This window comes from Clostridium sp. AM25-23AC, assembly GCF_003435125.1.
GTDB lineage: Bacteria > Bacillota > Clostridia > Lachnospirales > Lachnospiraceae > Pilosibacter > Pilosibacter fragilis.
Genome location: NZ_QWGI01000006.1, coordinates 1 through 57,671, shown reverse-complemented (window position 1 = coordinate 57,671; position 57,671 = coordinate 1). Strand labels below are relative to the sequence as shown.

General features: G+C 50.1%; 47 protein-coding genes and 1 riboswitch (1 of these 48 running past the window's edge). Of the genes, 13 read left to right on the top strand and 34 right to left on the bottom strand.

The window, feature by feature from the left end; translation table 11 throughout:
* Together DW677_RS05365 and DW677_RS05360 are read left to right on the top strand one after the other, a co-directional pair.
* Positions 1-563, top strand: partial view of an ABC transporter permease gene (locus DW677_RS05365; RefSeq protein ID WP_015553324.1) — the 3' portion only. It extends 328 nt beyond the left edge of the window; 563 of the gene's 891 nt are visible here — the last part of the coding sequence; the start codon falls outside the window, past its left edge; its stop codon occupies positions 561-563.
* On the top strand, positions 556-1,329 hold the full coding sequence (locus DW677_RS05360; RefSeq protein WP_015553323.1) for an ATP-binding cassette domain-containing protein: 774 nt from the start codon (positions 556-558) through the stop codon (positions 1,327-1,329). Before DW677_RS05365 ends, DW677_RS05360 begins: the two co-directional genes overlap by 8 nt.
* A gap of 282 nt (positions 1,330-1,611) precedes the next feature.
* Here DW677_RS05360 and DW677_RS05355 read toward each other — a convergent pair whose 3' ends face one another.
* The 5 genes from DW677_RS05355 to DW677_RS05335 form a co-directional block, all read right to left on the bottom strand.
* A complete protein-coding gene (locus DW677_RS05355; protein WP_117566627.1) occupies positions 1,612-2,991 on the bottom strand; it encodes an MATE family efflux transporter in 1,380 nt (459 codons plus the stop codon).
* A 1,519-nt stretch (positions 2,992-4,510) separates the two neighbouring features.
* Entirely contained in the window at positions 4,511-5,287 is a 777-nt protein-coding gene (locus DW677_RS05350; protein WP_117469192.1) for an IclR family transcriptional regulator, read from the bottom strand.
* A 141-nt stretch (positions 5,288-5,428) separates the two neighbouring features.
* A complete protein-coding gene (gene rho / locus DW677_RS05345) occupies positions 5,429-7,252 on the bottom strand; it encodes a transcription termination factor Rho (protein ID WP_015553319.1) in 1,824 nt (607 codons plus the stop codon).
* Positions 7,253-7,586: 334 nt separating this feature from the next.
* Complete coding sequence (locus DW677_RS05340; protein WP_117566650.1) at positions 7,587-8,921, bottom strand: replication-associated recombination protein A; 1,335 nt, start codon at positions 8,919-8,921, stop codon at positions 7,587-7,589.
* Positions 8,922-9,013: 92 nt separating this feature from the next.
* Entirely contained in the window at positions 9,014-9,823 is an 810-nt protein-coding gene (locus tag DW677_RS05335; protein ID WP_117471640.1) for a polysaccharide deacetylase family protein, read from the bottom strand.
* Between the two features lie 871 nt (positions 9,824-10,694).
* On the opposite strand from DW677_RS05335, the gene DW677_RS05330 reads away from it, so the two are divergent.
* Positions 10,695-11,378 (top strand): helix-turn-helix transcriptional regulator, encoded by a 684-nt coding sequence (locus tag DW677_RS05330; protein WP_117566626.1) that lies wholly within the window; start codon positions 10,695-10,697, stop codon positions 11,376-11,378.
* Positions 11,379-11,490: 112 nt separating this feature from the next.
* Here DW677_RS05330 and DW677_RS05325 read toward each other — a convergent pair whose 3' ends face one another.
* The 7 genes from DW677_RS05325 to DW677_RS05295 all read right to left on the bottom strand — a co-directional run bounded on the left by DW677_RS05325 (position 11,491) and on the right by DW677_RS05295 (position 17,980).
* Positions 11,491-13,089: an AAA family ATPase gene (locus tag DW677_RS05325; RefSeq protein ID WP_117566625.1), complete on the bottom strand. Its 1,599-nt coding sequence runs from the start codon at positions 13,087-13,089 to the stop codon at positions 11,491-11,493.
* A gap of 178 nt (positions 13,090-13,267) precedes the next feature.
* The gene (locus tag DW677_RS05320) at positions 13,268-14,227 is read right to left on the bottom strand and encodes a threonine/serine dehydratase (RefSeq protein WP_117566624.1); all 960 of its coding nucleotides are present in this window, start codon (positions 14,225-14,227) and stop codon (positions 13,268-13,270) included.
* A 121-nt stretch (positions 14,228-14,348) separates the two neighbouring features.
* A complete protein-coding gene (locus DW677_RS05315) occupies positions 14,349-15,158 on the bottom strand; it encodes a carbon-nitrogen hydrolase family protein (protein ID WP_117469189.1) in 810 nt (269 codons plus the stop codon).
* 229 nt (positions 15,159-15,387) lie between these two features.
* Positions 15,388-15,756: a hypothetical protein gene (locus tag DW677_RS05310; protein WP_147324932.1), complete on the bottom strand. Its 369-nt coding sequence runs from the start codon at positions 15,754-15,756 to the stop codon at positions 15,388-15,390.
* Positions 15,757-15,948: 192 nt separating this feature from the next.
* Positions 15,949-16,365: a PaaI family thioesterase gene (locus DW677_RS05305; RefSeq protein ID WP_015553277.1), complete on the bottom strand. Its 417-nt coding sequence runs from the start codon at positions 16,363-16,365 to the stop codon at positions 15,949-15,951.
* 68 nt (positions 16,366-16,433) lie between these two features.
* Positions 16,434-16,904 (bottom strand): LURP-one-related family protein, encoded by a 471-nt coding sequence (locus tag DW677_RS05300; protein ID WP_021904473.1) that lies wholly within the window; start codon positions 16,902-16,904, stop codon positions 16,434-16,436.
* Positions 16,905-16,918: 14 nt separating this feature from the next.
* The gene (locus DW677_RS05295) at positions 16,919-17,980 is read right to left on the bottom strand and encodes a tRNA-dihydrouridine synthase family protein (protein ID WP_242990494.1); all 1,062 of its coding nucleotides are present in this window, start codon (positions 17,978-17,980) and stop codon (positions 16,919-16,921) included.
* A 307-nt stretch (positions 17,981-18,287) separates the two neighbouring features.
* Between DW677_RS05295 and citC the strand changes: the two genes are divergently transcribed.
* Positions 18,288-19,304 carry a [citrate (pro-3S)-lyase] ligase gene (gene citC, locus DW677_RS05290; RefSeq protein ID WP_117483755.1) on the top strand — a complete coding sequence of 339 codons (1,017 nt, stop codon included), beginning with the start codon at positions 18,288-18,290 and terminating at the stop codon, positions 19,302-19,304.
* A gap of 300 nt (positions 19,305-19,604) precedes the next feature.
* Positions 19,605-21,110, top strand: coding sequence for a citrate lyase holo-[acyl-carrier protein] synthase (gene citX / locus DW677_RS05285; RefSeq protein WP_117566622.1), 1,506 nt, complete (start codon positions 19,605-19,607; stop codon positions 21,108-21,110).
* 172 nt (positions 21,111-21,282) lie between these two features.
* Here citX and DW677_RS05280 read toward each other — a convergent pair whose 3' ends face one another.
* The 4 genes from DW677_RS05280 to DW677_RS05265 all read right to left on the bottom strand — a co-directional run bounded on the left by DW677_RS05280 (position 21,283) and on the right by DW677_RS05265 (position 25,549).
* Positions 21,283-21,738: a prepilin-type N-terminal cleavage/methylation domain-containing protein gene (locus DW677_RS05280; protein ID WP_199537909.1), complete on the bottom strand. Its 456-nt coding sequence runs from the start codon at positions 21,736-21,738 to the stop codon at positions 21,283-21,285.
* Between the two features lie 181 nt (positions 21,739-21,919).
* Positions 21,920-24,220, bottom strand: a complete 2,301-nt coding sequence (locus DW677_RS05275; RefSeq protein ID WP_117566621.1) for a molybdopterin cofactor-binding domain-containing protein — start codon at positions 24,218-24,220, stop codon at positions 21,920-21,922.
* Entirely contained in the window at positions 24,217-24,699 is a 483-nt protein-coding gene (locus DW677_RS05270) for a (2Fe-2S)-binding protein (protein WP_117471634.1), read from the bottom strand. The genes DW677_RS05275 and DW677_RS05270 overlap by 4 nt, the downstream gene beginning before the upstream one ends.
* Before the next feature lie 61 nt (positions 24,700-24,760).
* The gene (locus DW677_RS05265; RefSeq protein ID WP_117483752.1) at positions 24,761-25,549 is read right to left on the bottom strand and encodes an FAD binding domain-containing protein; all 789 of its coding nucleotides are present in this window, start codon (positions 25,547-25,549) and stop codon (positions 24,761-24,763) included.
* Between the two features lie 194 nt (positions 25,550-25,743).
* Between DW677_RS05265 and DW677_RS05260 the strand changes: the two genes are divergently transcribed.
* From DW677_RS05260 to DW677_RS05240, 5 genes are all read left to right on the top strand, one after another.
* Positions 25,744-26,850: an ABC transporter substrate-binding protein gene (locus DW677_RS05260; protein WP_117566620.1), complete on the top strand. Its 1,107-nt coding sequence runs from the start codon at positions 25,744-25,746 to the stop codon at positions 26,848-26,850.
* The gene (locus DW677_RS05255; protein ID WP_117566619.1) at positions 26,810-27,820 is read left to right on the top strand and encodes an iron ABC transporter permease; all 1,011 of its coding nucleotides are present in this window, start codon (positions 26,810-26,812) and stop codon (positions 27,818-27,820) included. The genes DW677_RS05260 and DW677_RS05255 overlap by 41 nt, the downstream gene beginning before the upstream one ends.
* A gap of 6 nt (positions 27,821-27,826) precedes the next feature.
* Entirely contained in the window at positions 27,827-28,630 is an 804-nt protein-coding gene (locus DW677_RS05250; RefSeq protein WP_117566618.1) for an ABC transporter ATP-binding protein, read from the top strand.
* Between the two features lie 142 nt (positions 28,631-28,772).
* Positions 28,773-29,135 (top strand): LysR family transcriptional regulator, encoded by a 363-nt coding sequence (locus DW677_RS05245; protein WP_117566617.1) that lies wholly within the window; start codon positions 28,773-28,775, stop codon positions 29,133-29,135.
* A 334-nt stretch (positions 29,136-29,469) separates the two neighbouring features.
* The gene (locus DW677_RS05240; protein ID WP_181968303.1) at positions 29,470-30,342 is read left to right on the top strand and encodes an NTP transferase domain-containing protein; all 873 of its coding nucleotides are present in this window, start codon (positions 29,470-29,472) and stop codon (positions 30,340-30,342) included.
* Positions 30,343-30,483: 141 nt separating this feature from the next.
* On the opposite strand, the gene DW677_RS05235 is transcribed toward DW677_RS05240, so the two are convergent.
* From DW677_RS05235 to DW677_RS05205, 7 genes are all read right to left on the bottom strand, one after another.
* Positions 30,484-31,881 (bottom strand): nucleobase:cation symporter-2 family protein, encoded by a 1,398-nt coding sequence (locus tag DW677_RS05235; protein WP_015553257.1) that lies wholly within the window; start codon positions 31,879-31,881, stop codon positions 30,484-30,486.
* 283 nt (positions 31,882-32,164) lie between these two features.
* Positions 32,165-33,193, bottom strand: a complete 1,029-nt coding sequence (locus tag DW677_RS05230) for a transglutaminase domain-containing protein (RefSeq protein ID WP_117483748.1) — start codon at positions 33,191-33,193, stop codon at positions 32,165-32,167.
* A 231-nt stretch (positions 33,194-33,424) separates the two neighbouring features.
* A complete protein-coding gene (udk, locus tag DW677_RS05225; RefSeq protein WP_117503626.1) occupies positions 33,425-34,051 on the bottom strand; it encodes a uridine kinase in 627 nt (208 codons plus the stop codon).
* A 5-nt stretch (positions 34,052-34,056) separates the two neighbouring features.
* Complete coding sequence (locus DW677_RS05220; RefSeq protein ID WP_117469175.1) at positions 34,057-34,977, bottom strand: PfkB family carbohydrate kinase; 921 nt, start codon at positions 34,975-34,977, stop codon at positions 34,057-34,059.
* A 255-nt stretch (positions 34,978-35,232) separates the two neighbouring features.
* The gene (gene rpiB, locus DW677_RS05215) at positions 35,233-35,673 is read right to left on the bottom strand and encodes a ribose 5-phosphate isomerase B (RefSeq protein ID WP_015553253.1); all 441 of its coding nucleotides are present in this window, start codon (positions 35,671-35,673) and stop codon (positions 35,233-35,235) included.
* 314 nt (positions 35,674-35,987) lie between these two features.
* Entirely contained in the window at positions 35,988-37,115 is a 1,128-nt protein-coding gene (gene aroC / locus DW677_RS05210) for a chorismate synthase (RefSeq protein ID WP_117566615.1), read from the bottom strand.
* A 6-nt stretch (positions 37,116-37,121) separates the two neighbouring features.
* A complete protein-coding gene (locus DW677_RS05205; RefSeq protein WP_117469173.1) occupies positions 37,122-38,174 on the bottom strand; it encodes a beta-propeller fold lactonase family protein in 1,053 nt (350 codons plus the stop codon).
* 315 nt (positions 38,175-38,489) lie between these two features.
* Between DW677_RS05205 and DW677_RS05200 the strand changes: the two genes are divergently transcribed.
* Genes DW677_RS05200 through DW677_RS05190 form a run of 3 tightly spaced genes read left to right on the top strand, consistent with a single transcriptional unit; the run spans position 38,490 to position 42,320 of the window.
* Positions 38,490-39,566, top strand: coding sequence for an ABC transporter ATP-binding protein (locus tag DW677_RS05200; RefSeq protein ID WP_117469143.1), 1,077 nt, complete (start codon positions 38,490-38,492; stop codon positions 39,564-39,566).
* Positions 39,559-40,380: an ABC transporter permease gene (locus DW677_RS05195; protein ID WP_117513705.1), complete on the top strand. Its 822-nt coding sequence runs from the start codon at positions 39,559-39,561 to the stop codon at positions 40,378-40,380. The genes DW677_RS05200 and DW677_RS05195 overlap by 8 nt, the downstream gene beginning before the upstream one ends.
* Positions 40,380-42,320 carry an extracellular solute-binding protein gene (locus DW677_RS05190; RefSeq protein ID WP_117566614.1) on the top strand — a complete coding sequence of 647 codons (1,941 nt, stop codon included), beginning with the start codon at positions 40,380-40,382 and terminating at the stop codon, positions 42,318-42,320. The genes DW677_RS05195 and DW677_RS05190 overlap by 1 nt, the downstream gene beginning before the upstream one ends.
* Before the next feature lie 304 nt (positions 42,321-42,624).
* Here DW677_RS05190 and DW677_RS05185 read toward each other — a convergent pair whose 3' ends face one another.
* From DW677_RS05185 to DW677_RS05135, 11 genes are all read right to left on the bottom strand, one after another.
* Complete coding sequence (locus DW677_RS05185) at positions 42,625-44,307, bottom strand: DEAD/DEAH box helicase (RefSeq protein WP_117566613.1); 1,683 nt, start codon at positions 44,305-44,307, stop codon at positions 42,625-42,627.
* Between the two features lie 273 nt (positions 44,308-44,580).
* The gene (locus DW677_RS05180) at positions 44,581-45,774 is read right to left on the bottom strand and encodes an MFS transporter (protein WP_015553245.1); all 1,194 of its coding nucleotides are present in this window, start codon (positions 45,772-45,774) and stop codon (positions 44,581-44,583) included.
* A 258-nt stretch (positions 45,775-46,032) separates the two neighbouring features.
* A complete protein-coding gene (locus DW677_RS05175) occupies positions 46,033-46,839 on the bottom strand; it encodes an HAD-IIA family hydrolase (RefSeq protein ID WP_117566612.1) in 807 nt (268 codons plus the stop codon).
* Between the two features lie 18 nt (positions 46,840-46,857).
* A complete protein-coding gene (locus DW677_RS05170) occupies positions 46,858-47,547 on the bottom strand; it encodes a response regulator transcription factor (protein ID WP_015553243.1) in 690 nt (229 codons plus the stop codon).
* Between the two features lie 30 nt (positions 47,548-47,577).
* Complete coding sequence (locus tag DW677_RS05165; protein WP_117566611.1) at positions 47,578-49,065, bottom strand: HAMP domain-containing sensor histidine kinase; 1,488 nt, start codon at positions 49,063-49,065, stop codon at positions 47,578-47,580.
* Between the two features lie 450 nt (positions 49,066-49,515).
* On the bottom strand, positions 49,516-50,703 hold the full coding sequence (gene metK, locus DW677_RS05160; protein ID WP_015553232.1) for a methionine adenosyltransferase: 1,188 nt from the start codon (positions 50,701-50,703) through the stop codon (positions 49,516-49,518).
* Between the two features lie 107 nt (positions 50,704-50,810).
* Positions 50,811-50,928, bottom strand: a riboswitch (SAM riboswitch).
* 318 nt (positions 50,929-51,246) lie between these two features.
* Positions 51,247-52,539, bottom strand: coding sequence for a UDP-N-acetylglucosamine 1-carboxyvinyltransferase (locus DW677_RS05155; RefSeq protein ID WP_015553231.1), 1,293 nt, complete (start codon positions 52,537-52,539; stop codon positions 51,247-51,249).
* A gap of 121 nt (positions 52,540-52,660) precedes the next feature.
* Entirely contained in the window at positions 52,661-55,138 is a 2,478-nt protein-coding gene (locus DW677_RS05150; protein WP_117566610.1) for a cadherin-like beta sandwich domain-containing protein, read from the bottom strand.
* A 20-nt stretch (positions 55,139-55,158) separates the two neighbouring features.
* On the bottom strand, positions 55,159-55,503 hold the full coding sequence (locus DW677_RS05145; protein ID WP_133304035.1) for a hypothetical protein: 345 nt from the start codon (positions 55,501-55,503) through the stop codon (positions 55,159-55,161).
* Positions 55,504-55,777: 274 nt separating this feature from the next.
* Positions 55,778-56,698, bottom strand: coding sequence for a sugar phosphate nucleotidyltransferase (locus DW677_RS05140; RefSeq protein ID WP_117566609.1), 921 nt, complete (start codon positions 56,696-56,698; stop codon positions 55,778-55,780).
* A 236-nt stretch (positions 56,699-56,934) separates the two neighbouring features.
* Positions 56,935-57,579: a chloramphenicol acetyltransferase gene (locus DW677_RS05135; protein ID WP_015553227.1), complete on the bottom strand. Its 645-nt coding sequence runs from the start codon at positions 57,577-57,579 to the stop codon at positions 56,935-56,937.
* Positions 57,580-57,671: the final 92 nt, after the last annotated feature.

Below are 57,671 nucleotides of genomic sequence, written 5' to 3'. Positions count from 1 at the left end.
TTCCGTTCCTGTCCCAGGATACGATCTTTGACAACGAGTGGACCAGAAACAGTCTTCCGGCATCCGTAAGACCGTACATCGTTGTGATCATTCTGGCTGTGATCGCCCTGATCTGCAAGTTCGTTCTCGACTGGTACTTAAATACGAGATCCGGCTATCTTCTCCGGGCAGCCGGTGACAATGATGCTCTCGTTACATCTCTGGCAGAAGACAAAGGCCGGGTGAAGATCATCGGCCTTGCGATCGCCAACGGATTCGCAGCCCTCGCAGGCGGAGTGCTCGCCCAGAAGCAGGCGTTCTTCGACATCTCCATCGGAACCGGAACCATGGTCTTCGGTCTCGCGAGCGTGATTCTCGGAACACAGCTGTTCCACCGCTTCGGAAAGCTGAAGGCAACCACCGCTGTTATCGCAGGCGCAATTCTCTATAAAGCGTGTGTCGCTTTCGTTATTTCCATGCGGATCGTAAAGGCGACCGACCTTAAACTTATCACTGCGGCAATTCTTCTTCTGATCCTGATCGTCAGTGATTCCATGAAGAGAAAGGGGGCACACCATGCTTGAGTTAAAAAACATCAGTAAATATTACAACGCAGGCACTGTAAATGAAATGTGCCTCTTTAACGATTTCAACCTCAGCATCGATGACGGCGAGTTTGTTTCCGTTGTCGGCAGCAACGGATCCGGCAAAACTTCCATGTTAAACCTGATCTGCGGCAGCATTCCGGTGGATTCCGGCACCATCGTCATGGGCGGAACCGATATCACAAAAATGCCGGAGTACAAGCGCCAGCGCCGCATCGGCCGCGTCTACCAGCACCCGGCGATGGGAACCTGCCCGAATATGACGATCCTCGAGAATATGGCTCTCGCGGACAATAAGGGAAAGCCGTTCAATCTTCTTCCCGGAACAAATAAGGCCCGCATTGACTTCTACCGCGACCAGTTAAAAATTCTCGGTCTCGGTCTTGAAGATAAGATGGGGGTAAAAGTCGGCGTCCTCTCCGGTGGACAGCGTCAGGCAATGGCTCTTTTAATGTCAACCATGACTCCCATCGAATTTCTGATCCTTGATGAGCACACGGCCGCCCTTGACCCGAAGACGGCAGATATTATTATGGAACTGACCGGAAAGATCGTTGCGGAAAAGCACCTGACGACCATTATGGTCACACATAATCTCCGGTTCGCTGTAGAGTACGGAAACCGTCTTCTGATGATGCATCAGGGGCATGCGGTCATGGATAAGAAAGGCGAGGAAAAGGCGAACACGAAGGTGGATGATATCCTTGACATGTTTAACGCGATCAGTATTGAGTGCGGCAACTAGTCCGCGTATTGTCTGAATTGATCTTGCAAATTTATGTAACAGGGAATTTCTCGGAATTTCCTGTTACATAAAAAAGAGCTGTATGCGGCCGGAACTGGAATGACCAGTTTTCGGGGCATATGGCTCTTTTCGTTTTTGGGGGTATTGACTCATTGAGTCGAATCGCTCACTCGCAAACACGCGCTTCGCGCTCTATTGTCTGCTTCGCAGACAGTTTGCTCGTTAGCGGCGCAGGAAAAACAAATGTCGCCGGAGGCGCCGCTTGTTTTTCCTCTGCGCTCGCTATATCTTTATTTTCGTCCACTTTCCACTCTTAAATCTCCAGTTCGTCAGGCACACTCTCACGATCTGGTCGCACACGATTCCGAGCCAGATACCGACAACTCCAATCTCCAGTACATAGCAGAACAGGTACGCACAGGACGGGCGGACGATGGTGATGCTGAGGGTCGAAGCACAGGTGGTGAACACCACATCTCCCGCACCCCTGAGGCAACCCATGTAAATGACCTGGGAGATCTGCAGGAGTACGATCACAGTCATGACCTGCATGATCCGGGCACCCATGGCGATAATATCTTCCTCAACAAAGTACAGGTGAAAATACCAGTTTCCTAACGTCAGGTACAGGATCGACAATACGATGGAGATCATGTTTCCGATCCTCTGGCAGATTGTTCCGTACATGACCGCCAGATCCGGGCGCTTCTCCCCGAGACTCCGCCCGCAGAGCGCAACGGCAGCCACCTGCATGCCGTCGCCGAAGGAGAATGACAGGTTCATGACATTCATGGCCACCTGGTGCGCCGCGTAGGCCGAGGTTCCTAGTCTCGCCGCCATGATCGATACAAGAAGGAAACCGGTCCGCATGAACACCTGCTCGATGAAAACGCTGGAGGCGATCTTTGCCATATTCTTTGCCGGTTCCAGGGTGATGCGGACGCGCTCTTTTATAATGTAGGGAATGCTGACAAAATTGTCTTTCGGGATCAGGGAGCAGATGCTCATAATGCAGGCAACCACGGTTCCAAATACAGTCGCCAGAGCCGCGCCCGCGATTCCCATCGCCGGAAAGCCAAGATGACCCTGAATCAGGAGATAATTTCCGATCATATTGACCACGTTAGAAGTCACGTTGGTTCGCATGGCGATCTTCGTGTTTCCGGCACCGCGCTGGGAGGCGTTGATGGCCATGGAGATGATATTGAAGATCATGCCGCCCATGATGATCCGGAAATACAGGACCGCGCTCTCCTGAGTGTCCTCGTTGGCACCGCAGAAGCGGATGATCGGTTCCGCAAAAACCACCGCCGCTATGCTGATCAAAATTCCGACAACGACTGTGAAGATCAGCGCCATCAGGAGAACCTGGTTCGCGCCGATCCGGTCTTTCTCACCGCGACGTCTCGCCACCAGGGCAGATACGGATACATTCATGGCGATAAAGATACACAAGCCGATGAATTTCGGCTGCGTTGTCAGACCTACTGCCGCCACCGCGTATGCGCCGATGGAGCTCACCATCAGCGAGTCCACCATGCCCGCCAGGGCAATAAAAAAGGACTCCATCACCGCAGGCCAAGCCATCTGGAATGCGATCTGGTATCCTTGTTTTCCTCCACCCATAAATTTCTGAAGTCTCGTCTTTTCGTTTTCCGGCATTCTCATCACTCCTGTATGTCTGCTTTTGGCATCTTTAAAATATTTTTCGGTGTGTTGCTCTGATTCTTATTAGATTTATTATACAATACGGTGAATGTAAAATCAAAGTAAAAATTAGTAACTGTGAAGGTACCGAATTTCTAACATTGAGGGCGTAAACAGTAACGGTACCGAACAGTTACAATAAATATAGTTTTATGGTAACTATTCAGTACCTTCATAGTTACGTGCAAAAATCCATTCCAGATCAGCTTCGCTGATGGGATTTTTGCCTTCCAGCCTATGTTTTCTTACGGTCAGCGCAGCAAGTGCGCAGACCTACTGAACAGTTACGTTTTATGTAATCTTGCTTCATCAGCACTTTTATCGTACAATTATTATGTTGTCCAACCGATACCCGGCAACGGGAGGAGGTGGGTCTTTTGAATTTGATACTTTCGTTTCTTGTCTCCTGTGCGGCTGGTGTAGCCTGCCACTACATCATCAAATGGTTAGATGGAGACAAGTAGGGCAACACTAGCCTGGTGGTTTATTATCCACCATAAAAAATAAGAAGAACCCCTCAGTATTCGCGGTACTGAGGGGTTCATTCTTTTTTGTCCTTTGAATCTGATACTTTCTTTGCCTAACGGCATTATATCATATGTGTTTTTTATTTGCAATATTCCAACACACGTTTAAAGCTGTATTTTTATATGCAGTGTTACTGTACACGCATGCGTGTACAGTAACGTGATTTTGCCGATGCTTCGCATTCCAAATCGGCAAAATCTGCTACCAGAAGTGTATCGTGCGGAATTTTCAGTTCAGAAAATTCCTACCCGTGTTCAGTAACTATGCAGTTACTGTTCCTCCTTGCGCAAACAGTAACTGATTTTGCCGATGCTTTCCAGATTGGCATAATCCACTGCCACCGCTGTATTGTATGGAATTTTCAGTTCAGAAAATTCCTGCCCGTGCACATTGACCGGTACCGAACAGTTACAATAAATATAGTTTTATGTAATATTGTTTCATTTGTGGTTCTACCGTATAATATTTATGTTGTCCAACCGATACCCGGCAGCGGGAGGAGGTGAGCTTTATGCAGTTTTTATTTTCATTTCTTGTCTCCTGTGCGGCTGGTGTAACCTGCCATTACATCATCAAATGGTTAGATGGAGACAAGTAGGGCAACACTAGCCTGGTGGTTTCTTGTCCACCATAAAAAAATAAGAAGAACCCCTCAGTATTCGCAGTACTGAGGGGTTCTTTCTTTTTTGCTATATGCAGTTTTTATTTTCTTTGCCTAACGGCATTATATCATATGTATTTTTTATTTGCAATATCCCAACACACGTTTAAAGCTGTATTTTTATATGCAGTTACTGTTCCTCCTTGCGCAAACAGTAACTGATTTTGCCGATGCTTCGCATTCCAGATCGGCAAAATCCACTGCCACCATTGTATTGTACGGAATTTTCAGTTCAGAAAATTCCTGCCTGTGTCCAGTAACTATCTGCTGCCTGCACCATTATTCTCAACTTCTGGAAAATCCCAGTGTCTTCTCCAGATCCTTCTTAAACGTCAGCACATCTGTGGAAAGCTCCGCGATCCGGGCATCGGTCATGCGGCTTACAGGGGCGGAGATGCTGAGGGCATAGACCGGCTCCTTGTGGTAGTCCGGGATGCTGACCGCAATACAGCGTACACCTTCCTCGTTCTCCTCATCATCCATCGCATATCCGGCTTCCCGCACCCCGCGGATCCGATCCATGAGATCTGACAGACTCGTCACTGTATACGGTGTCAGGGAGGTGATCTCAGAACTGTTCCAGATATCTTCGATCTCAGGATCCGGCAATTCCGCAAGCAGCGCTTTGCCGACACCGGAGCAGTATAACGGGATCCGGCTCCCAACTCTCGACACCATGCGGATCGAGCTGACTGTGGACTCCACTTTATCGATATACACGGCCTCCGTTCCCTCTCTGCGGACCAGATGCACCGTCTCTCCCGTCTGCTCCGAGAGCTTCTTCAGAGACGGATGGATCAGGGACGCCATATTCGTCTGTTCCAGGATCTTACTTCCGATCTCCAGAAATTTTAAGGACAGCGCATATTTTAAGGATTCCTCGTCCTGACGGATATAGCCCATGTACTGGAGTGATGTCACGAGGCGGTGCGTCGTGCTCTTATGAAATCCAAGCTCAGCGCTCAGATCCATGATCCCCATAGGGCCATTTTCCGCCAGACGCTCGATCACCTGGAACAGGCGCTCTGCGACCTGGATCGGATTTTTTCCTGTTTCTTCCATTCTGCTTGTTCTCCTATCTAACCCGGCAGATCATTCCTGCCAGCCGGGTATTCGCGCAGATATAACTGCAGCTTCCTGCACAATTTCTTAATTTGTGCCTGTTTGGCAAATCTGCAGGATTGCCGCGCAGTCCACTGCCGATCATATAAACCGTGTCTTCTTCGTCATTTCCACGAACTCTCTGTTCGTCCTTGTGCGGGCAAACATATCCAGGATCTTCTCCACAGATTCTTCTGCCTTCATGGAGTTTGTCGCCTTGCGGACGATATCCACAGCTTCCGCTTCCTCGCTCGTAAGCAGGAGGTCGTCGCGTCTTGTGCCGGACTTTAAGATATCGATGGCCGGGAAGATCCTCTTCTCGGAAAGTTTTCTGTCGAGTACAAGTTCCATGTTGCCGGTACCCTTAAATTCCTCGTAGATCACGTCATCCATACGGCTTCCGGTATCGACGAGGGCTGTTGCGAGGATCGTTAAGCTTCCGCCCTCTCTCATGTTTCTCGCTGCACCGAAGAATCGCTTCGGCATGTGGAGAGCCGCCGGATCAAGACCGCCGGAAAGTGTGCGTCCGCTAGGCGGAACAACGAGGTTGTAGGCTCTCGCCAGTCTCGTAATACTATCCAGAAGGATCATCACGTCGCGTCCATGCTCTACAAGACGTCGCGCGCGCTCGATCACCATCTCAGAAACGCGTTTGTGGCGCTCCGGGAGCTCGTCGAAGGTGGAATAGATGACTTCCACGTTCGGTCCCACAACGGATTCCTTGATATCTGTGACTTCCTCCGGACGCTCGTCAATCAGGAGGATGATCATATGCATGTCCGGATAGTTTGTCGTCACGGCTTTTGCCACCTGTTTTAACAGGGTCGTCTTACCTGCCTTCGGCGGGGACACGATAAGACCACGCTGTCCTTTACCGATGGGGGCGAGAAGATCCATGACTCTCATGGCCGTCGTATTTTTTCCGCCTCTGACTTCCAGATTCAATCTCTGGTTCGGGAAGATCGGGGTCAGGTCCTCAAAGTTCGGGCGGCGTTCCACGACACTTGTCGGGTAGCCGTTGATCGTCTTCACATAGAGGAGTGCCGCAAATTTCTCTGTTGCGGATTTCACTCTGCGGCTTCCGCGGATGATATCACCGGTCTTCATATTGAAGCGGCGGATCTGGGACGGAGCTACATAGACGTCGTTGTCGCCCGGGAGGAAGTTCTCGCAGCGGATAAATCCGAAGCCATCCGGCATAACTTCCAGGATTCCGTTTGCCTCGATGCCGCTGTCAAGGTCCTGGAGGTCGTTCTTCGGGTCCGCAGTGTAGCTCTGGGTTCCCTGGTTTCTTGTCTGGTAACCTGCCTGGTAGGTTCTTGTGCTCTCCTGGATGCCCTGGGCGTCCTGGACACTGTTCTGGCTCTGGCGGTCCTGATAGGAAGTGCCCTGTGTCTGTGCATCCTGACCTGCGGACTGGCTGTTCTGTCTGTCCTGATAACTGCCGCTCTGACGGTCCTGATAGCTGCCCTGACGGTCCTGGTAATTATTCTGGCGTTCTCTGTAGTTATTCTGGCGGCTCTGGTATCCGCCCTGGCGGTCATTTCTCATCTGGCGCTCGCCGCGGTCCTGACGATCAGATCTCTCATAGCGTTCGGTTCTCTCCTGACGTCCTGTATGTTCCTGACGGTCTGCACGCTCCGATGCCGCAGACGCCCTCTCCGGTGCCGCGCTTTCCGTTCTCGCGCTTCCAAAACCGTTTCCAGAAGCTGCTGCCTCTACAGCTGTCCCCTGTGCCGGCACTGCTGTACTTTCTCTATTTTCACTGTTTCCCGCCGCTGCCTTTTGGCTGTCGGCGCTCTCCGCTGTCTCGCAGAGACGGTCAATTAATTCTGCTTTTCGTAAGCCGCTGATATTCTTGATTCCCTGGCTCTTTGCCAGCTCTTTTAACTGAGTCAGCGGTAATGTCGCTAATTTTTCACGCATAATGGATACTCCTTCATTCTTATTCCGGTTTTATCGTCTCGTTGGGAATCATAAAAGATTGTAACAGCCTCTCCGTCCCCGGACCGGCTGCCTTTGAACCATTAGATTTGAAACTCTTCTCCGATGGGATCACCGCAATTACGCAGTATCGGAGGATCAGTATATCTCATTATAACGCACACATTATAAAAAAGAAAGAGGGAATTTTACAGATTTGGAATACGAAGCATCTGCACAGTTCCCTCTTTCTTTATTGTCTGCAGCATCTACAGCTTAATTGTCTTACCGCGTATACAGCGCTCAGGCAGCTCAGCGAATTATTTCACAAAATTCCTTATTCTGTCTCCCCAGCTTCTCTCTTGATAAACTCCATATGCTCCCGGATCTTCTTCTCATACCCGTTCTCCGACGGCTCATAAAACCGCATTCCCTCCACTCCGTCCGGCAGGTACTGCTGGGTGACATAGTGGTTCGGGTAGTCGTGGGCATACTTGTAGCCGAGACCATGTCCAAGCTTTTCAGCGCCCTTGTAGTGCCTGTCCTGAAGATGGGCAGGTACCGGCATGGTCCGCGTATCCGCCACGGTCTTCATCGCTTTTGCGATCCCCATGTATGCCGCGTTGCTCTTCGGCGCGGTGGCGACATAAGCTGCCGCCTGGGAGAGGATGATCTGGCTCTCCGGCATGCCGATCCGCTCAACGGCCTGGGCCGCGCTCACCGCCACCACCAGGGCATTCGGGTCCGCGTTTCCCACGTCCTCCGACGCACAGATCATGATCCGTCGGGCAATAAATTTCACGTCCTCGCCGGCATACAGCATCCGCGCCAGGTAGTAGACCGCAGCGTCCGGGTCAGAACCACGCATGCTCTTAATGAACGCGGAGATCGTATCGTAGTGGTTGTCCCCGTCATGGTCATAGCGCACCACCCGTTTCTGGATACATTCCGCCGCCACATCGATCGTGATATGGATCTTTCCGTCATCGGATTTATCTGTCGTCAGGATTCCCAGCTCCACTGCGTTCAACGCCGCTCTCGCGTCGCCGTTCGCCACATCCGCCAGGAAATCCGCCGCCTCGTCGGTAATATCGGCGCCGTAGGTTCCCATTCCTTTTTTCGTATCATAAACCGCCCGCATCACAAGTTCCCGGATATCCTGCTTTTCCAGCGGTTTTAACTCAAAGATCCTGGATCTTGACAGCAGGGCGTTGTTCACCTCAAAGTACGGATTCTCCGTTGTCGCGCCGATCAGGGTGATCGTTCCATCCTCAACAAACGGAAGCAGATAGTCCTGCTGGGACTTATTAAAGCGATGGATCTCGTCCACGAAGAGGATCGTCTTCTGCCCGTACATACCGATGGAATCCTTGGCGTTCTTTACGATCTCTTCCATATCTTTTTTCCCGGCTACAGTCGCATTGATCTGCTCGAACCGGGCACTTGTCGTATTTGCGATCACTTTCGCCAGAGTCGTCTTTCCCGTTCCCGGCGGGCCGTAAAAGATCACGGATCCAAGCTTATCCGCCTTGATCGCACGGTAGAGGAGCTTGTCCTTCCCGATAATATGTTTCTGCCCGACCACCTCGTCCAGAGTCGTCGGACGCATCCTGGATGCTAACGGCGACTCCTTTTCCATCGTGTTCGCTCTCATATAGTCAAATAAATCCATGGCAGCTGCCTTTCTGCGTTTTGCAGCGCTCCGTTTCCGCATGAAATATCACCATCTGCGCGCTGCATCCATTACCGCTCTTTTTGCAGGTCTTAATCGACCATCAGTTCGTCTACTGTAACAAAAGTATACCCTTTCGCTGTCAGGTTGTCAATGATCCGAAACGCCGCTTCCACAGAGGTTTTGAACTCGTCATGCATCAGGATAATGTCCCCGTCCTCCGTATCTTTCACCACTTTTGCGGTGACTTTCTCCGTATTTTTCAACCGCCAGTCGATGGAGTCCACATCCCAGAATACGGGGATCATGTCCACAGCCTCCTCCAGCTTCGCATTCCAGCTCCCATATGGCGGACGGACATACTCCGGCCAGTCCCCGGTTACTGCCCGGATCTTCTCCCGTGTGTCACAGAGTTCTTTCGCTGCGTCGGAAAGCTTCTCTTTTGTGAGGTCTTTGTGGGTCAGGCAGTGAACACCGATGAGATGTCCGTCCTTTGCCATCTGCTTTACGAGATCTTCATTTCCGTCGATGCATTCGCCCACGAGGAAAAAGGTCACGCGGATTCCGCGTTCCCTGAGGCCGTCTAAGAGCGGCTTTGTGTATTTGGGATTCGGGCCGTCATCAAAGGTGAGTGCCGTATACTTTTTTGCGATGTCTTCCTGCTGACCGTACAGATCTGATACAGCCTTTTCCGATCGTCCGGCTCCGCTGTGATCATGTCCCGAAACCTCAGTGGTCATCCCTTCGCCCGGCACAGGGATTCTTCCCGTATCGACTGGTTTTCCCTCGTGCGTATCAAATATTTCCCCTCTTCCCTTCCACATCCGCACTGCCCCCCAAGCCAGGATCATATCCACGATCAGGATCACAATAAAAATAAAAACTTTCTGTTTGAATTTCATACGCTCCTCCAGCTGCATGTATTACCGATACGTAACTGTTCGGTACTCACAGTTACGCGCAAAAATCCATTCCAAATCGGCTGTGCCGATAGGATTTTTGCCTTCTATTCTAAGTTTTCTTACGGTCAGCGCAGTAAATGCGCAGACCTACTGAACAGTTACATCGATACAATATATGCGGCCGCCCCACACTTTACCGCTCTGTTTTCTCCCTCAAAAAAGACAAAGCCCCTGAAACAGCTGTATTGGGGATAAGCTGCTTCAGGGGCTCTGCCTGCTCAATATGTACCATAATATTTCCCTTTTCAGGGAAATCCACACCGGGAACATGGATTTTTTCGCCGTGGCGAGACAGCGGGCCTCCCGGCCTTCCATTTTCCTGGCAGGCATCCAATCTGCCAGAAAACCGGTCTCTATCACATCCACCACGATGTGATTCTGCAACGATCCGGCGTCTTCATAGCTGCATGATCTCGTAACTGTTCAGTACCGCTATCATTGCATGTTTTCTATAACAAGGAGTGAAATACATCTGTCTCAAGTGGGTGGACTCGGGATCCCTGTGAGTGGATCCCTGGTCCGGAAAAGGATGGGTATTTATAACTGAAAGTTTGTTTTCCTTCCTTTTTGTTTGGTGTCTTCATTATATGCCATACTATATGGAATGTCAATAGTTATTTCAAACTTTTTGTTTGCATTAATGTTATTTTGTTGACAAACAGTTTGTCATATGCTATTCTGGACTTACATCGAAGCCTGCAGAGGCATTTCTTTATACCTCTGTTTTGTTATTTTTTTCACATAGCGTATATACGGCGAACACCCCGGGGGAGATGTCCGTTTTTGACGCTTATCTTATGGGGGTACATTTATGGAAATTTCCCAGTATCTTGACTTTGACTTTCTGATCCGTTTTCTCGAGGGACTCCAGAAATTTTTAGGCGAAAACAGTGAGATCCTGATCCACGATTATCGGAAAGGATACGATCACACCATCGTTTACGCCTTAAACCCGGTGGTCAGTGGCCGTGCGGTTGGCGGTTCACCGAAGGGCGGAATGATCACGCAGCTCGGAAAAGATATCGAGCCGATGAAAGACAGCATCCAGACCTTCTCCAATGGACCGAAAGACCGTTTCTATAAATCTTTCACCACACTGATCCCGGACGAAAACGGAAAGATCGTTGGCTCTGTCTGTGTGAATCTGGACGTCTCGGATCTCCTGAATGCGCAGCGTGCGCTGGGTGCTTTTGTTCAGTACCCGATGACCCATCACGCGCCGACAAATGATATCGATGCCCTGGCCACAAAAAATGTGGATGACATTCTTAAGTACTACATGAAACAGGCGGAGCTTCTGGTCGGAAAACCGATGGGACTGATGAACAAGGAGGAAAAGATCCGCGCATTGGACTACCTCGACCAGAAGGGTGTCTTCAAAATTTCCAAGACCAGCGTTCTTCTCTGCGAGACGCTTCAGGTATCAAAATATACGCTCTACAACTACCTTGAGGAAGCACGGAGCGGACGCGGGGATAACAGCAGCGAAGAATAGCTCGCTTCTCATAAAAAACCGGAGTACAGGCATCTTGATATACTTGTACTCCGGTTTACATTTCTCGCAACTGTTCAGTACCTGCATAGCTGCGAACAAAAAGCCCATTCTATTAGAGCTGTTTCTGTGCCACCTCAATAACACATTCATGTTTCTTCGTCACTCTGTCATAATTAATTCCAACCAATAGCAGATTTCCCTGATAATCTTTTAAAGCACTTCCATAATTCTTTTCTTTGATCTGGTTCAGCGCACCGGCTGCGCTTTTATCCCACTTCAGTTCAATCACCACCGCCGGTTTATCCAGATGCGTCTTGCGCGGAATCATACATATATCAGCAAAACCTTTTCCTGAAGGTAATTCGCGGATCATCGTATAGTATTCCCGTGCAAAATAGAATGCAAGATTGACCGTGCAACTGAGCGAATTCTCGTCATTATATTGAAGAATCGACATTTCCTCATGCGCTTTATCAATTCCGGAGGCGACAGTATCCGCATCCATTGCCCACAATGCCTCTAATAATTTTCTGGATGACTCCACGGAATCTGCAACTCCATGCCAGTTCATTGTACTGATCGCATTTACATACTCCTGTGAGACCTCTTTGTTTGGTATCGCTGCAGTTTCTCTGATACTGTCATAGGTTAAATATCCAAGATGAACCAGTAATGTCAGAATATCATCTTTTGTCGCAAATGTGGTCATATCATTGCTGAAGGTTCCAATATTGATTGATACCGACTCACCTGCAAGCATTCTCACCACTGAATCCTGCAGACCATCCATATCCATTTGGATATAAATCTTCAGAGCTTCATATGTTTCTGTCTGATTCCAATAAGTACCGAATTTGTGCCGCAGCATGGCTTCAACAACAGACTTTGGACTGTACATGGAGTAATATCTGTCACCCGATTGATGATGAGCAATCAGATCATATCCATCATACCACTGTTTTGCCTCATCGAAACTCATTTGATACTTTTTACACAGGTCCGATACTTCCTGCTCTGTAAATCCAAAATATTCTGCCATATCACCAGGATCTGTCATGGAATACTCAGTAAACATGTTAAGTGCCGAATGGGATCCATATTTTTTTATAGGCAGAATTCCTGTCATATAAGCCAGAGCAACATAATCCTTGTCCTTAAGCCACGCGCGAAGAAAATCCAGATATTTTTTCTGCGCATTCTGATCCTGCTGATACTCCCGGAAAAGGCAGTCCCACTCATCGATCAGAATCACAAAAGAACGCTTTGTTTTCGCATAGATATCTTTCATCACCTGAATCAGATTATTTTCATCCCGGAACCGAATATCTCCAAAATGTTCCACAAGATCAAACACCAGGTATTTCTGCAGCATGGCCAGCATATCATCCATGTCGTGGGTCATGCTGAGAAACTCCTGCATATTGACTTTGATGACATCATATTGGTTCAGATAAACATGGTAAGAAGCTGCCCCGCTGATTTTTAGAGACGCAAACAAGCTGGAGGAATCCTCTCCCCGGTCATAATACGCAGCCAGCATATCTGCTGCCATTGACTTTCCAAAACGCCTTGGCCGACTAACACACAGGAACTTCTGCCGGGTATTCAGAACCGCATTTGTCTTCTCGATCAGTCCTGTTTTATCCATATAAATTTCCGAGTTTAAACTTTCCTGAAATCCTTTGCTTCCCGGATTCAGATAGCTTCCCATGTGACTCCCTCCCTGCGAAATATATTTATATTACTCTTATTATACCTGATTCTGATTGAGATCACAAGAACCGTCCGCCTTTATGCCTTATGAAACCCCTTCCGATAACAGAGTGTCCTGATCACGAGCTACCGATGATCAGCCGAACGTCTGCCAGACCGGCAGGTTCAATTTTCTGTCAGATCGTCACATTCTCCAGCACCTTCAGCTGATCCAGCCCGGCGCTTCCGCCTGAGATCAGGAAGCAGACCTTCTCATCCTTTTTCACCTTCGCAAGTCCCTGTAAGACCGCACCGACGGTGATGGCGGAGGACGGCTCGCAGAAAATCTTTCCCTCTGTCAGGAGCAGCTTCCATGCTTTTAACAGATACTCATCCTCCACATCAAAAAATCCGTCCACGTTCGCCGCCACATACGGATAGCACTGGTCTCCCGGCATCTGGGACACAAGAGCGTCCGCGATAGACTTTTTCTGTTCAACCTTCACCGGCTTTCCGGCCGCCAGACTTGCGCTGTATCTCGGAAGTGCTGCCGGCTCTGCTCCGTAGACCTTAACGCTGTTATCCATACCTTTCACCGCCGTTGAGACACCGCCGATGAGTCCGCCGCCGCTGACCGGAACGATGATTGTATCGATCTCCGGACACTGTTCCAGGATCTCGATTCCCGCGGTTCCCTGTCCGGCCATAATATCCTCGTCATTATATGGCGGAACCATCGTCGCATTTCTCTCCCCGCAGATCCGCTCCGCAACGTCAAACCGCTCGGATGTCTCACACTGAACGACCTCCGCTCCCAGCTCTTTGATCGCATTTACTTTAATAGCCGGTGCCGTATACGGCATCACGATCGTCGCCTTTGCACCAAGCTTCTTTGCAGTATACGCCACTGCCTTTCCGTGGTTTCCCGAAGATGCCGCGACGATCCCGCAGCTTAACTGCTCCGGTGTCAGCATCCTGATCTTGTTGACCGCTCCGCGAAGCTTGAACGCACCGGTGATCTGCATGCACTCTGCCTTCAGATACACCTGACAGCCCAGGTACTCATCCAGCTTTTCCAGACGGATGAGCGGTGTTCTCGTCGTGTACGGGGCGATCCTGTTTTTCGCTTCAAAAATTTTTTCCAAGGTAAGAGACATATGTTTTTCCTCCTCTGCGTTGATGCTTTGATTGTACCATCCGAAACCCCAGATGTAAAACAAAAGAGGAGCCAGATTTCTCTGGCTCCCAAAAAGGGGTATTTAAACATATGAGATTGAGCTAAATATAAAGGGCAGGTCTTCTGTCTTTAAAGGATGGAAGTTTGCTCTCCACTTCCTTGATCCGATCCGTATCCACATATACCGGAATCAGTTCTTCTCTTTCATTTCCAGCTGCAAAGGCAACTCCCATCGGATCGACTGCTACACTCTCACCCATCGCTGTGCCTCCGCACTGATCGCACGCAAGTACGAAAAATGTGTTTTCCAGTGCTCTGGAGGTAATCAGTGTACGGAACTGATGACTCTTTAAATCGCCTTTGAACCATGCAGTCGGCATGATGACGATCTCGGCTCCTTTGGCCTTCTGGTAACGTGCTACTTCCGGGAAACGAACTTCGTAGCAGACAAATAAACCGAGTTTTCCAAACGGAGTATCTACTGGCTCAAAAAACTTGTCTCCAGCTTTATACTCATTGGATTCCTTGTATCCGAACGCATCATATAAATGCGTTTTTCTGTAAGTCTGTACGATTTCTCCCTTGTTATTCACCATAACAACTGTATTGTAACAGCGATGATCAGCCGGATCCTCAATGGTCTCCTTCATTCCGAATGTGAGCCATACATCATGATCTGCGGCTAATTTTTTCATTCCCTGCACAAATTCTCCGTCCAGCGGTTCCGCAACCGCATTTGCTGTTGCAATGTCTGTACCAGCCGGAAAACGGCTCATAAAAGTTTCTGGAAAAATAATCATACCCGGATGATATTTTTCTGCTGCTTCCTTTACTAAGCTGTCAGCTTTCTCGAGATTATCTTTTGGATATTCAGTTGGTGCGACCTGTGCCATAACAAATAAGCTTTCCATGTCTTTCTCCCACAGAATTTATTTCCCTTATCATACTACATATCACACACTTTTTCTATATACAGATTCAGTGTTTTATTTGGCCCTAAAAAGCCATTTTTTAGATTCCGACAGAATACAGAAAGAGACAGGCATCCCCGTCTCTTTCTTATCGTACACAGTTCTTTCCCCCATTATCAGCTCTTTACGATCGACCGATTATCTTTATCCCCACACCATCTTTCTTTTCCTACTTAACCCACTTTTCAACCTTTTCCACATGGAATTTAACAGCATGGGCTATCTGCTCCAGCGGCAATCCTAGTTTTCGAAGATTTATGGCCGTCAATTCAGCCTGCGTCTCTCGTCCTTCCTCATAACACTCTTTTTCCACCTCATCCATTGTCCGGTACATCTCGTTCACTCCCTTCGAATTTTCCTTGAGATACCTTGTTCTTTCTGCCAGCAATCCGTAATGCATGTCATCTGCATCTGCGCAGTTGAAATCATGCATCAGCTTTCCAATGGCGGAATCGTCACGGTACTCTCCGTTCACATATAGAATATGTGCCCCATCACCAAACGGTTGGTTTAATGTCTGATTCATATTCTGGATCATATACACCGCCTTTCCCGCCTGATAATAATCCTTTTCTGTGATAAAAATCCCCCCCCCCCTCAAATTGTATTTTTTCAACAATCCTAAAAAAGCGGATCTGATATGAACTGTTGATTGTGTGACTTTTCCCCGTAGGGCTCGCCGAGATAGGTTTCGAAAACACGTGTTATTGCCGGATTTTTGTTTTTATCCCTACTCACCCATACAATAAAACGTAAATTCTCCTTCTGCCAGGAGCTTCCCCGTATCGGTCTCCACGACCTCGGCTTTTGTAAAGCAGACGGTCTTCCCGCGCTTTGTGATCTTCGCCAGCCCCTGAATGTTTTTTGCGCTGCTGCCGCGAAGGAAACGGAAGGAGCTGTCCAGAGTCACATATTTTCTTCCGTCATTTCTCGTCACAAGTCCCGCGGCAACCTCCGCCATCACGAACATCAGGCCGCCGTGGACGGTCTGCATGGCATTCAGGGAATCCTCTGTGATCTCAGCCCGGACCTCGGCCCGGTCTTCCGATAATGCGACCGCACGGATCCTGTTGTGAAGCATAAATGGGTTTGTTTGATTCACACGCTCCATCTGTTCTACATACGTTTCTTTTCCGGGATTCTCCATATCATTTCCTCCATATTTCTACTTCTGTTCTTCTGCTTTTTCACATGATCTTCTGTCTATGACGATGATCATTTATTCGTGCAGTTTGCAGCATCGATGGCGATCGCCAGCATCAGTGCCATAATTTCGTCCTTCGGATCCAGAATGTCGATCACATAGGTATCGCCCCAATGAAACGGCTTCTTTGAAATATGGACCACCGCACAGCACTCCTCATACACATCGTAGTCCCAGGCCAGAAAATCTCCCTCGCAGCGCCATCCGTTGTAATCCAGTTCATACCGCGGCTTAAAGAAGGAAAACTCTTTCTGCACACTTCCGAATTCTTTTCCATCGATCTCGATATCGAATGCCGGAAGCAGGGTAAGGAGGCGCTGTTTCACCATGCCGACTTCCCGTCCGCTCTTGTCGTATACGTGGATCTGATGCCCCAGTGCAAAAAATTCCGCTTTTACAAAATATTTCGGTTCTTCCTTCTCATCATACACGTCATATGTATCGGTCCATGAAAAAACTCTTTGTTTGATCAGCAGCTGCATCGTTTTCTCCTTTCTTAAAACGTCCGCTCCCATCCCGCAAACGCCTCATCCACCGCCGCCAGATATTCCGGCACATGCTGGGATTTGCGGATCTTTTTGGCTAATTTTTCACTGTCCGGAACCTCCTCTAACATATAGCTCCAGAGGTCTTTCATACGGAAAAGAAGATTTCTGTCGCCGGACATGGTCTCGCGGTAATATTCAAAGATCTCATCGTGGAAGGCACGGATCCGGGGCATGAGATTGTCCCCCGTGTTTCTGGACTCCGGTACTGTCTTTTCCGCCTGCTCCGGTGATGTCTCTTTGTTTCCGTTTTCTGTTCCTGCACAGACCTGGGCATTTTCCACACCGGCTTCTTCTATTTTTATCAACTCTGCCAGTGCCGGATTTCTGATGAGTCCCCTCCCGATCATCACGTTTTCCACCGTCGGGAATTTCTCCCGAAACTTTTTCATATGCTCTGCCGTGAACAGATCTCCGTTGTACACGATAGGATTCCGGCTTTCCTTTAAAATATCCGCAAATACATCAAGATGCGGAACACCTTTATAAAACTCCTTCTGGATCCGCGGATGCACCGTCAGTTCGCTGATCGGATACCGGTTGTAGATTGCCATGATCTCCGGCCACTCTTCCACTTCATTCTTTCCGATCCTGGTTTTAACAGAGATCTGGAACTCCCCGTTTCTCACCGACGCATCCGAGAACACTTCATCAAAAAAACGATCCAGATCATCCGGGTAAAGTAAAAAACCGGAACCTTTTTTCTTCGCTGTGACCGTCCCTGACGGACATCCAAGATTCAGGTTGATCTCCCGGTATCCCATCTCTGCCAATTTCTTTGATGCCAGAAGGAAATCTCCCGCCCGGTTCGTCAAAATCTGCGGCACCACCGGTACCCCCGCATTATTCTCCGGCAGCACATCCCGCATCTCCTTCACGCTCATCCCCTGCTCCGGTCCCGGTGCCAGAAACGGTGTAAAATATTTGTCCACACCACCGAAATACTTGTGGTGCAGATTCCTGTATGGATATGTTGTGATTCCCTCTAATGGGGCGAAATATAGATGCAGCATGTCATGTTCCTCGTATCTTTTCGTAAACTCACAGTTCTTCCTGAACTGTTTTTCTTATCGTACCACATTTGGAACGCCAGGGCAAATTATAAATCTTTTTCTCTGACTCATCTGGACCTACTCGTCCACTTAATCATTTTCCTGCCATGTTTTTTCACCCCTATTTTCATCTCTTCCCATATATTTTTCTTATGCCCCGCATCGGATTTTCCTCTTACAATTTTCCCTTTTTTTCTCTGCCTTTTCTCTGGAAAACTGTTATTATTTCATCTATACTATAGATACACAGAAAGCAGAGGTGTTTTATATGACAGAACTCAGTATTCATGAATTATCCCTTGGTTTTTCCCATGACAGACAGATGCTTGTGGAGTTTCTCGCAAAGCATCATTTAAATTATGAGGACGATATCGAGGCGGCGTTCGGAGTGTTTGATTCAGATGAGAATCTCACAGGATGCGGATGCTGCGCAGGAAATCTTTTAAAATGTTTTGCGGTAGATGAGAGTCTCAGAGGTCAGAATGCTCTCGGAAGTCTCGTGTCCAGACTTGTCGAAAACCGGTTTGAGGCAGGGCATTACGATCTTTTTGTGATCACCAGACCGAAGAACAAAGTGCTTTTCACATCCTGCGGATTTTATCCTCTGGCAGAGACAGAAGCTGTCCTGATGCTGGAGAATAAGAAATCCGGACTGGACAACTATTATAAGAAATTTCTCGCCGGGACAGATACCGATGAGAACGTGGGCTGTATCGTCATGAACTGCAATCCCTTCACGAAAGGTCATCTCGCGCTGATCACTTACGCGGCAAAATCATGTTCCCTGCTCCATATCTTCGTGGTTGAGGAGAACCGTTCCTGTTTCCCGTTTGCAGACCGGCTCCGCCTTGTCCGTGAAGGAACCGATCATCTTCCAAATGTCATCGTACATCCATCCGGTCCATATATGATCTCCAACGCTACATTCCCGACCTACTTCTTAAAGGACTGCGAGGACGCGGCGAAGATCCAGAGTGAGCTCGACATCACGCTGTTCGCGTCGAGGATCGCTCCGATCCTTCATATTACAAAACGTTTCGCCGGAGAAGAGCCTTTTGATCCGGTAACAAGACGCTACAACGAGGCAATGATCCGCATTCTCCCAAAATACGGCATCTCCTTCATCAAGATCGACCGGATCACCACAGAGGGACCGGATGGAAAGCCGGAGGTCATCAGTGCTTCCAGAGTTCGGAAATTGTTGGATGAGCAGGGCGTGACCGACGAAGTTCTGTCGCTGGTGCCGGAGTGTACGGCGAAGTATTTAAAGGAAAGCTTTAAGTAACTGCGAATTCTCCTGCAGATCCTGTTCTCTGACGTTTTTTCAGATGCATGATAGCTGAAATGCTGTGCAAAAGTAAAGCGGACATTCGCAATCCGCTTCGCTACTTGCTCATGAACGCAGTCGCTTCGCGATCTGTCAGTGGGAGCTTTCAACACCCACTGACATAAGCATCCCACTCACTCACCGCTTAGTGCTCCGCGCACTTGAAGCGGGGGAATGCTTATCTGCGTTCAAAAAGTCTTTGCACAGCATTTTCTGCATTTAGGAAGTTCGAACTAAATTCCAAATGGAGTGTTTTTTATGAACCTAAATAATGTAATTACCGGCTCACCGGTGACTTCCGGGGAACTTCGCGCCGTCAGAGACCAGCGTGTCCTGAAAAAATGGGAACTTCTTACCCCCGGCGGGGAGATCTGTCTTGTGGAGTTTTCCTTAAATATTGCCGGGACAGTCAAGACGTTTCCCTTCGCCCGGGCGGCATTCCGGGAGGAAGTACGGGAACTGTCTGACCGCCTCTCCCGTTTCTCTGTTCTGAAAACGGAGGTTTATGAGAAAAATACCGGTGACTGCGCGTTCTTTCTTTTAAAGTCCCAGGCCATACAGGTCAAAAAATTTCTCGTCTCCGTCGAGGAAAGCCACCCTTTGGGCCGTCTCTTCAACCTTGACGTCTGCGGTCCCGATGGAATTTCCGTAAAGCGGCATGATCTCGGACTTCTCCCCAGAACCTGTCTTGTCTGCGGGGAAGATGCCCATGTCTGCGCACAAAAAAAGTCCCACTCCATGGAGCTGATCCAGTGGCAGACGGCAAAGCTCTTCCATGAATTCTTCCGGGACCGGGCGGCTGATCAGGCGGCTTCCGCGGCGGTACGGGGACTGCTCTACGAGGTTTCAACCACCCCGAAGCCGGGACTGGTGGACCGGAACAACTCCGGCTCCCACAAAGATATGGACTTTTTTACATTCCTTGACAGCAGCGCCTCCCTGATCCCCTGGTTCCGGGAATTCTTCTGCCTGGGATGGGATCACAGCAGTGAGTCGGACAGGCAGCTTTTTGAGCGGCTGCGCTACGCCGGACAACGGGCCGAAGCCGCTATGTTCTCCGCCACGGGCGGGATCAACACCCACAAGGGGCTTGTCTTTGCCTCGGCGATCCTCTGCGGGGCGCTTGGAAAAGTTCACGCGGGTCAGGAGCTTCCGCCGCCGTTGGAGGATGTGCTTCAGGAATGCAGGAAGTTAGGGGAGTGCTCTCTCGCAGATCTGCATCGACTTCCGAACGTGCAGACTCCGCTTCCCGGTTCCGAAATCCAACATATTTCCGGACATACACCTGACAAGATGCAGTCCGATCTGCAAAGCGCTTCTGCCCCCGACGTCAGAACACATTTCGTATCACTTTCTACGAACGGGGAACGCATCTTTACCGCCTACGGTATCCAGGGTGCCCGCGGTGAGGCGGCTGCCGGTTTCCCATCCGCAGTCCAGATCGGTCTGCCATCCCTGAAAAAATGGCTTTTCTCCGGTTTCTCTTTAAATGACGCCGCCGCCATGGCTCTTCTCACCCTGATCTCTGAAGTTGACGACACCAATATGGTTCACAGGGGGGGGCCGGCGCTTGCAAAAAAAAGCAAAGAGCAGGCAAAGCGCCTGCTCTCCACTGTCACAAAAGAAAATTTTAAAGAGACCCTGAACTCCCTGGACCATCAGTACATCACAGACAACTTAAGTCCCGGCGGCTGCGCAGACCTTCTCGCCGTCAGCCTGATGTTCTATTTTCTGGAATCTGCCGGTATGATTGCGGATATTTAAGATGGTCCAAAGGCGCTGCTCATACCGCGTGGGGACCGCTTCTTTCCACCCTGCCAGTAATTTCTTCTGAGTATGTGAGACCGGCAGCTTCCACCGTTGGCAGCTTTTTCTAAATACCTGACTGCTGAAAAGGCCAGCAGCTCTGCTTATCTAAAGAGCTGCTGACCTTTTCTTACTCCATCGTTACCTTCACGCCGTCGTCCTCAGTCCATCTGATCTCATACGTATCTGCAGTGTAGGTAAATCCATTGATCTCCATTTTTCCATCTCCGGTATTCTTGAAGGAAAGGGTGAAATCAGTACAGTCATCCGTGTCTTCTCCCACATACAGATAGAGCGGGCTGTCCGGATCATTCGGCTTTTTCATTATATTTCCGATTTCTTCTGCCATCTCACGCTTATCGAATTCTCCGGAAAGACCATGTTCTGCTTCACAAATTTTAAACGCTTCCGCGATCCGATGTCCCTTTTCATAGAACACTGCGCTCCTCGCGCGATTTACGTAACCATTATAAACTCCAATGCTCACAGAAGCCAGGATCACCATGATGACAATTACCACCATCAGCTCTACTAACGAGTATCCTCCATGATCCAGTCTCTTCATTTTCTGCTTTCTTTTCGCCATACACACCCCCAGCTTTCTTCGTTGAACCGGGGTACCCGATGACATTTTCCGTTATTCTGTTATTCCCCGGCTGGTTATTTGTTACATTGGGTACTTGCAACTGTAAAGTTACAGACAATTGTACTCTTTGTTTATAACATATGGTCACATGGCGTTCTATTGTCCAAATTATGTCACCAGATCAGGCCTGTTCTTTCTCCCGTTCTGCCACTGCCATGGCGATCTTTTCCGGTGTGATCGGGAGTTCGTAGAACCTGGTTCCTGTGGCGTTAAAGATCGCATCCGACACAGCCGGAAGCGGTGTATTGATCACGACTTCACCGATGGATTTCGCGCCAAACGGTCCCGCATCCTCGTAGCTGCTCTCAAACTCTACACAGATATGTCCGATATCGATACGGGTCGGGATCTTATACTGCATCAGGGAGTTCTCCGCAAGTTTTCCCTTCTTACTATAGGTAATATTTTCTGTCAGTGTCATGCCGATTCCCTGGAGAATACCGCCTTCCGCCTGGACTCTCGCAAGGTTCGGGTTTACGGGTGTTCCACAGTCTACCGCAGCCGCGTAATCGATGACCTTCGCCTCTCCGGTCTCAAGATCCACCTCAACCTCCGCAGCGCCGACCATAAACGGCGGCGGAGAAAGCGGGGAGCTGTTCGTCACGGTGGCTTCCAGGGCGATATTGTTGCCGCACTGGGAGGCGGTGGCGATATCTGTGAGGGAGACCTGTATCTCCTTTGAATTCTCGTGCTTCACAAATTTTCCATCAAACACGACTTCACTTTCCGGACACTTTAACAGTTCCGCGCCTAGCTTGCAGATCTGCTCCCGCACCTTCAGCGCACACTGTTCTACTGCCTTACCGGTAACATACGTTGTGCTGGACGCATAGGATCCGGAATCGTAAGGCGATGTATCCGTGTCTGCGCCGAATACCGTGATCTCATCGATGGAACAGTCCAGGACCTCCGCCGCGATCTGAGCCAGGATCGTATCGCAGCCTGTTCCCATGTCCGCCGCCCCGATGGCTAATGTATAAAATCCGTCGTCATTCACCTTGATCGTCGCACTTCCCACGTCAACCGATGTGATACCTGAGCCCTGCATCGCCATTCCCATGCCGACGGCCCGGACCTTTCCGTTTCCCATATCGCGGACCGGGTACTTATTATCCCAGTCGATCATCTTCTTCACGCGCTCCAGACACCGGTCCAGGGCACAGCTGGTGTTTACCTGCCCGTAGTACGCCGGCATCACATCGCCCTCTTTGACGATGTTCTTCATCCGCAGTTCAAACGGATCCATATGCAGCTTCGCCGCCAGCTCATTCACGGCAGACTCCACAGCGAAAAGACCCTGGGTGGCACCGTATCCGCGGTAGGCGCCGGCGGACATCACGTTTGTATACACGACATCGCTGACGAATCGGAATGCCTTCGCCTTTCCATAAAGCGGGATGGATTTATGTCCGGAAAGTCCCACAGTCGTCGGTCCATGTTCACCGTAGGCACCTGTGTTGGACAGCGTGTACATGTCGATTCCGTTGACGATTCCGTCCTTGCTGGCGCCGAGGCGCACATGGACTTCCATCTCGTGCCGCGGAGTGGAGGCGGTCATGCTCTCCTCCCGGGTGAAGATGATCTTCGACGGCTTCTTCGTCATCCATGTCACATATGCCGGGTAGACTTCACTGATGGAAGTCTGCTTCGCCCCGAATCCGCCGCCGATCCTCGGTTTGCTGACACGGATCATGGATTTTGGAATATGCAGGGCGTTCGCGAGGATCCTTCTGCAGTGGAACACGATCTGGGTGGAGCTCACCACGTTCAGACGCCCGTAGGTGTCGATGGTACAGAAGGTCCTGAACGTCTCCATCATAGTCTGCTGACATGCCTTTGTGTGGTAGACGTGGTCGATGATCACATCGCTGTTCTTTAAGACTTCCTCGATATCCCCGGATCCAGTCTCGTCGTGGGCACAAAGATTTCTCTTATTGTCCGCCCCAACCGGAACAAGGCTCTCCCAGTTGTCTTCCGGGTGTACTAAGATCTTATTGTCCTTCGCCTTGTGGAAATCCAGAATCGGTTCAAGAACTTCATACTGGACCTTGATGAGCTTCAGCGCCTTGTCCACGCACTTCCCATCCCGTCCTGCCACGATGGCGACCACATCGCCCACATACCGGACATGGCGGTCCATGATCAGGCGGTCATAGGGACTCATCTCCGGGTAGGTCTGGCCTGCCTGTGTGTAACGTCTTCCGTCCTGCGGGATATCCTCCCAGGTGTAGATCGCCTCGATGCCGTCCACCTTCATCGCCGCGATTTTGTTGATAGAAGTCACGATCGCATTTGCGTGGGGCGAGCGGAGAAGCTTTACGATCAGGCAGTCCTTCGGCGCGATATCATCCATGTAGACCGGCTTTCCGGTCACGAGCTGCATAGCGTCTTTTTTGCGCACCGGCTTGTTTACATATTTCATGCCTCCGCCGCCTCCTTTCCGTTCTTTTCCTTCTTCCATTCCAGGAACGCCTGGATGCCGCGGAGCTGTCCCTCGTAGCCGGAACAGCGGCATAAGTTGCCCGCCAGATATTCCTTGATTTCGTCCTCATTCGGATATTCTATTTCCCGGAACAGCGCCAGGGCGTTCATGATAAATCCCGGGTTGCAGAATCCGCATTGTTCCGCTCCCTGGTCGGCGATAAACGCACCGAATTCTGCCGCCTCTTCCTGGAGGCCTTCCAGTGTTGTAACCGTTCTTCCATCCGCTCTCGCCGCCAGCACAGAGCAGGAGAGAACAGGTTTTTCGTCTAAAAATACGGTGCAGAGACCACAGTTTGATGTCTCACAGCCGCGCTTCACGCTGTAGCATCCGTGATCCCGCACAAAATCGATCAAAAGCATGTCCGCGTCGATGTCGGCGGAGATCTTCTTTCCGTTTAATGTCATGGTAATGTTCATGATATAATTCCTCTATAAATTTTTTTCACTTTCATCTGATTGATCCGGCTGGAATTCTTTCTTATTTTCCCGCCAGCTTACAGACAGCTCTCCTTACCAGAACTCCCGCCAGGTGTTTCCGGTACTCCGCGCTTCCTCTCGTGTTGGAGCCGGTCTCGACCTGTTCTTTTACACATTTCGCCGCATTTTCTGCCATGTTTTCCACATCTGCGGCTTGAATATCCGCGTCTGCAAGTTCAAAAAGTACTGCCTTTCCAGGTCTCGCCCCGATGGAAAACCGGTATCCTGCCTCCGTCTTTGCCGCCGCGCAGGTCAGTACCGGAAAGTCTGTCTGGCTGTTGCGGACAGACTGGTAATCGAACGCTGCCTTTTCTTTCTTCACGATGAGCCGCACCAGGATGTCCCTGTCATACGGCATCTTCGCATACTCCTTTAACGGAATGATCCCGCCTTTATAAAGCTCCACATAGCTGTCCATGGTCAAAAACATCGTCAGCACATCGGAAAATCCGTATCTTCCATAAATACTTCCACCCACTGTCGCGAGATTCCGGAACTGGACCCCGACGATATGGCGCACGGACTCCCTCGCCGCGCCGTCCGTGTATGAATTGAGTCCCGGATCAAGCTCCAGGTCTCTCAGTGTCACCATGCAGCCGATCCGGAATTCCTCCCCCGTCTCCTCGATGGTGTCAAGTCCGAGACTGGAGAGGTCGATCGCCGTACCGATCTGCATCTTTCCCATTTTCAGCCAGACCATACCGCCGAGCACGCGGTTGCTCTTCTTCTGATTTAACTGCCATGCCTCTTCCAGGCTTTCCGCACGTTTATATTCCCTGATAACTCTCATTCTTTGCTCCTTGTCGCTACAAAAACTTCATATCTGTCCAACATTTTCACAGCCTGCGCAGACAAGCGTGTAATCCCTATCGAACAGTTGTAAAATATACTTTAATTTTAACATACTTTCTGTTATAATTCCGTTGTAGTTAAAAAAACATAACGAAATTTCAACACAAAAATATTGAAAGAGGACAAAAGATCATGAAAAAAAATCTCAAGAAGCTTTCCGCCCTGCTCTTAGCTCTCGCATTATCCGTGAGCACAACTGCATGTGGAAACAGCACTGCATCCACGACGACCGCGGCTGAGACAGCTGCTGAAGTTACCACAGAAGCCACATCCGAATCCGCAGCTGAGACATCTGCGGCGGCCGGCGACGAAATGACTGTCACCTATCCAGTCACCATCACTGACCATCTTGGCCGTGAGGTTACGATCGAGAAACAGCCGGAATCCTTCGTCAGCGGCTACTATATCTCCACAAGCCTGATGATCGCCCTTGGTCTCGATGACCAGTTAGTCGGCGTTGAGGCAAAGGCCGACAAGAGAAACATCTACAAATTAAGCGCTCCGGAACTCACAGAACTCCCGTCTGTCGGAACAGCGAAAGAGTTTGACCTTGAGGGCTGTGCCGCATTAAAGCCGGACCTTGTGATCGTTCCGACAAAGTTAAAAGATTCCATCCCGGCTATGGAAGAGCTTGGTCTCACCGTAATCGCTGTAAATCCGGAAGACCAGACAAAGTTATTCGAGACCATCGACATGATCTCCACAGCCGCAGACGTAGTTGAGAAAGGCCAGGAGCTGGAGTACTGGATCTCCGACGCTCTTGAGAGCTTAAAGAAATCCCTCGACGGCGTTGAGACTCCGTCCGTATACCTTGCAGGCAACAGCGCTCTGTTACAGACCGCTGGTCCGGAGATGTATCAGTCCACCCTGATCGAGAACGCCGGCGGCGTGAACGCGGCTTCCGACATCACTGATACATACTGGGCAGATACTTCCTACGAGCAGATTCTCTCCTGGAACCCAGACTACATCGTACTCGCTGCTGACGCTGACTACGATGTTGACTCTGTTCTGAACGATTCCGCTCTCGCTGACTGCACAGCTGTAAAAGAAGGACGCATTGCCCAGATCCCGAGCGACATCGAAGCTCTCGATTCCCCGGTACCGGCAAGCTTTTTAGGCAGCTACTATGTCGCTTCCATTCTTCACCCGGACGTTGTAACTGAAGACGATTTCAAGACTACAGAAAAGAATTTCTATGAAACATTCTATGGCTTCACTCCGGAAAGCGCAAACTGATTCCAACCGGACAATGGCAATTTCAACTCTGGCGATGACATTTCTTGTCATCGCCTTTGTTTCAGCACTGACTACCGGAAAGTACCCGATCTCCCTGGCGGATCTTTGCGCAGGGGAACCAATGGCGGTCCGCACTTTTACCATACTCCGCCTGCCCCGCGCCCTCATGGGACTCGTCGGCGGCTTTGGCCTCGGTGTGGCCGGGTTCGTCTACCAGACGGTCTTCCGGAACCCGCTGGCGTCCCCCGATATCATCGGCGTCTCTTCCGGTGCCAGCGCAGGTGCCGCCTTCGCAATCCTTTTTACCTCCGCTGCATCGCCGTCCACCACGGTCTTCGCGTTTGTCGGCGGACTTCTCGCAGTTTGTCTGTCCCTTGGACTCACCGCCCTTTCCCCAGTAAAGGAACACTCTTCCATTGTTCTCGCGGGGATCGCGGTCCACTCCCTGGCGCAGACATTTCTCATGGTGCTGAAGCTCATGGCTGACCCGGAAAAACAGCTGGCTTCCATCGAATACTGGATCATGGGAAGTCTTGCGGGCGTCACTGCCTCGAAGATCCCGTTCCCTGTTGTGATCATTCTGTTTAGCTCCGCCGTTATTTTCCTGCTCCACCGCCATATACTGGCGCTGTCGGTGCAGGAGGACGAGGCACGAATGCTGGGTGTCTCTGTCCAGAAGACCAGGTTTTTCGTGCTTTTCCTCGCGACACTCACGGTGGCTGCCGCAGTCAGCGTCACGGGGCTTATCAGTTTTATCGGTCTTCTCGCCCCGCACACGGCGAGACTTCTCACCGGGCACAACAGGCGGTCATCCTGTCTTTTGAGCGGGATCATCGGAAGTGTCCTGCTGCTCACTGCGGACGTATTGGCGAAGTCCCTGACTGCGGTGGAATTGCCTGTGAGTATCTTCACATCGCTTCTCGGTGCACCGTTTTTGATCTATCTGATTCTCTCGGAAAGGAGGAGCTGAGTCAAAATGGCTGATTTTTTTTCTGTTCAGGATATCTCCCTCTGTCTCGGCGGACGGCAGATCCTGGATCATGTCTCCTTTTCTGTTGACACACCAGGACGCGTGATCGGACTTCTGGGGCCAAACGGAGGTGGAAAGACCACACTTCTCCGGGCCATCTGCGGGGAATTGCTCCATGACGGGCATGTTTTTCTTGAAGGTGCTGAGCTCGCCGGACTGCGTTCAAAGGAACTGGCACGGCGGGTCAGCTATATTCCGCAGCAGAGCGGGATCTCGATCTCCATGAGTGCCATAGATGTGGTGCTGATGGGATTTTATCCAAAATTAAAGCTGCTCAGCCAGCCGTCCGCGGATATGAGAGCGGCGGCACTCCGGGCTCTGGAACAGGTCGGGATGGCTGGTCTCGCAGACCGGGATTATCTGACGCTCAGCGGTGGAGAAAAGCAGCTTGTGATCCTGGCCCGGACGCTGGTGGAAGACACGAAGCTGCTGCTCTTCGACGAGCCGGACAGCTCGCTGGATCTCGGAAATAAGTACCGGATGGTGCGGATGATCATGGAATTAGTGCATGGGCGTCCTGGAAAAGCTGGTCTGATCTGCCTTCATGACCCGGTTCTGGCGCTTGCCTGCTGTGACACGCTGATGCTTTTAAAAGATGGCCGCCTGATCTGCACGCTGCAGCCAAAAACTGACTCTGTCCATGATATGGAAAAGGCGTTTTCTGAAATTTATGGGGCGGTAAGACTTGTTGCTGTTGCGGATCCGGAAATCTCGAACCATAAGCGGCTCATCCTGCTTCCCCTTCTGTAATTATTCTGCTGCGGATCTTTCTCCCGCAGTGCTGAATAATTTTACTGTTTCCAGATTGGCATTTATGATATTATGGTAACTGTTCAGTATCCTCACAGTCACATATTATGATCATAATAATTCTTGAAAGAAGGTGTTCTCCATGATATCCGACATCCGAGTTTTTCTCTGCGACGATGACCACCTCCGATTCTTTGGTGAAGGTCCCTGCCGTCTGCTCCATCTGATCGAGGAGACCGGTTCGCTGCGGGCGGCGGCGATGTCTATGGGGATGGCGTATACGAAGGCACTTGCCATCACGAGGCGAGCTGAAAAGAATCTCGGTTTTCCGCTCACGGCCCGCCGGATCGGCGGAAAAGGCGGCGGAGGAAGTGTACTGACGCCGAAAGCAAAGGAGTTTTTACATGACTATGAAGCCTACCGTGACGCCTGTATTCAGAGCAGCCGCGAGCTCTATACTCAGATCTTTTCTAAATATGCAGATGGGGGAGAAGACGGGGAATAAATTTGTGTCTGAAACAGCGGCAGCTGCAGGTATTCATAAAAAACGGCATTTGGTCATAACTGGCAGCCGGGGAATCGGGAAGAGCACGCTGCTGAGAGAAATTCTGGCACTGCCGTACTTTTCTGATTTAGGACCATTTCCAGGATTTACAACACAGGCGTTTCCGCGCGACCGTGTGGAATTGACAGATAATCTTACTGGTGAAACTGCGAGAATCGGATCCTACCATCCACCTAAGTCCTTCGCTGTTCCAAATTTCCCTGCAGATAGTTTTGTACAAAAAGCTTGTACTGCTGATTCTGCGCATCCTGATGCTCAACGATCCGGCAACCAAATGACACCGGCTATGGATGGCTTCCTTGGGCTCGGCATCACTTCTATAACCCGCGCCATTGAGTCCGCTTCCCAATGGGCGGTAATCGACGAACTCGGCTATCTGGAAAGCTCCTGCCCGGAATTCTGCGATGCTGTTTTCCGTCTTTTTGACCAGAAACAGGTCATCGCTGTTCTCCGCAGCCAATCCACACCGTTTCTCGATGCACTGCGGGCACGGAACGACGTGTTCCTTTACGACCTGGATCATCCGCTTCTGCCCATCGGATGCGTGATCATGGCGTCCGGGCTTGGAAAAAGATTTGGTTCCAATAAACTTATGGCAGATTTCAATGGAAAGCCAATGATCTACCGGATCTTATCCGCCACCGACGGTGCACTTTTTGCTGCCCGGATCGTTGTGACGAGATCCAGGGAAGTTGAAGCATTTTGTCGAGAGCGAAAGATTCCGGTCCTTCTGCATGCAATGCCCTACAGAAATCACACGGTCCTTCTTGGACTGTCTGCCTTATTGAAGGAATATCCGGAACTTGCGGGGTGTATGTTTGCGCTGGGGGATCAGCCGCTGTTAACAAAAGAGACACTTGAAGCTATGGTAATAACATTTTCGCAGTATTATCAAACTGCCTCTCCGATTTTCCGCCTGGCAGCTATCGCTGAGGATGATTCTATAATTCCTGGAAACCCAATTCTTTTCGGGAACCGATATTTTGAGGAGCTTCTCACACTCCCGGACAATCACGGCGGCAATGTTCTGCTGAAAAAATATCCCGACGTTGTCCGGTATTTCCCCGCAGGTGATCCTCTGGAACTCGCTGACGCGGACACCCCGGCAGAACTGGAGCAACTAAAAAAAGCGGAATTTAACCGGTAAGCGACACCTCGGTATCGCCCGGATAAATTCCGCTTTTTTATTAACCCTGCGCACAGATTTCTTATCAAAAAATTTTCAACGTACTTGATCGGGTCATTTTAACGATTTCAAGTATTTTATAATCGTTCAGCGCAAATCCCATCATTTTTTATCATTTGGAAGCACAATATTCAACAAAATCGCAACCATAGCCGCCGGAACAATTCCGGAGCCGCCGAAGATCAGCTGGATCGCCTGCGGGGTCTGAGCTAAGATTGCCGTGTTCGCTCCCATTCCATAACCAACTCCAAGCGCTACAGAAACGATAGTCAGGTTCTTTGCTGTCATCTTCTCCTTTGTGACCAGCTGGATTCCGCTGATCACGATGGATGAGAACATCATAACGGCTGCGCCGCCGAGAACAGCCTGCGGCATAATAGAAACGATGGCGCCCAGCTTCGGAACAAGACCGCAGAGGATCAGGAATACTGCGCCTGTCGCGAGAGCGGTACGGTTCACTACTTTTGTCATCGTAACCAGTCCGACGTTCTGGCTGAAGGAGGTATTCGGAAGAATTCCAAACAGTGCCGCGAAAGAAGATCCGATACCGTCGCAGATCACGCCGCCGGAAAGCTCCTTGTCTGTCGCCTCACGGTTCATTCCGCCTTCAATAACACCGGAGATATCTCCGACCGTCTCAACAGCTGTTACGATAAACATGATGAGGATCGGCGCGATGGCACGGGCATCAAACACCGGCTTCACCGGAAGAAATTCCGGAATGCTGATCCAGCTTGCCTGGGCGACTTTATCCCAGCTCAGTACCCATGCTTTCGTGTACTCGGCTCCGTCTGCCGTGATTCCCGTTGTCGGAAGAACCAGGCTCATAACAAATGCCGCAATATATCCCGCAATGATTCCGATGAGAATTGCGGAGTTGCTTGCCATTCCGTTGGTCCAGTGTTTCACAGTAAGGATCACCACAAGGACAAAGATCGCCAGGAGAAGGTTCTCCATAGAGCCAAAGTCCTTCGCGCCGCTTCCGCCTCCGAAAGAATTGATCCCTACGGAGATCAGGGACAGTCCGATGGACAATACAACCGTTCCCGTTACAACTGCCGGGAAAAATTTACGCAGCGGCTTGATAAAGAATCCGAGAACACTCTCAAAAAGACCGCCGAGAATTGACGCTCCCATGATCGCGCCATAGGTGGCGAGTCCGCCGCCCATAGTGTCCGCCACACTCTTGAAAACTCCGATAAAACCGGAGCTGGTTCCCATGATGATCGGAACTTTACCTCCGATCGGACCAATCGCATAGAGCTGGACCAGAGTCACAACTCCCGCTACAAACATCGCGTTCTGTAAAAGACAGACCTGAAGATGGGCGAACTCCTCGCTTCCACTGATTCCGCATGCGCCGCAGATAATAAGAAGCGGGGTCAGGTTTCCGACAAACATCGCCAATACATGCTGGAGTCCAAGTGGAATCGCACGTTTCAACGGCATTTTTCCATAGAAATCATACATCGCCTGATCCGTTATCTTTTCTTTTCCCATACGTTTTTCTCCCCTGATGTAAATTTTTTCAGCTGCCTGTGTATGTACAGCCGTAATTTTCCACTGTCCCATCTGAATTCCGGCACGATTGCCATCGACAGGTTCACTTATTAACAGTGATTATTTTTTGTACCGTCATTATAAGCAAAAAAAGACAGCATGTAAATATGCTGTCGAAAATTTATATGTTCTTTTTTCGTTCTGGATCGTCAGTGCCGGATGCCTCCGCTGCAGCATGCAGGCTTTTCAGTTCGGAAATCCTTATCTATGTGGAGTAACGAGATCAGGACTCTTCCCCCTCATTGGCTTCTTCCATGGTGACGACAGCCTGGGATCTTTCATCCGTATAATGGATCCGCAGAACTGCCTGAGGCCAGTTGAGCTGGATATGAGCGGTCTTGTTCTGCTCGGCTCCGGCTTTTTCGATAAGTTCAATGAGTTCTTTCAGAACCTCACGGGTCAGGTAGCCGCCGCGCCAGTGGAATGTAAGTGTTTTATTCTTCTTTGCAGTCTGCAGGGAGCGCTTGTAAACTTCCTCCGTCTTTGTGAAGGAAAGTTTTTTCTCTTTATAGTAAAAGTGATCACCGTCCGTACAGGCCGGGGCGGGGGCGATCAACGGCTCATGGTCGCGGAAGACCGCCTTATCGTCCAGATTGAAGTAGTCGTAGCGGATCTCACCGCCGGTCTCAACGCATTTTCCAAGGCTGTTGTCGAAGGTGGCATCCAGGTGATAGCAAGTCTTACCGATCTTCACGATATTCCATGTATGGCGGTACTTGATCCCTTTTTCCGGATTGTTTCCGCATAAGGCGATCATACACCAGATTCCAAGCGCGTCGCAGAGGATCTTGACCGACTTTGCGATCCCCTCGCAGACGCCGACACCATGACCCAACGGTCCGATAATTTCATGGGAATAGGGCTTTTTCAGTTTATCGTAGTGGATATTCTCACAGATAAAATCGTGGATATACTTTTCCTTTTCCAGCTCCGGGAGCTTTGCCGCCGGTCTTGCGAGCTTTTCCACCCGGGCATTCATGGCTTTCTGGTGGTCTTTGATTTTGCTCTTCTCAAAAAGGTATTCCGGGATGAAGATCAGATTCGGGGAATCCGCGAAATACCGGTATTTAAAGCTGGACACCCAGAAAATCTCCGGGTGGTCAAGGCGGAGCTCAAAAAAAATATCGCTTAAGGCGTGACCGTCGATCCGGGGGATCTGGAAAGAGTCAGCAAGGCTTAACAGTCCCTGCTGCATGGCACGGTAAACAGCCTGTCGCTCTTTGTCCATGTGATTATAATAAAATGGTTCCATGATAGTTGTGATCCTTTCAAATCTCTAAAAATTTACCCGACTCAGTATAACGTATTTGTAAATGCTTTTCCAGTTAAATTCTGCGGAAAAACATTAACTGTACAATCGTTGTAAGGTTTAATATTTTTGTGCGCCAGTGCGTCAACGCAGAATTGGCTCGTGCGTCCGCGCAAAGCGAAAGAAGACCGCCCATCACCAGCACAACACTGACAACAGGCGGTCTTCACATATTCATATTTTATTCCCCGCACTCTCCAGCAGCTGCCCGATCTTCGAAACAAACAGATCGAACGCAACATCGTTCTTTCCGCTGTTGATAACGATATCGGCGAGAGCCCTCGTGGGCTCTACATACATGTAGTGCATGGGTTTTACGGTTGTTAAGTACTGAGTGATGATTCCTTTCAGGTCGCGGCCGCGCTCCTCTACGTCGCGGACGATGCGGCGGAGGATCCGCTCGTCAGCGTCGGCTTCCACATAGACTTTGATGTCCAGGAGGCTGCGGATCCGCTCGTCGGCGAGAAGCAGGATGCCCTCAACGAGGATGATCGGTCTCGGCTCGATCTTGATGATCTCGCTGGATCGGTTGTGCTGGCTGTAGTCGTAGACCGGACACTCGATGGTCTTTCCGGCTTTCAGCTCCTTTAGGTGCTCCACCAAAAGATCTGTCTCCAGGGAATCCGGATGGTCATAGTTGACCTTCACACGCTGCTCAAACGGGATCCCGTCCTGTCTGCGGTAATAGTTGTCGTGGTAGATCACGACAACATCATCCCCGAAGTACTGCCTGAGCCTGTTCGTAAATGTCGATTTTCCTGAGCCAGCCCCCCCGGCAATTCCGATAATAATAGGTTCCATATCGATTACCTCGTAAGTCCAAATTCTTCCGGCATGAATCTCGGACAGATATTCTCTGTCGTGCAGATCACCGTTGCCGCAAGTCTTGTACCGATTCTGCATGCCTCCTGCAGCGTCTTGCCGTAGGTAAGTCCGATGCAGACGCCGGAAAAGAACGCATCCCCGGCTCCCGTCGTGTCCACGATATCTACCTTACGTCCCGGATAAATTCCGGTGTGCCCGTCCGAATCAACAAAGACAGATCCGTCTCCTCCCATGGTGACCACCATGCGGGAGATCTTGGCGGAACGGATCCGGTCCGGAAGAATTGCCGCTAACTCTGCCGGAGTCATATGGTCATAATCTTCCGAGAACAGGATTCCCGCCTCCTGCTGATTGCATACAAAACATGCGGTTCTGCGGATAAAATCTCTTCTCTCCACAGCGATCGTCATATTGGATACAAGCGCATAGACCTCTTTGTGATACTTTTCCGCATACATGAAGGTCTTTTTCACGATCTCCTTGTCCGTATCGATCTCGATCGCAATGCTGTCCGCATCCTTAAAGATCTCGTCCCCGTGCTCATCTAAGATCTGCTCGATGGGCTTGTGGTCCGGTCTCTTTGAGATGGATGCCACCACGTCTCCCTCATGATCAAAGACGGCCAGCCATGTTCCCATGCCGTCCTTGACCTTCTTCATATACTTCGTTTCGACTTTATGGCGTTTCAGCTTCTGGATCACATCGTCTCCCATGGCGTTGTCATCCACCGCACTGATAAATGTCGGTTTCAGCTCGATATTTGCGATGTTCTCCGCCACGTTTCTCGCAACGCCGCCGTGGATCTGGATCACAGTTCCGGCATTTCTTCCCTGCGGAATATAAGGGGACAGGGAATACCCCTTAATATCTATAAACACATCTCCGATTACTACAATTCCCATCGTAATTCTCCTTTATCTATGTCCTTTATCTCTGACCTTTATCCTGTTGGGTCATTTGGGATATGATCCTTTGTGGTGTAATCTTAACACATGTTAAAATGCGTGGCAAGAGTCAGTTCTGTCATGATCTTCTCTCTTGAGGTCATATCCAAAAAAGATCCTGACCGGAGGCATTGCTGCTTCCAGACAGGATCTTTCTTCTATATAAAATAAGATTCCGTGTAACTGTTCAGTACCCTCACAGTTACGATTCAGTTACTTGTTCTCAATATCCATGATCATATCAACACGTCTCTGATGACGTCCGCCCTCGAAGCTTGCGCCAAGCCACTCGTCGACGATCATCTTTGCCAGTTCGCTTCCAACGACGCGTGCACCAAACGCGAGGATGTTGGAGTTGTTGTGCATTCTGGAAAGCTTTGCTGTGTACGGCTCGCTGCAGACACATGCGCGGATGCCTTTTACCTTGTTTGCTGCCAGGGAGATACCAACGCCTGTTCCGCAGATAGCGATTCCGAGGTCTGCCTCTCCGTCAGCGACAGCACGGCCGACTTTCTCACCGTATACCGGATAGTCACAGCTCTCCGTGGAGTCGGTTCCGAGGTTTAATACTTCGTAGCCTTTGCTCTCAAGATGCTCTTTGATGATGTTCTTCAGCTCTACTGCAGAATGGTCATTTGCGATTGCGATTTTCATTTCTTTCTTCTCCTATGATTGTGATAGTGTAACCGGAAATTATTTTGCCAGTTTTATAATATGATGTTGGGGTCAAAAGGTATTTTGACCCCTATGATACCGGATTGCTCCGTACTTCGTACTCCCGCAATCATCAAAAACATTCATAATTCGCTCATTTTTCTGCGAAAAATGGCTACTTATTCATGTTTTTGGCGGGTCCCAAGGTCAAAAATTCTCCTGCAAGCAAGCTTGCGTCGAACTTCTGACCTTTTGACCCTGGTATCATAATATTTTGAATCCGTCCAGAAAACTGTCCGGCTTCATGCGAATATTTAATTATCGCCGTCATCCGCATTCTCAACCTGAAAGAATATCTGGATCAGGTCGAGTCTGGATGTCATGGACACTAAGAGCATGTCCATAGCGGTGATAGCGGCCATGGATTCCACCACAACGACAGCTCTCGGAACAACCACCGGGTCGTGGCGCCCGTGGATCACGAGATCGATATTCGCGCCGTCCTTTGTGACGGTCTCCTGGGACTTTGCGATAGACGGGGTCGGTTTGAAGGCCGCCCGGAATACCACATCGCTCCCGTCGCTGATTCCTCCGAGAACGCCGCCAGCATGGTTCGTCTCCTTTACGATCTTGTCCCCGTCCATTCGGAACTCATCGTTATTCTCAGATCCGCATGCCTTTGTTGCGGCAAAACCGTCGCCGATCTCAAAGCCCTTGACGGCACCGATGGAGAGGATTGCCTTTGCAAGGTTCGCGTCCAGCTTCTCAAATACCGGCTCGCCGAGACCTACCGGAAGACCGGAGATCACGCACTCGACGACACCGCCGACGGAGTCGCATTCCGCGATCTTCTGGTCAAGATAATCCTCTGCTGCCTTTGCTGCCTCCGCATCCGGAAGACAGAAGCGGTTATTCTGGATCTCAGCGAGATCCATCCGCTCCGGGGAGACTTCCACCGGTCCGATGGACTTCGCGTATGCGGTCACGGAGATATTCAACTGTTTTAAGAACTTCTCTGCGATGGCACCTGCTGCGACGCGGCCGATGGTCTCCCGGGCGGAGGAACGTCCGCCGCCGCGGTAGTCGCGGAACCCGTATTTTTCCTCAAAGGTATAATCCGCATGACCCGGGCGGAAACAGGAAGCGATATTGGAGTAATCCCTGGATCTCTGGTCCGTGTTCCAGACGATCATGGAGATCGGTGTTCCTGTAGTCTTTCCCTCGAAGACACCGGAGAGGATCTCGACCTCATCGCCCTCTTTTCTCTGGGTCGTAAAGCGGCTCTGGCCAGGTTTTCTGCGGTCTAAGAGCTTCTGGATATCGGATTCGTCCAGTGGAAGACCCGCCGGGCAGCCGTCGACGACAACGCCAATGGCCTTCCCGTGGGATTCTCCCCAGGTCGTTACTTTAAATATTGTGCCGATGGTAGAACCTGCTGCCATGTTATGTTAATCTCCAATCTTTACAATTTCACAGCAGTTTGGCTCGTTGACCGTAATGCTGCGGTCGCTCATGACGAGAAGACCTTTTTCATAGTCGATCTTAAAGAAGGAAATACTTCCCTCGTGGTTGATGGATGCCAGATGCTTTCCGTCCGGGAAGATCGCAATGTCCTTCGGGTAATCACCGCTGATCGGGAGGCAGAAGCGCATTGTCAGCATGCCGGTCTCATCATCGCGGTCGTACATGGATACCGTGTTGTCTCCGGCGTTGCTGCAGAATAAGTGCTTCTCATCCGGGGAGAGGTGCATCGCGCAGGCTGCGGTCAGCTGGTTCGGCTTGCTTCCTGTGGAAGGAATCGTCTGGATCTTCTCCACGATCGGAACGCGCTCACCCTCCTTATAAGAATAAACCTCGATCATATTTTTCAGCTCATAGAGAACATAGAAGAAACGTCCGTCGGAGCTGAACATAAAGTATTTCGGAGCGGATTCCAGCTCGCAGCGGATCGTGTCCACGAGAGTGATCTTTCCGTCCTTGTGGTCGAAACGGTAGACCTTGATCTGGTCGATTCCAAGGTCCGCCACCATTAAGAAACGCTCGTCCGGAGTCAGGCGGCTGCAGCTCACATGCGGGCGGAAGCTGCGCTCCGCAACGGATCCGAGGCCCTTGTGGAAAACGCCGTCGGCGATCTGGCCCACGGCGCCGTCCTTATTCAGGTTGAGGACCGTGATCTTTCCGTCATGGAAACCGGAGATAAAGATATAGTCGTCGGCTTTGCTTGTTGAGAGATGGCATCCGCGCATGCCCCTGATATTTGCGCTGTTTAAGCGGGCAAGGCTTCCGTTCGAAAGAACGCGGAACGCCACAACTCCCTCATCGGCGATGGAGTAGAGGATCTGTCCGTTCTGGGACGCTTTCAGATAGGAAGAATTATCGACCTCCACTTCGCAGCGGTAGATGAATTTTCCAGCCTCAACATCCACATCATATACAGTGATTCCCTTTGCCTTTCCCGTGTAGGAATAAGAACCCACATAGGCCATGTATTTTCCAGTCATAGGTAATTTCCCCTTTACTTTCAATTCTCCGAAAATGCCTCGTCCGGCAGCGTTTCGGAATTTCATAGATATGCTCATTTTATCATAATCTGCCACGTTTGTTAATCGAAATCTGAAAAACTCCGGGAATCGTATGAAAGAAAAAACATACCTCAGATTTTATTTCGAAACGGGGTCGGAAATCTATTGACAGAACATGGAAATCATGAGTAAATATACAAGATGAAATTCTTGTCGCACAGTCATTTTTTGTGCTGCTCTGCGTCGAAAGGCAGCAGGACGTTTGAATATTTTTACATTCAGGAGGAAAAAAGAATGGAGCATCCGCTCATTGATTTGTCCCATATTTGGAAGAGCTATGACGGCGATCTGATCCTTGATGATCTGAGCCTTTCTGTAAAGGAAAATTCCTTTGTGACACTGCTCGGTCCGAGCGGCTGTGGAAAGACCACAACTTTAAGGATCATCGGTGGATTCGAAAAACCTGACAAAGGCCAGGTGATCTTTGACGGCGAAGATATCACAAACACACCGCCGAATAAACGCCAGTTAAATACAGTTTTCCAGAAGTACGCCCTGTTCACCCACATGAGCATTGCGGAGAACATCGCGTTCGGTCTGAAGATCAAAGGCAAATCAAAGAGCTATATTGACGATAAGATCAAGTATGCGCTGAAGCTCGTAAACCTGGACGGTTTCGAGAACCGCAGCGTGGATTCCCTGAGCGGCGGCCAGCAGCAGCGGATCGCCATTGCCCGCGCCATCGTAAACGAACCGAAGCTTCTTCTTCTCGATGAGCCGCTCGGAGCCCTCGACTTAAAGCTCCGCCAGGACATGCAGTACGAGCTGATCCGGCTGAAGAATGAGCTGGGAATCACCTTTATATACGTCACCCATGACCAGGAAGAGGCACTGACCATGTCTGACACCATCATCGTCATGAATCAGGGCTATATCCAGCAGATGGGAACCCCGGAGCAGATCTACAACGAGCCGGAGAACGCCTTCGTCGCGGACTTTATCGGCGAGAGCAATATCGTGGGCGGTACGATGATCCACGACGAGCTTGTTGAGATCTTCGGCGCGAAGTTTGCCTGCGTGGATAAGGGATTCGGAAACAATAAACCCGTGGACGTTGTGATCCGACCGGAGGACATCGACCTTGTGAAGCCGGAGGACGGCACGCTTCAAGGCGTTGTCACGCACCTGATCTTCAAGGGCGTCCACTACGAGATGGAGGTTACGACCCCGGACGGCTACGAGTGGCTGGTCCACAGCACGGACATGTTCCCGGTCGGACAGAAGGTCGGCATTCATGTGGATCCCTTCGATATCCAGATCATGAACAAGCCGGAGTCCGAGGACGAGGAGGCCGTTGGAGTCAATGAATAGAAAAGCATCCAGATTTCTGGCTTATCCTTATATGATATGGATGACAGGATTTACGGTGATCCCTCTGCTCATGGTATTCTGCTATGGATTGACGGACCGCAGCGGGGCATTCACCCTGGCAAACATCCTGGCCATCAGTTCCTCTGAGCATCTGAAGGCGCTCTGGCTCTCCCTGGCGCTCGCGGGAGTCAGCACCGTGATCTGTCTCGTCCTGGCGTATCCGTTAGCGCTGATCTTAAGAAAACGCCATATCGGAAAAGGCAGCTTCGTGGTATTCATCTTCATTCTCCCGATGTGGATGAACTTCCTCTTAAGAACCATGGCATGGCAGACACTCCTCGAGAAGAACGGCGTGATCAACACCTTCCTCACGATGCTGCATCTGCCGAACATTGCGATCATCAACACACCGGCGGCCATCATCCTCGGCATGGTCTACAACTTCCTGCCGTTTATGGTACTGCCGATCTACAACACCCTTGCGAAGATCGATGACAACGTGATCAACGCGGCGAGGGACCTGGGGGCGGACAACTACCAGACGCTCACAAAGATCCTGCTTCCACTAAGCGTTCCTGGAATCGTCAGCGGGATCACGATGGTATTCGTGCCCGCGCTCACCACCTTCGTGATCTCGAACCTCCTGGGCGGCAGCAAGATCCTGCTCATCGGAAACGTCATCGAGCAGGAATTTACAAAGGGAAGCAACTGGAACCTCGGCGCCGGACTTTCCATCGTGCTCATGGTATTCATCCTTCTCAGCATGACCATGATCGCAAAATACGATAAGGATGGGGAGGGATCTGCATTCTGATGAAAACCGCAAGAGAAAGATTTAAGAAATTTATTGAGGATTTCTATCTGGTGCTGGTACTGATCTTTCTGTACGCACCGATCCTCGTCATGATGGTCCTGTCCTTCAACAGCTCGAAATCGAGATCCCAGTGGGGTGGATTCACCTTAAAATGGTACACACAGATGTTTGAGAGCGCCACGATCATGGATGCCCTCTATAATACGTTACTGATCGCGTTCCTGTCGGCGCTTATCGCAACGATCCTCGGAACAGCGGCGGCCATCGGACTCTCCGCGATGAAGAAGCTTCCGCGGACGATCTGCATGGGACTCAACAATATCCCGATGTTAAACTCCGATATCGTGACAGGGATCTCCCTGATGCTGATGTTCATCGCCTTCGGGATCTCCCTGGGCTTCAAGACGATCCTGTTCGCCCATATCACCTTCAACGTGCCCTATGTGATGCTGAGCGTCATGCCGAAGCTTAAGCAGACGAGCCGGAACACCTACGAGGCGGCCATGGACCTGGGCGCCGGTCCGTTACAGGCATTTTTCAAGGTAGTATTCCCGGATATTATGCCTGGTGTGTTATCGGGCTTTTTGATGGCGTTTACGATGTCTCTCGACGACTTTATCATCACCCACTTTACGAGGGGCGCCGGGATCAATACACTTTCCACCCTGATCTACAGTGAGGTGCGCCGCGGCATCAAGCCGTCCATGTACGCCCTGTCCACCGTGATCTTTGTGACGATCCTCGCGCTGCTTCTCATCACGAACTTTGCCCCGGCAAAACCGCAGGCGAAGGCGGGAGCCGGAAGCTTCGGCCCGAACGCGGTACCGGATAAGGAAAAGAAGCCGTTGTGGAACGGAAAGACAGCCATCGTGCTGGCGTCCTTCCTGATCGTTGGAAGCGTCTGCTATACAAGCTATCTTCACTTTACGTCATCCCACTCCAACGAACTCTATGTTTACAACTGGGGAGAGTATATTGATGAGAGTGTTATCGATGAATTTGAGGCGGAGACCGGAATTCATGTGACGTATGACCTCTTTGAGACAAACGAGGAGATGTATCCGGTCATCGAGGCAGGAGCAGTCAGCTACGACGCGGTATGTCCGTCGGACTACATGATCCAGAAGATGGTGGAGAACGGACTTCTCGCCGAAATCAACTTTGAAAATGTGCCGAATATTGCGAATATCGATCCGGTCTACCTTGAAAAATCAAAGGCGTTTGATCCGGAGAACCGCTATTCTGTCCCGTATACATGGGGAACGGTCGGAATTATCTACAATGTCCAGAAGCTGGAAGAGCTTGGAGTCCCGGCGCCGACAAAGTGGTCGGATCTCTGGGATGAAAGATTAAAGGGCGAGATCCTGATGCAGGACAGCGTCCGCGACGCGTTTATGGTTGCATTAAAGGAACTTGGATATTCCATGAACACCACAGACGTGGGAGAGCTGGAGGAGGCGAAGAAGCTTCTCCTGGCGCAGAAGCCGTTAGTACAGGCATATGTTGTGGACCAGGTCCGCGATAAGATGTTAAACGGCGAGGCGGCGGTAGGTGTTATCTACTCTGGTGAGCTGTTATACCTCCAGGAAGAGGCGGAGACACTGGATCTCGATTATGATCTTGAGTACGTTCTTCCTAAAGAGGGAACAAACCTGTGGATCGATTCCTGGGTCATCCCGGATAACGCGAAGAATAAGGAGAACGCGGAGAAGTGGATCAACTTCCTCTGCCGCCCGGATATCGCGGTGAAGAACTTCGAGTACATCACCTACGCAACCCCGAACAAGGCAGCGTTCGGGATCCTGGATCCGGAATATCAGGAAAATAAATCTGTATTCCCGGATACAGATGAGCTGGAGAATTCTGAGGTCTACAGTTATCTTGGAACCGAGGCGGATGATCTCTATAATGCACTCTGGAAGGAAGTTAAATCACAGTAATATATGAAAGGAAACGGGAATCCGGCAGAAACAAACTCTGCCGGGTTCCCGTTTTTGATTTCTATAGTTCCATATTTTATGATACCAGGGTCAAAAGGTCAGAAGTTCGACGCAAGCTTGCTTGCAGGAGAATTTTTGACCTTGGGACCCGCCAAAAACATGAGTAAGTAGCCATTTTTCAAAGAAAAATGAGCGAATTACGAATGTTTTTAAGAATTGCGGGAGCACGCAGTGCAGAGCAATTCGGTATCAGAGGGGTCAAAAGCTTTTGACCCCAACATCATATTTTACAGCAATACTGCCCCTATCTCCGGTTCGCCTTCTCCACATGCACGCTCTTACCTTTGATCTTCACATGGTTCATTGCGTCCATAACGACATCGGCCTGCTCCTTCGGAACTTCCACGAAGGTATATTTGTCATACATATCGATACTTCCAACGAGACGGCCCGGAATTCCGGATTCACCGGCGATGGCTCCTAAGATATCGCCCGGCTTCACGTTCTGGTTCTTTCCGAGGTTGATGAACAGTCTTGTCATGCCGCCTCTGGCGTTCTTTCTGTCCATGTACTCCTCGTCATCGCCTCTCTGGCGTCTGCGTCCGTTTCTTCCGCGGTCATTTCTTCCGCCGCGTCGGTCGAGATCGTCAAGGTCACGGAGCGGTCTTCCCTCATCCGCGATGTCCTCGTAATCGTCGCCCATGGCCATCTTCAGGAACGCTGCCGCAAGCTCTAAGGAAGTGTAATCCTCAGCAAGAAGACGCTTCTCGATAATATCTGTCATGCGCTCTAAATTGCTGTCGTCACCGATATGCTGCTGAACATCATCTAAGATCTTCTCTGCCTTGATCGCAGTCACATCATCTAAGGACGGGATCGGCTGCGGAACGATTTTTGTCTTGCAGAATCTCTGGATGTCGCGGAGCTTGTAGACCTCGCTTCCCACCGCAAGGCTGAATGCGCGTCCTTCTCTTCCGGCACGTCCGGTACGTCCGATACGGTGTACATAGTACTCGTCATCCTGCGGAATATCGTAGTTAAATACGGCTTCCACATCGTCAACGTCGATACCTCTCGCCGCAACGTCCGTCGCAACAAGGATCTCGGTAGCGCCATTTCGGAAGCTTCCCATTACACGGTCACGCTGCTCCTGCTTTAAGTCTCCGTGAAGACCTTCCGCAAAGTATCCGCGGCCCTGGAGTGCCTGCACCAGCTCATCCACCTGCTTTTTCGTGTTACAGAACGCAACGGAGAGCTTCGGGGAATAGAGATCCAGCAGACGGCACATAACTTCCACTTTATTTCTCGGTTTTACTTCATAATAATACTGGGTCACCTTCGGAACCGTCAGTTCCTTCTTTACGACCTGAACCATCTTCGGGTCCTTCTGGAACTTCTGGGCAATCTGGGCGATCGCGTGAGGCATTGTCGCGGAGAACATTACGGTCTGGCGCTCCTCAGGAAGCTCACCGAGGATCGTCTCCATGTCCTCGAGGAATCCCATGTTCAGCATCTCGTCCGCCTCATCGAGAACCACCGTGTGGATCGCGTCGGTGCGGATCGTCTTTCTTCTCATATGATCCATCACACGTCCCGGGGTTCCAACGATGATCTGGACACCGCCCTTTAAGGAGCGGATCTGTTTTACGATCTCCTGTCCGCCGTAGACCGGGAGGATCTTGATCCCGGACATGTATTTCGCAAGGCGGCGAAGCTCTTCCGCTACCTGGATCGCAAGTTCTCTCGTCGGGCAGAGGATCATTGCCTGTGTCTTTCTGTTTTCCGGGTCCATCTTCATGAGAAGCGGAATTCCAAAAGCTGCGGTCTTACCGGTTCCGGTCTGCGCCTGGCCGATCATGTCATGGCCTTCCATCTCAACCGGGATCGCCTGGGCCTGGATCGGGGACGCCGCCTCAAATCCCATATCTGTAACTGCGCGGAGGATCCGCGGGTCTAAATTAAGTTCGTCAAATCTGATTGTTTCCATTCAATATCCTTTCTATGTTGTCTGCATAACGATTCCATGCCAGGATACATTCATTCGACGACTCCTACGGACTCCCAGATCTCTATACCGGTCACAGAATTCTATATACAATACTGACGGCTCGTTAATATTTCAAGCCATACAGGGTGCAAATGTAAAATATCTTATAACATAGGGAGGAAAAAGTCAAGCGACGATGTCTAAAAAAACGGAAGGGCAGGTACTTTTTTAAGTACCACGCCCTTCCGGGGTGTATGTTAATTTAAACCAGTATCAAGCCTCTTTTTTGTGGTAGCACAGATATCCAAACGCCGCCGCAACGCCCACCGAGTAGATCACGAAGGTGCAGGCAAACGGAAGCTTCGCATTCACAGAATAGATAAATCCCGCTGTCAGGGAACCCGCAATACTTCCCAATGACTGGGTCGCGTTGAAGAATCCCATGACGAGGTTCTTCTGCTCCGGCGATGCCTGGTCTGCCACCATGTTCTGGAGAACCGGGACGCTGACGGAATAGCCAGCGTAAACAAGGATACTGAACAGGATGAAGATTCCGATCTTCACGGATATCAATGTTCCGATGGAAGCCAGCGCACAAAACGCTGTGAGAACCACCATAGACTTTTTGACGTTCGTCTTCTTGATGATCCAGATACAGAGACTCATGTTCGCGATAAAGGATACGAAACCGACGCCCGCCTTGATGATTCCGTTGTAGGAGGAAGTCAGACCCAGCTGTGCCTTTAAGTAGTAGTTAAAAGCCTGGTCGAAACCGGTATTTCCGAAGTTGATAAAGATGTTGATCGCAAACAGGAACACGAAAGCCATGCACATGAAATTCCTGCTGTCGATGAACGCCTGGAATGGGTTCGCTTCCTTCATGAGCTGCTTTGCCGGAATATCCTTTAAATTCGCCGTGCTGTCCGGTTCACAGATAAGGAAGAAAGCAATTGCCACCGCGATCAGGGTTCCCGCCTGGACTAAGAACGCCAGACGCACGGAAAACTCGCCTAAAAATCCGCCTATCATGTAGCCGAAAGCGCTGGCCACGCTCTTGATCGTTGCACTGTATGTCAGGTATTTACCCTGGTCTTCCGGGTCTGACTTGTTTACGATATAGGTCAGAAAGCTTACAAAGATACCGCCGGTGAAGAGTCCCGCGAACATTCTCGCGAGAATGATCATGAGTTCCGTCGTAGCGTAGGCAAACCATACCTGGGCCACACCGTATCCCAGACAACAGATCAATAAGGAAAGCCTTGAAGAAATATAGTTATTGATCTTACCCCAGAACGGAGATAACAGGAAGTTTGTGATCAGCATAACTGCTAACGCCACTCCAAACATGTAGTCGTGGAGCTGCAGCTCCTGAATTACCGTCGGTGTGACCGGGTGGGCAAAGTTGGCTGCCAGGTTAAATACGATCATGGCAGTGAAAAAGGCAGCAAATCTCAATTTGTACTTCATAAGCGTTGTCTTCCTTTGTCTTAATTTTCAGTTCCAGACTTCTGTCATTCTTCACGTCCCGCTGAAACTGTTTCGTTTCTTTGCATTTTGCTTTATTTTTGCAGAAAATTCACATAATTCAAGTTTAAACTTATATCCGCTGAATGTCAAGCGCAAACAACCGTATGTTCTCTGTAACACTTTATCAGGATTTTTCTCCCCGCAGCAAAGGCACACCCCAAACATCAGGATGTGCCTATTACTCTTAGCTTTCGTTTTCTATTTTCCCGGCATCTCTGCCATAATTTCCGCCATCTCTTTTAATCCTGTAAACACAGCATCCGGCACCGTGTCAGCGTTCTCCAGATCACCGACCTTCGTCTCCCCGGAGAGCACCAGAATCCCATGGGCTCCATTTGCCACGCCGGTCTTCACATCGGTATAGAGACGGTCTCCCACAAAGGATATCTTCTCCCGCTCGCTTCCCGTGAGTGTCAGCACCATATCCACAGTTTCCTTAAATGGTTTTCCCACATACTTCGGCTGCTTTCCCGTAGACAGTGAGATTGCCGCGCACATAGCACCACAATCCGGGATAAATCCAGCCCGCGTCGGACAGTTGATATCCAGATGTGTTGCCAGGAATACTGCCCCACTCCGGATGTAGGTACAGGCCCTCTCTAACTTCTCGTAGGTCAGAGTCATATCAAATCCGATGACCACAACATCCGGCATATCCTTTGTGAGGAGAATGCCGTTCTCCCGGAAATTTTCCTCCAGGTCCGGGGTTCCAACTAAGTAAACCCTTTTTCCCGGATAATACATTTTCAGATATTCGATCATCACATCGCCGGATGTAATGATCTGATCCCGGCGGATATGGCAGTCCATTTTCGCCAGCTTATCAATATAGGTCCTCGGAGATTTCGAGGAATTATTTGTAAAAAATACATACCGCTTTCCGAGACGTTCCACCTGTCTTAAAAATTCCAGGGATCCGTCCAGGATCTGCGTGTCCAGATAGAAGGTTCCGTCCATGTCCAGGACGAAAAGCTCTGTCTCCTCCAAAAGTTTTTTTCTGTCCATCTTCCCTTTCTCCCTGCCTTATACCTTGAACCGGTATCCGACACCCCAGATCGTCTCGATATACTGGGGTTTCGCGGTATTCATCTCGATCTTCTCGCGGATCTTCTTGATGTGGACTGTAACGGTCGCAATATCACCGATGGATTCCATGTCCCAGATCTTGGAAAACAGCTCTTCCTTCGTGAAGACGTGGTTCGGGTTCTGGGCTAAGAACGCCAAAAGGTCAAATTCTTTTGTCGTAAAGTTCTTCTCCTCGCCGTTTACATAGACGCGGCGGGCTGTCTTATCGATTTTTAAACCGCGGATCTCGATGATATCGTTCACCGGGGTTCCGCTTCCGATGAGTCTCTCGTAGCGGGACAGGTGGGCCTTGACTCTCGCCACCATCTCGCTCGGGCTGAACGGCTTTGTAATATAGTCGTCAGCGCCGAGACCAAGGCCGCGGATCTTATCGATATCGTCTTTCTTTGCGGAGATCATGATCACCGGTGTGTTTTTCGTCTCTCGGATCTTCTTACAGATCTCAAATCCGTCCACTCCCGGCAGCATAAGATCCAGGATAAAGAGGTCGAACTCCTCCGAAATCGCCCGCTTTAAACCGGCTTCTCCGTCATTTTCTATCTCAACCTCGAAACCGGACAGTTCCAGATAATCCTTTTCGAGTTCTGCAATACTCTCCTCATCTTCTACGATCAGAATTTTGCTCATATAAGTTCCTCCTGTTATGGGTATTATATTTTACTGCTGCGCGTCCCCCGCGATCTTTCTGAGTACAAAGTGGATCTCTGTTCCGATTCCCAGCTTGCTGGTGGCCCAGATCCTTCCTCCATGGTCCTCAATGATCTTCTTTACGATGGAAAGGCCGATGCCGCTTCCGCCCTTGCTGGAATTTCTCGAGGAATCCGTCCGGTAGAAACGGTCGAAAATATACGGAAGCTCTTTCTGTCCGATGCCTTTTCCGTTGTCCTCGATCTCCACCTGGACAAAGTCACCCACATCCAGGATCCGGATATTGATGATCCCATTCTTTTTATCCATGTATTTTAAGGAATTTCCGATGATGTTGTTGATGACGCGCTTCATCTGCTCCGCGTCGGCGATCACCATCACGTCCTCATCTACAAAGTTAAAATAGCCAAGCTCGATTCCTCTCGCCTCGAGTTCCAGTCCTACTTCCTCCACACAGTCGCGGAAGTAGTTTGCCACATTGATCTTCGAGAAGGTATACGGGATCTTATTTGTGTCGATCTTTGAGTAGAATGTCAGCTCGTTGATCAGACGGTCCATATCGTTCGCCTTGTTGTAGATCGTCCGGATATATTTATCCCGCTTCTCCGGCGAGGACGCAACACCTTCCATAAGCCCTTCCGCGTAGCCCTTGATGGCTGTGATCGGGGTCTTTAAATCGTGGGAGATGTTGCTGATCAGCTCCTTGCTCTCCTTATCATACTGGATCTTTTCTTCCGTCGATTCTTTCAGACGGATCCTCATTTCCTCGAAGTTCTGGCAGAGCTGCCCGATTTCATCATCGTCCTCCACATCGAGAGTGAAGTCCAGATTTCCGTCGCGGATCTGTTTCGTTGCCTCCTGAAGCTTTCCGATCGGCCATAAGATCGACCGGTAGACCCAGGCTGTCAGCATACCGCCTGTGATAAAAAGGATCAGCACACTGCTGAAGAACATCTCTGTGATCATGGATTTTACCTCCGGGATCACATCCACAACGTTTGTCACAAGGTAGACCGCGATCCGGCTCCCATCTGCCAGTTCAAATTCTCTCTGTTTGATCAGATGTTCCGTATTTTTATCCAGATAATTGCCCCAGGAATCAGAGTCATTGATCTCCGCATAGTCCGATATCTCTCTCTCCAGGCTCGATGCTGTCTCGTCGTTTCCTATATAGATCAGTTTTCCATCCTTCGTCACCATCAGAAAGGAGTGTTTTTCAGTCATCCGGGCGTTCAAGTCGCCCAGATACGACTGGTCCGTGAAAATCTCCGGATCCTTCGCGATCTTTTCTTCGATCTCCTTCTGAATGCTCTCAGTCAGGTGGCTGAATACCCGGATCGACGCGCCGGCAGAGAGATCCACCTGGCCAACGTCGTAGGTCTCCCGGAACACCCGGTTCTGATAGGAACTGAGTCCTAAAATCGAGATATAGATCAAAAAGATCGGTACCACCGTGATCGTCAGAAATGTGATAAGTAATTTTGTACGTATTTTCATGAGCGGCTGCGCGCTCCCTTCTTATTTTTGTCCGCCAGTCTGAGAGGACATACCGGCTTTCTGATCGCTCCGCACTACGTGCTCCTACGTCTGTGCCCCGCACCGGCCAGTGCAAAGCGATCCGGTATCCGATGGGGCAAAGGATCCTTTGACCCCAACAGCATATGATAAGTATAACACAACTCTTGTGGGTAATTTATAAAAGTATTCTAAAAAAGAATGTGCCTTGGCACATTCTCGCGCCTCGCGCGGTCGCTTGCGACAGTCTACATCTTCGCGCGAGTGCGCATTTTTGGCACGTCAGTGCCTTTTTATGTAACAGGGAATTCCTCGGAATTTCCTGTTACATAAAAAAGCGGCGCAGTTTCCTGACCTTTCCGGAAACTGCGCCGCAGCTTTTCGATCATTTCTGTCCCTGAACATTCATGATCGTTCTATTCTTTTTCTCTATTACAGATACTTCTTTAAATCCTCAACCTTGTCAAGCTTCTCCCACGGAAGATCGATATCTGTTCTTCCGAAGTGACCGTATGCTGCGGTCTGCTTGTAGATCGGACGGCGGAGATCAAGCATCTTGATGATCCCTGCCGGGCGGAGGTCGAAGTTCTCACGGATGATCTCGACTAACTTCTCGTCGGATACCTTTCCGGTTCCCTCTGTCTCAACCATGATGGAGGTCGGATGAGCCACACCAATCGCGTAGGAGAGCTGGATCTCGCACTGGTCAGCAAGGCCTGCCGCTACGATGTTCTTTGCAACGTAACGCGCTGCGTATGCTGCGGAACGGTCTACCTTTGTGCAGTCCTTTCCCGAGAAAGCTCCGCCGCCGTGACGTGCATATCCGCCGTAGGTGTCAACGATGATCTTTCTTCCTGTAAGTCCACTGTCTCCGTGCGGTCCGCCGATCACGAAACGTCCGGTCGGGTTGATGAAGAACTTTGTATCTGCGTCTACCATCTCCTGCGGAAGGATCTCATCAAATACATATTTCTTGATGTCCTCATGGATCTGCTCCTGAGTCACATTCTCATCATGCTGTGTGGAAAGAACGACTGCGTCAAGGCGGAACGGCTTTCCGTTCTCATCGTACTCAACTGTAACCTGGGTCTTTCCGTCCGGTCTCAGGTACGGAAGAGTTCCGTTCTTTCTGACCTCGGTGAGACGTCTTGCAAGCTTATGCGCAAGAGCGATCGGATACGGCATGTACTCCGGGGTCTCGTTTGTAGCGAAACCGAACATCATACCCTGATCACCAGCACCGATCGCATCCAGCTCATCGTCTGTCATGTTGTTCTCTTTTGCCTCAAGTGCCTTATCAACACCCATGGCGATATCACTGGACTGCTCGTCGATCGCAGTGAGAACACCGCAGGTATCACAGTCGAAACCATATTTTGCACGGTCATAGCCGATCTCACGGACGGTCTCGCGGACGATCTTCTGGATATCCACATATGCCTTTGTTGTGATCTCGCCCATTACCATAACAAGACCTGTTGTTGTGCATGTCTCACATGCAACACGGCTCATCGGATCCTGTTCCATTAACGCGTCGAGGATCGCGTCGGAGATCGCGTCGCACATTTTGTCCGGATGTCCTTCAGTTACGGACTCGGAAGTAAATAATCTTTTTTCCATTGTAGCTCCTTTCAAGTTGTAGGAAGACCGCACCTGCTCCCCGCAGTTACGGCAAAACAAAAGTCCGCTCATGCTAAGCGGACTTGACTGGTTTACGTGGTCAAATCCTCTTATTGCTCGATTTACTCGCTCAGGTTGGCACCTTCCTGCCCTCTCGCGTCTGCGATTAACAGGGGTTGCCGTGACTTCACCGGTCCTATGTACCTCCATCACTCTGAATAAGGGATATTGCGAACTTTTTTAAGTTTATTGGTAACTATTCCGTACCTTCATAGTCACGAGCAAAAATCCATTCCAGATCAGCTTCGCTGATGGGATTTTTGCTTTCTAGCCTATGTGTTCTTACGGTCAGCGCAGCATGTGCGCAGACCTACTGAATAGTTACGTTTATTATACTGTGAGCCACCCCAAAAATGACCCACGGACTGTATCTTATACGATTCATACGTGAATGTCAAGCGGCAATCGCAAAAAAACCCGAAAATCCTGAGAAATCGGGAAAATTTCCCGGTATACCAGAACCTTCGGGCTTTCAAATTCTCATCAGCCGACTCTCAGTCTGAATTTCTGCGCTTCCTTCTCGGAATCCACGCGCTCGATCACAGCACCGAGAGAGCGGAGTTTCTCTTCAAAATTCTCGTAGCCGCGCTCAACATAGCCGATCTCGTCCACAGTCGTGTATCCATCTGCGGCAAGACCTGCAAGCACAAGAGCCGCGCCTGCGCGAAGATCCGGCGCAACGACCTGAGCCCCTGTGAAGCTTCCGACACCGTCAACGATGGCAACACTGCCTTCCACCTTGATATTCGCGCCCATGCGGGAAAGCTCATCCACGTATTTGAAGCGATTCTCAAAGATACTCTCCGTCACAACACTTGTCCCATCTGCCAGGGCAAGTGCCACCGTCATCTGAGGCTGCATATCGGTCGGGAAGCCCGGATACGGGAGTGTCTTAAAGTTCATGTGACGCTGTCTCGGTTTTCCGACTACGCGGATCTCCTCGTCGAACTCAACGACCTCACAGCCCATCTCGGTGAGCTTTGCGGAGATCGCCTCCAGATGCTTCGGGATCACATTTTTTACGGTAATATCACCGCGGGTGATCGCTGCGGCACACATAAATGTTCCGGCCTCGATCTGATCCGGGATGATCGAATAGTTTGTTCCGTGAAGACGTCTTACACCTTTGATACGGATCACATCCGTACCTGCGCCTTTAATGTTTGCGCCCATACTGTTTAAGAAGTTTGCGACATCAACAACATGCGGCTCTTTTGCCACGTTCTCAAGGATCGTCTCGCCTTCCGCCATCGTTGCGGCCATCATGATATTGATGGTAGCGCCGACAGAAACCACATCCAGATAGATATGACTTGCCACAAGATCGATCGCGTGGGCCACAACAGCACCGCGGACGATCTTCACATCAGATCCCAGTGCACGGAATCCCTTTAAGTGCTGGTCGATCGGACGGCTTCCGATCGTACATCCGCCGGGAAGCGGAACCTCCGCACTCTTATATTTTCCAAGAAGCGCGCCGATAAAATAATATGACGCGCGGATTTTTCTCATATGCTCATCTTCCACGGTCACCGCGTGGATGTTTTCCGCATTGATCTTTACAGTATGGCGGTCAATACGCTCAACCTTCGCTCCAAGATGGCTGATTGCCTCTAAAAGAGCATTGATATCGCTGACATCCGGGAGGTTATCGATCACAACGTCGTCATCGGTCATGATCGCCGCCGCTAAAATTCCCAGAGCCGCATTTTTTGCTCCGCTTATAGTTACTTCTCCTACAAGCGGATTTCCGCCCTTCATGATGTACTGTTCCATTACGCACCTCTATCTATATATCTAAAAAGGGACAAAGCTATCCTGCATTCGTCCCAGCTTGTTTTCGTTATGATTATAACATATCTGGGAAAAATGTAAAGTTTTTCTTAAGGAACGAAACCTATAGGGTTGGCACGCAGCATATGAAATCATACCCCGCTGCCCCAAGCACCTGATTCGCCGTCTCCATGGACAGCACTTCTGTTGCCCCGCTCTCCGGATGATACACACGGACATGTGTCTGGTCATAGCCGGTCAGGTACATGGACGTTCCCTCTCCAGTGTAGGCTAACACCGGAATGTTCTGTCCCACAAAGTATAACACCTGGATGATCGTGCTGCCGGAGGCGTCCAGAAGGAAGGTTCCATCCTCCATCGTCTGGTTTATCTCAAAGGAATCGAGGTAGCGCTCCATCAGCCTTGACGCCGATGTGATATCCCTGATATAGGAAGCGCTCGCCCTGTTTCCGCGCACCCAGATGATCCGGTCACGTCCCGCTGTCACGAATCCCATACTGTTGTACGCCGTCTCCGCCGCGTCCGAGAACTCCACAAACCGTCCGAGGAATCTGCCCCGTCCGTAGGCGTAAAACTCTGTTTCCCTGCAGGCTGCTGTCGCGATCGGCTTTACAGTCTCGCTGCTCTCCGCAAGCTTCGGGGATGTCTGGCGGATCTTCTTTGCCGTCTCGATATCCCTGTCGAGCTGGACAAACAGGACCTGTCCTTTCTGATCCGACGCGTACCAGCCGATATCGTCGGCCTTTCCCGGAAGGATCTCCGCGTTGCAGACCAGCGTGTCCGCGGAATATGTCCCGAAGAATCCGTCCTTGCTTGTCACAGTCTTCATATGGATCCGGCTGTCATTCACAGACACCTCGCGGATCCAGGAACCTGGCTTCTCATAGTGCATCACGGACTTCATCTCCCTGTCCACGATATCGATGCTCTTTAAATAGACTCCCATTACACGGCCGTTGGACATCAGGTAATCCCCGCTGTCTCCGGTTCCGTAGATGCAGTCATTTCCGACAAAGCCGAAAATTCTTGATACGGACCCCGCCTGTCCGCCGAGCTGGGCCTTGTCCCCGGTGTCGAGATCCATGATCTGGATCGTCTGGGAATCCCAGATTCCTGTATTTTCCTGCCATGCCGCCCGGGAGTGATCCGCGCTGACCGCAAACTGGGCCTTTGTGAGACCGGAAGCAAGCGCCACATACTCCAGGCTCTTCAGATCGATCCCGTAGATTCCATGGTCCATATAGAAATAGAAGATTCCGTTCGTTCCGCGGTGTGCGAGGACGGAGAGATCGTCCTTCAGCTCCTCAAAAGGTTCCGTGGATGGAATAAAAAATTTCTCCTCCAGGGCATTCTGGTCCATCGCATAGTGATAGTAGGCGATTCCCGTGCTGCCCTCATGGGTTCCGCGGTTCATTCTTCCGTAGACGATAAAATCGATTCCGCCGTCCTCATCCACAGAAAGGATCTCGACGCCATGTTCCGGCACGTTGTCACGGATATCGTCGGATGCCGCGCCGCCGAAGGCGAACACTCTGGCTCCAACATTCTCGCCACTGTCGTATGCCCACAGCTCCCGGCCTGTCACAAACGCTGTGTACTGGCCCCCAGCACTCTTTACGGCATGGACTCCGTCACCGTTTCCGATTCCCAGAATGATCCGTTTTCCAGAGAACAGATCGGAATCTCCTGTGAAGAGCTCCGTCATGGTCCTCTCGTAATCCATCATGTAGATCCGCTGGGATGCCCACTTCATTGTAAAGTTTTCTGTCACCTCGTAGGTTTCCGTCTTCTCGCCATCCTTCGCCGTCACATGAGTCGTGATCTCCACATTGGCGAGATTTCCGGACAGTTCCTTTAATTTCGTGTACGCCTCACCGGTCCGCTCCACGCCCAGAGAACCCCATGTGAGCTGGGTGAAAGTGTCTTTTAACGTCACAGTTCCCAGTGCCGAACTGTTTGCGCTGGGGGATGTCTCCATATACATGGCCAGGCTCTGGGCATCGCTGTACTTGTATGTCTTTGAGGAAAACTCCTCCGCCAGTGCCAGCATCTCGTTCACATGGCCCTGGTCCTGCTCCACGATCCGCATGTAATACCAGGCCTCGGATCCGTCGGGAAGACTCGCGCAGACGCCGAGAAGATACTCTTTTCCTGTCTCAAGAAGATTCTGGATCAGAAGCTCTGCACTTACGGCATTTTCGCTGTCTCCATTTTTGGCTGCATCAAGAGATGTGACCTGGGTGCGCTCGATCAGATCTTCTGTGTCGAGGCTGCGGATCTCATAGCGCAGTCCCTGGATCTTTGTCGTACCGGCAAACCGTACCTTGAGTTTCCGGTCTTCCGGAAGTACGATCAGGCTGCCGCGGTCTGCGGTCACACCGCGCTCCTCCGTCTGGCCGAACACCGGCGCCATCTCCCGGTGTCCCATCGTCGCATAGAGTACCGGAAATTTCGCTTTCTCCATCGCCGTGTACTCCGTGATTCCATGCTCTTCTTTCTTCCCAACTGGGTGTATAAAATAAACGATCACTGCCGCCACAAAAATAAGCAGCAGGATCATGACTTTCTTGCCGGTCTTCATCTTACTGTTCCTCGCTCTGTCTATCTGTCACTGCTCTGATTTTCCATTCTGTTTAAGATCCGTCTCCTGTAGATCTCATTTATAAACAGTACCTGTAAAAGATCCTGTCCTTCTTTACCACCTGCGGTCTCCTCCGGATGGCGCTGTCTCACTTTTGAAAGCTCCCGGTATAAGAATTCCCGGTCCGGGTATTCGTCATACATGGGACTTCCAGGGTATTCCAGAAGATCGCATGCCTCCTCCGCCAGGATCTGGTTCTGCTTTGCCGATGCCGGATAGAGACCTCGAAGATAATCTATCTCTGACCGGGATTCATTTCCGGTCAGCTCCGTTTTTCCGCTCTGCTCCTCTCTACGGTAAAGCATCCAGGGGACTTTCTTTGGCCCTTCGGACGAACAGGTCCTTTCTGGGTTAAAAATTCCGTAACCCTTTTTTACTTCCAGGGGATATCCCCGGTAAATCTTCTCCATAAAAACGTTCCCGCTCCTTTGCTGATCCCTATACAGGATTATCATATGCAAAAAGAGCGGGAAAGCTACCATTTCACTTTACTATGATCGTACCATGATCGGCTGATCAGGCTGTTCTTATCTGTTTGCAGACAATATTGTAAACGTACATCCTCTCAGCGCAATGCTCTTAGAACAGTTTCTTCGGGTAAACGCCTGCATCTACCAGCTTCTGGATTGATGCGACAACTGCCGGTTTGTCTTCCTTATAAGTAACTCCAAACCATTTATCCTTTGTCTCAAGCACACGGACAGTTCCTTTTCCACTGTGGATGCACTCGTCGATCACTGCCGGAAGAAGATACTCCGCCTTCAGATCTCCCTCTTTCACATTAGAAAGGAACTCCGGGAATCCTTTTTCCAGTTCCTTTACGAAGGATGCCGGGAGACCGAACATGTTCATGGAGACATGCTGATCTTCTGTCACGGTAACCGGATTCCCGTCGTGGTCTGCCGCGTGCATGCCGTCCTCGGCCTTATATACATCATATGTCTCTGTGACCTTGGAGAGGTATCCATTATTGTCCACAGTGCACACGCCGCGGGTTACAGGACCGTTTTCGCTTAAGGTGTTGGAGAGGATAAATCCTGCCATACACATATCGAAGGTGTCCTTCGTATCATCCATCTCATTTACCATGTAATCATGGACGATCCTGAAACCTTCTTTTCCGTAATAGTCATCTGCATTGATGACAAGGAACGGCTCCTTAATTAAATTTCTCGCCGCAAGGATCGCCTGACCGGTTCCCCACGGCTTCTTTCTTCCTTCCGGAACAGAAAATCCCTCCGGGAGATCGTCCATCTCCTGGTACGCATACTCTACCGGAGCGATCCTCTCGATACGGTTTCCGATGATCTCCTTGAAATCCTTTTCCAAATCTTTTCTTATAATAAAGATAATTTTATCAAATCCTGCTTCCAGGGCGTCATGGATCGAATAGTCCATAATGATCTCACCGCTCGGTCCAACCGGGGCAAGCTGCTTGATCCCGCCGCCAAAACGGCTTCCAATTCCTGCTGCCATGATGACAAGAGATGTCTTTTTCATGTAACAGTCCTCCTTTATCTGATGATTCTTCTCACACTCACTTGAAGACATCATAACACAAACCCCGTGGGTTTTCAATCAGACAAGTGCTTCCCCGCGTTTTTTAAGAAAATCGTAACTGTTATTTTACTTATATATTCTCGAATTTTTATTCATAATCTGCGAACTTCTTCTTTGTGATACCGGATTCTGTAAAACAGCTTTTTCTGTGTGGCAGGAAGCTTGAAAGCTGCGCTTTAAAGTTCGATCATGTCGATCAGTTTCTGAAGTTCGTTGATAAACATGGATGTGTGATATCCGTCAGCGGCTGCGTGGGCGATGTTGACGCAGAATGGCATTGTAAGTATCCCGTCATGCTCTGTGAACTTACCGCAGGTAATAATTGGAAACAGCATCGGGGTTCCGCTCTCTGTGTAGGCGGAATAACCAGTAAAGTTTAACCACGGCACCATGGAGATACAGTAAAAGTTCTGTGGCTGTCCCGGTTTTGCCTTTACGGCTTTTACGTCTTTGTAGGTCTCCATGTCATCTCTCATATTTTTATAGAAGGTTTTAAAGTCTTCCGTGTATCCGGTCCAGACATCGGAGAAGGTATGGTCATCCTCATGGAAGATCGTATAATTCGGATGAAGGATATCGTAGTATCCCGGATTTCCTTCCTTGTCCCGTCCCATGCGGAATTCTTTTGTCACTGCGATCTGTTTTGAGACACAGTAGACAAAGGCAGGATAAAACTTCAGTCCTTTTTCTTTTACCTGCTGGTGCAGCTTCGTGATATCTAAGGACACAGTCACACTGTAGCCGCATTTTAACAGGTTTGTATAATAATCATAATGGGAGTTTCTCTCCCAGGTGGTTCGGTCGATCGGTGTAAATTTCATATGAATCTCCTTTAAAAGTACCCGGATTTTCTTTTCTATAAAACTGGTAATTAACTTAACCTGTTGTGCTATTTCAAATAAAACGTTTAAAA

Bases quoted from the DNA above. Each gene is read 5' to 3' on its own strand.
- DW677_RS05265 (WP_117483752.1), bottom strand. From the start codon at position 25,549: ATGAGAGTTATCAGGGAATATAAACGTGCGGAAAGCCTGGAAGAGGCA.
- DW677_RS05350 (WP_117469192.1), bottom strand. From the start codon at position 5,287: ATGGAAGAAACAGGAAAAAATCCGATCCAGGTCGCAGAGCGCCTGTTC.
- DW677_RS05255 (WP_117566619.1), top strand. From the start codon at position 26,810: ATGAAACATTCTATGGCTTCACTCCGGAAAGCGCAAACTGATTCCAAC.
- DW677_RS05240 (WP_181968303.1), top strand. From the start codon at position 29,470: ATGACACCGGCTATGGATGGCTTCCTTGGGCTCGGCATCACTTCTATA.
- DW677_RS05295 (WP_242990494.1), bottom strand. From the start codon at position 17,980: ATGCTGCATCTATATTTCGCCCCATTAGAGGGAATCACAACATATCCA.
- DW677_RS05155 (WP_015553231.1), bottom strand. From the start codon at position 52,539: ATGGAACAGTACATCATGAAGGGCGGAAATCCGCTTGTAGGAGAAGTA.
- DW677_RS05355 (WP_117566627.1), bottom strand. From the start codon at position 2,991: ATGCCGGAAAACGAAAAGACGAGACTTCAGAAATTTATGGGTGGAGGA.
- rho (WP_015553319.1), bottom strand. From the start codon at position 7,252: ATGCGTGAAAAATTAGCGACATTACCGCTGACTCAGTTAAAAGAGCTG.
- aroC (WP_117566615.1), bottom strand. From the start codon at position 37,115: ATGGCAGCAGGTTCTACCATCGGCACAATATTTAAAGTAACGACCTGG.
- DW677_RS05325 (WP_117566625.1), bottom strand. From the start codon at position 13,089: ATGGGAAGCTATCTGAATCCGGGAAGCAAAGGATTTCAGGAAAGTTTA.
- DW677_RS05310 (WP_147324932.1), bottom strand. From the start codon at position 15,756: ATGATCCAGAATATGAATCAGACATTAAACCAACCGTTTGGTGATGGG.
- DW677_RS05300 (WP_021904473.1), bottom strand. From the start codon at position 16,904: ATGCAGCTGCTGATCAAACAAAGAGTTTTTTCATGGACCGATACATAT.
- DW677_RS05220 (WP_117469175.1), bottom strand. From the start codon at position 34,977: ATGGGAATTGTAGTAATCGGAGATGTGTTTATAGATATTAAGGGGTAT.
- DW677_RS05280 (WP_199537909.1), bottom strand. From the start codon at position 21,738: ATGGCGAAAAGAAAGCAGAAAATGAAGAGACTGGATCATGGAGGATAC.
- DW677_RS05170 (WP_015553243.1), bottom strand. From the start codon at position 47,547: ATGAGCAAAATTCTGATCGTAGAAGATGAGGAGAGTATTGCAGAACTC.
- DW677_RS05185 (WP_117566613.1), bottom strand. From the start codon at position 44,307: ATGGAAACAATCAGATTTGACGAACTTAATTTAGACCCGCGGATCCTC.
- DW677_RS05335 (WP_117471640.1), bottom strand. From the start codon at position 9,823: ATGAAATTCAAACAGAAAGTTTTTATTTTTATTGTGATCCTGATCGTG.
- DW677_RS05330 (WP_117566626.1), top strand. From the start codon at position 10,695: ATGGAAATTTCCCAGTATCTTGACTTTGACTTTCTGATCCGTTTTCTC.
- DW677_RS05175 (WP_117566612.1), bottom strand. From the start codon at position 46,839: ATGGACAGAAAAAAACTTTTGGAGGAGACAGAGCTTTTCGTCCTGGAC.
- DW677_RS05250 (WP_117566618.1), top strand. From the start codon at position 27,827: ATGGCTGATTTTTTTTCTGTTCAGGATATCTCCCTCTGTCTCGGCGGA.
- DW677_RS05245 (WP_117566617.1), top strand. From the start codon at position 28,773: ATGATATCCGACATCCGAGTTTTTCTCTGCGACGATGACCACCTCCGA.
- citX (WP_117566622.1), top strand. From the start codon at position 19,605: ATGAACCTAAATAATGTAATTACCGGCTCACCGGTGACTTCCGGGGAA.
- udk (WP_117503626.1), bottom strand. From the start codon at position 34,051: ATGGAACCTATTATTATCGGAATTGCCGGGGGGGCTGGCTCAGGAAAA.
- DW677_RS05270 (WP_117471634.1), bottom strand. From the start codon at position 24,699: ATGAACATTACCATGACATTAAACGGAAAGAAGATCTCCGCCGACATC.
- DW677_RS05190 (WP_117566614.1), top strand. From the start codon at position 40,380: ATGAAAACCGCAAGAGAAAGATTTAAGAAATTTATTGAGGATTTCTAT.
- DW677_RS05165 (WP_117566611.1), bottom strand. From the start codon at position 49,065: ATGAAAATACGTACAAAATTACTTATCACATTTCTGACGATCACGGTG.
- DW677_RS05205 (WP_117469173.1), bottom strand. From the start codon at position 38,174: ATGACTGGAAAATACATGGCCTATGTGGGTTCTTATTCCTACACGGGA.
- DW677_RS05180 (WP_015553245.1), bottom strand. From the start codon at position 45,774: ATGAAGTACAAATTGAGATTTGCTGCCTTTTTCACTGCCATGATCGTA.
- DW677_RS05140 (WP_117566609.1), bottom strand. From the start codon at position 56,698: ATGAAAAAGACATCTCTTGTCATCATGGCAGCAGGAATTGGAAGCCGT.
- DW677_RS05235 (WP_015553257.1), bottom strand. From the start codon at position 31,881: ATGGGAAAAGAAAAGATAACGGATCAGGCGATGTATGATTTCTATGGA.
- DW677_RS05315 (WP_117469189.1), bottom strand. From the start codon at position 15,158: ATGGAAAGCTTATTTGTTATGGCACAGGTCGCACCAACTGAATATCCA.
- DW677_RS05360 (WP_015553323.1), top strand. From the start codon at position 556: ATGCTTGAGTTAAAAAACATCAGTAAATATTACAACGCAGGCACTGTA.
- rpiB (WP_015553253.1), bottom strand. From the start codon at position 35,673: ATGAAAATCGCAATCGCAAATGACCATTCTGCAGTAGAGCTGAAGAAC.
- DW677_RS05340 (WP_117566650.1), bottom strand. From the start codon at position 8,921: ATGGATTTATTTGACTATATGAGAGCGAACACGATGGAAAAGGAGTCG.
- DW677_RS05150 (WP_117566610.1), bottom strand. From the start codon at position 55,138: ATGAAGACCGGCAAGAAAGTCATGATCCTGCTGCTTATTTTTGTGGCG.
- DW677_RS05200 (WP_117469143.1), top strand. From the start codon at position 38,490: ATGGAGCATCCGCTCATTGATTTGTCCCATATTTGGAAGAGCTATGAC.
- metK (WP_015553232.1), bottom strand. From the start codon at position 50,703: ATGGAAAAAAGATTATTTACTTCCGAGTCCGTAACTGAAGGACATCCG.
- DW677_RS05275 (WP_117566621.1), bottom strand. From the start codon at position 24,220: ATGAAATATGTAAACAAGCCGGTGCGCAAAAAAGACGCTATGCAGCTC.
- DW677_RS05305 (WP_015553277.1), bottom strand. From the start codon at position 16,365: ATGGAGAATCCCGGAAAAGAAACGTATGTAGAACAGATGGAGCGTGTG.
- DW677_RS05320 (WP_117566624.1), bottom strand. From the start codon at position 14,227: ATGTCTCTTACCTTGGAAAAAATTTTTGAAGCGAAAAACAGGATCGCC.
- DW677_RS05260 (WP_117566620.1), top strand. From the start codon at position 25,744: ATGAAAAAAAATCTCAAGAAGCTTTCCGCCCTGCTCTTAGCTCTCGCA.
- DW677_RS05230 (WP_117483748.1), bottom strand. From the start codon at position 33,193: ATGGAACCATTTTATTATAATCACATGGACAAAGAGCGACAGGCTGTT.
- DW677_RS05195 (WP_117513705.1), top strand. From the start codon at position 39,559: ATGAATAGAAAAGCATCCAGATTTCTGGCTTATCCTTATATGATATGG.
- DW677_RS05145 (WP_133304035.1), bottom strand. From the start codon at position 55,503: ATGCTTTACCGTAGAGAGGAGCAGAGCGGAAAAACGGAGCTGACCGGA.
- DW677_RS05135 (WP_015553227.1), bottom strand. From the start codon at position 57,579: ATGAAATTTACACCGATCGACCGAACCACCTGGGAGAGAAACTCCCAT.
- citC (WP_117483755.1), top strand. From the start codon at position 18,288: ATGACAGAACTCAGTATTCATGAATTATCCCTTGGTTTTTCCCATGAC.